Source organism: Microbacterium lacticum (genome assembly GCF_006716815.1).
GTDB lineage: Bacteria > Actinomycetota > Actinomycetes > Actinomycetales > Microbacteriaceae > Microbacterium > Microbacterium lacticum.
This window is the reverse complement of record NZ_VFPS01000002.1, coordinates 168654-224790: the sequence shown is the minus strand read 5'-3', so window position 1 is coordinate 224790 and position 56137 is coordinate 168654. Positions and strand designations below refer to the sequence as shown.

Genomic DNA, 56137 nt, shown 5'->3' with positions numbered 1-56137 from the left:
CAGCCAGTTCCGCATCACATCGATGACGAGGCGCTTAGTCTCTTGGTTCGAGTGATCGAGCTCCACCAAGGCGCCGTGACCCTCAAAGGAAACAAGCCCGCCGTCATCGCCGCGCTTGAGGGCTGCCGAGCCGGCAGAAACAAGCGGATGCTCCCGCCCCAGGTGATTGAAGACACCGTCCAACTGCACGCGTAGACCACGCGCTTGCGCTTCAGCGATGAGTGTGTCGAAGTCCGTGTCGTCTCCCAGCCGCGGGTCGATGCGGAAGTGATCCACGGTGTCGTAGCCGTGACTGGATGACGCGAAGATCGGGCCGAGAGCGATTCCGGATGCCCCGAGCTCGATGACGCGGTCCAGCCAGGGGATAAGTCGCAAGAGTCGGTGCTGGTCGGGGCTCGCGCTGCCGTCGGTGCTCTCAGGAAACGCGCCGACGAATCCCAACGGGTACGCACGCCACCAGATCGCATGAGCGACCCAATCCGGCTCACGGCCCAGGGCGCTGTCAGCGATAGTCATTCTTCGACGGTACTCGCGAACCCTGAGCCGCTGCCTCGGCAACTTGATAGCCGCGAAAGCCCGTCAACCTAAGATTTGCGTCCGCCGAAAACGATCGTTTACGGCAGGGCGGCTACCGACGACGAGTAGGTGAGTGGCACACAGACATACGAGCTTCCGAAACCCCCTGCCGATACCCCGACGCGCCGAAACGTCGGCGGGACCTTTTCGGCACGACGGTGAGACCGAGCAGGCGGGAGTCGTCGGGAGTCTCGATTGGATCATTCACGCGTACTAACGAAGCCCCGCGAGAGGTGTCCGCAAGGGGATCCGCGAGCGTTCGGCGACGCGCTAGCGTCGCAGCCAGACTGTCTGACATGGCGTTATCTCCGTCGCCTCTGGGCGCCGAGCTTGGACCGTGTGTCACGCTTGGCCACATGACTTCAGTCCACTATTCGCCCACGCACCTTCGTGAGGTGGCCGCGTCAGTTAAAGAGTTCGAAGCGGCCTTTCGGGACTTCATGGCGATGCACGAGGAGAACACTTTTGCGCGTGGGATCCTGCCAGCTGTCTTCCGCCGCGACGGCGTTGATGATGAGAAGCATCTCGCCGCTCAGCGCCGCGTGGAATTGGCCTCCGGCAGGGCCGCGACCTCGACCGCGATAACCGCCGTCCGCTACGCCGTGCAAGGAGCGGGAGTTGTAGATCCCATCGCCGCCTGGGCGACTGTTACCCAACCCAAGCCCGTGCTAGATGTACTGACCCAGATCGTTGTTGACGTAGGAGAGACCTCCGGGGTCGAGTTGGAGCTGTCTAAGTTCTTCAGCTCAAACGCACGGAGGTCTCTCTTGTCTCACGCTAATGCCCGGCTGACTCCGGCCGGCCGGTTGATCATGGTTCAGCGCATCCAGTCGGGGCGTGCGGTCGCGCATGTTGCCGCGGAAATGGGGATCTCCCGCACGACCGCGTGGCGGTGGTGGCGCAGGTTCCGGGAGTGCGGCCCGGCGGGCCTGATCGATCGTTCCAGCGTCGCCCGCTCCCACCCTCGCCAGACCAAAGCGTGCGTGGAGGCGAGGGTGCGGATCATGCGGCACCTCACTCGGCGTGGGCCGGTGTTCATCGCTGACAAGCTCGGCTTGCAGGCCTCAACGGTCGGTAGGGTGTTGCGCCGCCACCACGTGCCGTTGCTGCGGGAGCTGGACCCGGTCACGGGGTCCGTGATCCGCGCGACCCGCCGATCCGCGCAGCGTTACGAGCATGATCATCCCGGGTCCCTGATCCACGTTGATGTGAAGAAACTCGGCCGTATCCCCGACGGCGGCGGATGGCGTCTGCATGGCCGCGGGCAACGTCCTGCGCGCAAGCGGGGCCTGGGTTACGACTACGTGCACACCGTCATCGACGACCATTCCCGAGTTGCTTACGCGGAGATCCACGACGACGAGAAAGGCACCACCGCGGCGGGCGTCCTCGACCGCGCGATCGCGTTCTACGCGCGCCTCGGCGTCACAGTCGAACGCGTCATCAGCGACAACGCGTTCGCTTACCGCCACTCGGCCGCGTTCAAGGCAGTGGTCGACGCGCACGGCATCCGACAGCGGTTCATCAAACCGCACTGCCCCTGGACCAACGGGAAAGTCGAACGCCTCAACCGCACCCTCGCCACCGAGTGGGCCTACGCCCGCCCCTGGAGCTCGAACGACGACCGAAAAGCAGGGTTGACGACCTGGCTCGACTACTACAACCTAGACAGGCACCACCTCGGCATCGGAGGCAAAACCCCCATCGACCGAATCAACAACGGTCGAGGTCAGTACAGCTAGAACCTGCGAACATCCTCTCAGCATGCGGGCAAGCGCTAGGTGTACTTCCTCGGGAGGTTGTGAACGGGTGAGGTAGGCGAAGACCTCCGGGCAGGATGTGGGTTACCACACTCGCATCCTGACCACGGAGGTCATCGTGTCTCACGCTAACGCGCCTTTGACGCCGGAAGGGCGTCGTCGTCTTGCTGTCCTCGTCGTGGATCGGGGCTGGTCGTTGCGGCGGGCAGCGGAACGGTTCCAGTGCTCGCCCGCGACGGCGAAACGGTGGGTCGACCGGTATCGGGCCGGGCTGCCGTTGACGGACCGCAGCTCGAGGCCGCAGACCTCGCCGAACCGGCTCCCGCGGAAGACGGAGCGGAGGATCGTGTCGTTGCGGTTCACCCGCCGGTGGGGTCCGCACCGGATCGCGTATCACCTGGGCCTTGCCCGCTCGACGGTCGGCCGGGTGCTGGCCAGGTATGGGATGCCGAAGCTCGTGAACATCGATCAGGCCACCGGGCTGCCAGTCCGAAAGCCGACGCCGAAGCGGTACGAGGTCGCAAGACCGGGCCAGCTGATCCACGTCGACATCAAGAAGCAGGGCCGGATCCCTGATGGCGGCGGCTGGCGCGCCTTCGGCCGCGGATCGGCGCAGGACCGTGCCGCGGCATCCGTCCGTGACAAGGCCGCACGGGCAGGAGCGGCCGGCTCCCGCGGCTACCGGTATCTGCACCACGCCGTCGACGACAACTCGAGAGTCGCGTACTCGGAGATCCTCGACGACGAACGCAAGGAGACCGCGGCAGGGTTCTGGACCCGCGCGAACGCGTTCTTCGCGAGCCTCGGAGTCACGGTCACCGCCGTGATGACAGACAACGGCGCGTGCTACCGGTCACACGCGTTCGCGGACGCGCTCGGCGACGGCGTGAAGCACAAGTGGACAAAGCCGTATCGGCCACAGACCAACGGAAAGGTCGAACGCTTCAACCGCACCCTCGCCGCCGAATGGGCCTACGCCAAGCCCTACGCCAGCGAAGCAGAGCGAGCCGCGGCCTACGAGACCTGGCTGCATCACTACAATCACCACAGACCCCACACCGGGATCGGCGGCCAGACCCCCTCAGCCCGCGTTCACAACCTCACGGGGAAGTACAGCTAGGGAGATTGGAGTCCAAGATCGCCGAGGCGGAAGCGGCTGCCGTCCCTGCCATCGACGCCGAGCAGATGCATCCACTTGTTTGGGGAGCCGCCCGCGCAATGTGGAGGGATGGTCACTATCGGCAAGCTGTTGTCGGAGCGGCCGAGGCGCTCGTCTCCCAGCTCAAGGCCCGCACCGGACGAAACAACGTTGCCGAGACGAGCCTGTGGCAACAAACATTCTCGGCCCAGCCTCCAACCGCTGAGCAGCCCCGTCTACGGTGGCCAGGTCCGTCTGATGATCGGACAACTAAGTCGATGAATGAAGGGCTCCGCCTCCTCACCTCGGCGGTCCAGCTGACGATTCGGAATCCAGCCACGCACAGCTCAGACCAGCTCACTCTGATAGAAGCCTCAGAGCGATTGGCCGTCCTAAGTCTCATGGCGCGGTGGGTTGAGAACTGCGAGCTCGAGCAAGCCGACGAGGATGGCGGCGGGTCGGATTAGTCGTCACGCTGCTCGCCTGCGCAGAAAGCGGGAGCTCGCCTCACGACCTGCCGGCTGGAGGGGCTGCCCCAGGTGGTTGTCCGTAAGCCGGTCCACTACCGTGCGCCGCTGCGGCGCTGGCCGATGCCGTATCCGGCCACCAAGCTGAGACCCACGATGCCGACAATGCTGATGGCGGCTGCCGTCGCCATCAGCGGCGTGAGCACGACGAGCGCGCCCGGGAAATATGTTTCGGCGGCGAGTGGTTGGTATGCGAACCAGCCGAAGGAAGCCGTCGCCGTCGGGGCCGTGGCGATGAACATGATTACGCCCCCGAGCGTAAGTACGCCAAAGCTGATCGCTGCGATGGCTGCTCTGGATGACAGTCGGTGCATGACCGAACGATACCGTTCGCTCAACGGTCGGCTTGCGGACGGTTATGCCCTGGTGCCGGTCGGCGCGGGCTGAAGGCTCTCGCGCTGTGCGGATAGGGCAGTCAGTGGCCAGGCGATGAGTGCGGCGAGGATGCCCGCGGCCGCACCGATTCCGCCCCACACCGGGACTCCGGGCCAGTTGCTGAGTGTGAAGCCGAAGATAAGCCAGAACCCTAAGGCGCCGAGAGCCGCACAGGCCGCACCGAGCCACGCGCGACTGTTGACAGACCGGTGAGGTCTGCGCGTCCACAGAAACAGCCCCAGGTAGTACACCGCACTCGAAACGAGCGCGGTGATCAGTCCGAAGAAGCCGCCGACGAAGGGCATGAGCACGATTGCCGACTCTTCACCTCGGTCGGGGGGAATGAGGAGTCCGAATACGACTAGTAGGAACACTGCTCCCGCGATGGCGCCGATCGCCAGCATCCATCCGATGACGCGACCGTACGTTCGCCACAGCATGCTGTCACGCTAGCGCAGCGGCACGCGCAAGCGTCGCCCGGCGCCCGCGGGCGGGTCCCTCAGCGGGCGGCATGTCAGTAGCGGTGATGGCCGAAGCGCTGGTCAGGGCGCGGAGCTGGTGCGTCGCTGGACGATAGCGAAAGCGACGACAAGTGAGACCAGCGTAAAGCCAATGGCCCATGCGAGCGCTGGTATCTCTGTGCCCAAAGATGGGACTGTCCAGTTCTCGAGTTCGGGTCGCAACGAGAACTGCCACGCGTTCCATGTGGTGAATGTCCAGCGCAACGCCACGAACAACAAGGCGCCGATCGGGATCGACGCACATGCCACCAGCATCATCGCGGTGGCCCTGCGCCTGCGCTCCATGCCGTCAGCTTAACCCTCGTGGTCCAGCCCCCGTCCACGGGCTTCGGCTGCCCGTCCGCGGGTCCACTACCGTGCGCCGCTGCGGCGCTGGCCGATGCCGTATCCGGCCACCAAGCTGAGACCCACGATGCCGACAATGCTGATGGCGGCTGCCGTCGCCATCAGCGGCGTGAGCACGACGAGCGCGCCCGGGAAATATGTTTCGGCGGCGAGTGGTTGGTATGCGAACCAGCCGAAGGAAGCCGTCGCCGTCGGGGCCGTGGCGATGAACATGATTACGCCCCCGAGCGTAAGTACGCCAAAGCTGATCGCTGCGATGGCTGCTCTGGATGACAGTCGGTGCATGACCGAACGATACCGTTCGCTCAACGGTCGTCTTGCGGGCGTTGAAGGGTCAGGCGCTCAGCGGCTGGATTGCGCTGGTCGGCGTTTCGGTGCGGGCGAGCGCAAGGTCGTAGCCTTCCTGCAGCCGGAGCCAGAACTGCGGTGTGGTGCCGAAGAACGCGCCGAGGCGCAACGCGGTGTCCGCGGTAATCGCCTGCTTGCCGCGGACGATCCGCGAGACGCGTGCCTGATCGACGCCGATGCGCTTGGCGAGCTCATACTGGCTCAGCCCGAACGGTTCGAGAAACTCCTCGAGCAGGATTTCACCCGGCGTCGAGAGCTCGTCAGTGATAGTCGATGAATGCGACATTGTTCGCTTCCCCTCCGTCCCAGTCGAAGACCAGTCTCCATTGGTCGTTGACCCGGATGCTGTACTTGCCCGCCCGGTCACCCTGCAGCTTCTCGAGGTGGTTTGAGGGCGGGATCCTCAGATCCTGCAGCTCCGCCGCCGCCTCGAGCATTTGGAGCTTGCGCGCCAGACGCTTCCGGACGTCTGGTGGCACGCGTCGCGGTGCCGGACCACCGAGCCAGTACTCCTCGATGTCCCGATCCGTGAACTTCACACCACAATACTAGCGTGACGCGCAAGTAAGAGGAAGGGTGTGACGGGACGGTCCCTCTGCGTGCATCTCGGCCTAGAGCAGGTCGCCCATCGGTCAGGTAGGGCGGTAGACGTCTACGCCTTCGCTGCGGACCCGCGCTGAGAGGACGAGGGCGACGATCCCGAGACCGAGTGTTCGTGCGAGGAATCCAAGCACGGCGATCAGGACTGCAACCTCGGCGTAGCCCTGCGTGCCGCCCGGGCTAGCTGTGATGTCCAGGCAGGTTGTTGAGTCTGCTGATGGGTGCGGCTCCGACTGCGGAGTGGTGCCTGTGATGATTGTAGGTGTGTAGCCAGGCGGGTAGCGCGGCTCGGCGTTCGGATTCTGATCCGTAGAAGCGTGCGTAGGCCCAGCCGTCGGCGAGGGTGCGGTGGAACCGCTCGATCTTGCCATTGGTCTGTGGACGATAGGGGCGGGTGCGCTTGTGTCGGACGCCGAGCAGGGTGCAGGCATCTCGCCATGCGTAGGAGCGATAGGCCGACCCGTTGTCGGATAAGACGCGCTCGACTGTGACGCCGCGATCTGCGAACCAGGCGACAGCGCGTTCAAGGACACCGATCGCCGTGACGGCTTTCTCGTCGGCGCAGATCTCGGCGTAGGCAACGCGGGAGTAGTCATCGATAACGGTATGGACGAATGCGGTGCCGATGTTCGGGTGACCTTTGCTGGTTCTTCCCGTGCGGAGAGCCGTCGTCGCCTTGTGTTTGTCTCCTTGCTGCTTGCCGACGAACCGCCAGCCACCACCATCGGGGATGCTGCCGAATTTGGTCACGTCGACGTGAATCATCGATCCGGGATGGGGATGCTCGTATCGGCGGATGGGTTCGCCGGTAACCCGATCGATATGACTGAGTCTGTTGATCCGCGCGCGCACCAGTACCGCATGAACAGTCGAGGTCGGGAGGCCGAGCTCCGCGGCGATCTGCGCCGGGCCGAGCCGGCGTCGCCACCGTGCCTTCACGATCCGTTTGACCAGCTCGGGAGGGGTCTTGGTCGGCATCGATCGCGGCCGGCTGGATCTGTCGAGCATCCCTGCTGCCCCCTCGACGCGGAACCTGGCGGCCCACTTCCGCGCCGTAGGCGGCGAGGTCATGAACATCTTCGCCGCGACAGTGGCGGACCAATGCTCTTCGACAATGAGCTTGGCCAGCCGCAAACGAGCGCGCGGGGTCAGAGCAGCGTTAGCGTGGGACATGAAGGCCTCCTGTGTTGCGTGAGCGGTTTCTAAACAGCTCCACTCTCGCAACCGGAGGCCTTCACCCCTCAGAAATCACGAGCGATACACGCAACAACGTCCCTGGACATCACAGCTAAACGAGCGACCTCAACGAACTGCCGACCAGACAACGATCGACGGATCACGGAAGCCGAGAGAAGGGAGCAATGCACGCAGGCACCACTGGGTGGTCCCGCGTGTAGAGCGTCAACCTGCTGCATCCCGCTACACATGTCCGCATGGCGCAAAAAATGCTGGCCAAGGTGCAAATACGCTCCTAACCTAGCGCCATGCGCGGAGGTCTCCAACGTTGGAAGAGGGGCGCCGGCTCCGGAGGAGTCGGGCGAGCGATCGACTACGCAGTGAAGGGTACCTGCGACGCTCATCTCCACCCCTCGACCGGATCTGACGCGCTCGAGCGTTACAGCAGCGCCACCGATGCGAGCGTCACGAGATTCGTTGTGACGGATGGCGCAATCGCAGCCGACGAGCTATCGGCAGGAGCGCTCCGGGTGTGGCTCACGGGTCATGACCCGGTGACGGGGGAGAAGCGTGGAAGCCAGCGGCTCAGCGCGGACGCCGATCTCTTGCTCGACGCGACGCTGAACCACCCGAAGTCGTACAGCATCGCGGCGTTGCTGCATCCGGAGCTCGCGTCCGAATTCGAGTCGCTGCAGAATCGCCTGCGTGACCAGATCCTCACTACCTGGCTGAACGAGCTGAACGCACGTCGCGGTCATGGCGGACTCATTCGGGAAGACATCACCCGCATCGAGGTGGTCGAGCTCGACCATCGGCGCTCGCGCGCGCTCGACCCGCACGCCCACCGCCACCTCTGGTTGAACGTGAAGGTGCTCGGCGCTGACGGCAAGTGGTCCAACGTCGACTCGCGGGTCGCCATGAAGCTCCACACCGTGATCAACGCCGAGGGCGATCTCGCCGCGCGCACCGATCCGCAATGGCTCGCCGCACTTGCCCGTCACGGATTCATGCTCGACGGTGACGGCGAGGTTGCCGAACTTGCCCGCGTGGTACGGCCTCTCTCGCGGCGGTCGGCGCAGATCGAGGCGAACCGGGCCCAACTCATCGCGGAGTGGAGCGCTGAGCACGACGGGACGAGCCCCAGCAATCGAATTTTGACCCAGATTGACCGTCGCGCGTGGGCGATGTCACGCCCGAACAAGCCCGCTCACCTCGACGAGCTGTCGTGGGAAGCGACTGTGCGTGGCGAGCTCGCGAGTCTCGATGCCCGGCTCGCTGTGGACCGTGCGCCTGTGCCGCTCGTCTCCACCCCACTCCACGCGCTCGACCTGGACCTTCTGGCGCAGGACGCCATGCGCGCTGCGCACGCCGAACTGCGGCGGGCAGCGCGCGAGCGCGACGTCCAGGCGTCCGCGCAGTGGATCACACCCAGCGCATCGCCCTCGCGCGGCGGACCCTCGCTGTGATCACCACTGCCGGGCGTGATCGGTCGACGGTATACTCCGAGTATGACTACGACGATCAAAGTCAGCGACGAGCTCCGCGACCGGCTCAAGGATCAAGCCGCCCGCGACGGGCTCACGCTCGGCGCGCATCTTGCGTACCTCGCCGACGCCGAGGACAGACGGCGGCGTCTGCGGCTGCTGAAGGCCGCAATCGACGCGTCGAGCAGCGCCGATGTGGCGTCGCACGCTGCGGAGACGGGAGACTGGGAGCGCACGGAACTGGCCGACGCCTCGTGACCACACCCGAGCTCGCCCCGGGCGTCGTGGCCTGGGCGACGCTCGAGCCCGTGCGCGGCAGAGAGCAAGGCGGTCGTCGCCCCGTGCTGATCATCGCGTCCGCAGGATATCTGGATGCGGTCACGACCCTCGCTATCGTGCTGCCGATCACGACCACCGATCGAGGATGGCCGAACCACGTTCGCGTCGAGGGGCCGAGCGGGCTGGAACGACCGTCGTGGGTCATGACGGAGCAGCCCCGCACGTTGTCGCGCGATCGGCTCACGGGAGTAGCCGGTGAAGTGTCCCTCGACTGTTTCGCCGCAGTACGCACGTGGTTGGGCGACTTCCTCGATCTCTGACCGGCATGACGACGGGAGAACACTGAGCCATGGGCAGCATCCACTCGTACTCGGTCGCCGCCGGACGGCGGTACCGGATCAGCTACCGCAAGCCAAACGGGCTGCAGGCGACCCTGCGGGGCTTTCGCACGAAGCACGAGGCGGAGATCCGCCTCGCCGAAGTCGAGATCTCGAAGAACCGCGGCGAGTTCGTCGATCCGTCGGACTCGCGGGCCCCGCTCGGATTGCTGGGGGCGGAGTGGCTCGCGTCACGACAGGCGGATCTCAAGCCGTCGACGTTCCGCAGCATCGACTCCGCGTGGCGCATCCACGTGCGACCGAAGTGGGAGCGGCGCGCGGTCGGCAGCATCCGGCATTCGGAGGTCCAGGCGTGGACCTCGGAGCTTGCCAAGACGCACAGCCCGACGACCGTGCGCCGGGCGCACGAAGTACTCGCCGGCATCCTCGATGTCGCCCTGCGCGACCGTCGCATCGCGTCGAACCCGGCACGCGGCGTCAAACTCCCGCGGAAGGTCGCGAAGCCTCGCGCCTACCTCACCCATCAGCAGGTCGCCGATCTTGCGCGCGAGTCGTCTCAGCCTGAATTGGTGGTGTTCCTTGCCTACACGGGCCTCCGTTGGGGCGAGGCGACTGGGTTGCGCGTCAAGCATGTCGACCTTCGTCGGCGGCGGGTGAGCGTCGAGGAGAACGCGGTCGAAGTCGGCAGCGCCATCCACGTCGGCACGCCGAAGACCCACGAGAAGCGCCAGGTGCCCTACCCGCCCTTCCTGGCCGAGACGATGGATCGGCTCGTCATTGGCCGCGGACGCGACGAGCTGGTGTTCGGTGGCGGCACGAGTCACCTGCGGCGCCCGAAGTCCACGAGCGGCTGGTTCAACGGCGCTGTGACGCTAGCGCAAGTCTCTGCCGACCAGGCGATCGCCGACGCGCTGGCGCTCGGCGGGCAGCCCCCGCCATCGTTCCCGCGCGTCACGCCGCATGACCTCCATCACACCGCCGCGTCGCTCGCCATCTCAGCCGGAGCGCACGTCAAAGCAGTGCAAAGGATGCTGGGCCACGCCTCGGCGGTGATGACCCTCGATACCTATGCCGACCTGTTCGACGACGATCTTGACACCGTGTCGGAGGCTCTCGGGATGGCGGCGGCATCGTCCGATGTGATCGCCGTTCTGTCTCGTGACAACAGCGTGTGACAACAGCGTGTGACAACATCCGCGACCCTCCCGCGCCACAAAGCTGCGTTCAGATGTTGTCAAAGTGTTGTCACGGGGCCATTTCGGCAGTTCCGTGAAAGCCGCGATCCCAGTGTTTACAAGGGGTCGGGGCCGTGAAAAAAGAGTGGAGGTAGCGCGACAGTGCTCGAACCTTGCCCCGCCCCTGCAACGGGTCATCGCCACGCACCGGATGATCCGGCGTCGGCCCAGGCCAGCGGCGATTTCGCGGGAGTTCGCGCAGCGTCTGCCGTGCCCGGTGCCGCGTCTCACGGAGGCGATGCTGGACGAGGCAGAGCGCCGTTACAGGTCCGGTGAGATCCTGCGGCTGATCGCGGGCGATCTGGGGGTAAGTCGTCAGCGGCTCGCTGAGCGTCTGCGGGACCGCGGGGTACGACTGCGTGGTGAGCAGCCGTCACCGGAGCAGGTGCTGGAGATGTGCCGCCGGTACGAGCAGGGCGAGTCGCTGGCCCGGGTCGGCGCCAAGGTGGGCTTCAACGCGAGCACAGTTCGCACGAACCTGCTCCGTGCAGGTGTCGCGCTCCGCGATCCTCACGGCCGGGAGCGGTAGAGGCACAACAGAAGAAACCAATCTCGATCCGCAAAAGCAGAAGGAAAGATCGCTCGTTGCTCTCCGAGTCGCCTAACCTCGAATACCGCATGGCACGTTGAGCGCTCTGCTAGCTCCGCACACGCTCTTGGGCTCGTTCGCGCGCCTGCTGGCGGAGTCTGGCCCGAACCTCGTCATGAATGGTAGTCGAGACTTCCTCAGCTGTTTCGATAGAAACGACGAGGGCGTAGCGAACGTTCTTCTTCTTGGGAAGATGCTGGGCATCGTCCATGCACTCGACGTGTATCGGGAACGCGTCGCCGTCCCCGAAGGTCATCGCTCGTGAACCTTGGACGAGTTCGTGTTGGAGGCTTCCACGCCTGACAGTGAAGTGCTCCCCTTCTATCCGATCTCCTGCCGCGAGCTTCGTGTCCGGGGTGTCGAAGTAGACCTTAGCCCCGCGATAACGCGTGAGCTGTCCCACCGTAGGTACCGCGTACGCAAGCGTGATGGTGAAGCGATGCCACGCCGCTCGTGATCGGAGCGATGGCGGGAGAGGGAGCTCGTACGTGTGTCGTTGGTCTCCGCCAATGCGGCCGCCGGCAATAAGCACAGCACGATTGGTGGCGGCTGCTCCGAGGCGGGCGGTATCGAGTCTGCCGTATCCGAGCATCGCTGAGAGCTTACGGCGAGCATCCTGCGCGGGGATACCGAGATCTCGGCGAAATCGAGCTTCCCATTCCCCCCAACTGCTCGCGTGCGTGAGGAGTGCTCGTACCAGAAGTGGGTGATACTCCGGGCCTGGCAGGGGCGAGTCTTCTTTTCCGTCAACGTCAGCTTCAAGGATGTCGAACAGACGGCTCGCTTCACGCGTGACCAGTGCCGTGGCATTGCTAGTGCCAAAGGTGAAAATCGTGCGATTCGTTGCGCCACTCCTTCCAGGTGCCGCAACTTGAAGTCCGGGTCCGGTCAGGGCGGTATGGGCTAGTTCGAGGTCCACCTTGTCCTGGCCAGGCACGATGACGGGTCGGACGTAGAGCGCCCGACCCCCGATGTGGTGAAGGTCAGGTTTGATAGAGCGATCAACGCCAGGCCCCGTTGCCCCGTAGTAGGCCGGCGCTCCTGGATCGGTGATGTCCCATACCGCGTCGGAGGTCTCGGTGTCGCCTAGCCCGTCGTTGTGGGTGGCGCCGATGGTTAGAGCATTGAGTGCATCGCCAGGAGGCAGGATTCCTTTGAGGATGCTCTTCTCGTGGACCGCCCGGGTCGCCGCGTGTCGCGCCGTCTCCACCGTGCTTGCTGAGGTTGCGGGAATCGTGATGGGGGCGGTGTGGTTGCCAGCGCTGACGATGAAGAGAAGGTTGTAGGTGTGCGCCAACCAATCCAGTAGTCGACCGACAGGACTCATCCGGCGAGCAAGAGCCCGTGCCTGAGCTCCGATGGATAGATTGACGATTCGGACGCTGGGAGCAGTGGCGTCCCGGCCGCCTTCACCCTCTTGGATGCGGCGAATCGCGCGGTGTAGCAGGTCGGGGAAGAGTCGCTCCGGATTGACCTGTTCATGGGTCGTGGACAGTTCGTGCGGCCTCATGATTGGTCGCACGTAAAGTGGACGATCTAGCGGCTCAGCAGGCGCCGACAGATCGCCATGGATGATGAGCGATGCCATTGCAGTGCCGTGGTTACGGGCAGCATTTGAGTAGTTGTCGCCGAGGTCCTCTGGGTCATCGATCATGAGTCGGCCAGTCAACGCATCATGGTTCTGGAAGGGCAACCCATCCAAGAGCGCGACCCGCGGCAACCCTTCGACACGCTCGCCTGCGGGCAGCCGCACTTCCGCCACGGGGTCTGTGGCGGCCGGAGCAACAGTCATGGGTGTGAACGGGCTGACGAACATCACATCGTCGGTGGTGAGCAAACGGATTGCAGCGGCCCCATCAGTGAGCACCGTCCGCACCTGCTGGATCGGCAGCTCTGCAAGAAGAGCGTGATAGGTGATGTCGCCGATCTGTGAACGATCCAGGATACGACCACCACTCGCGGCGATAACCTGCTCCACGTGCGACTCGGCCGCAGCTCGTTGCGAGGAGTCCCGCCTATACCAAAGCTCTACCTCGACTCTTACGGTGCTGACCGATTGGCCAATCATGTCGAGGGTTTCTTGCCAACGCTCGCGAAGGCCGGTCTCTCGGATGCGGTCTTCGGGTCCCCATCGTCTGATCGAAGTCAGCTGATGGAACGCATCCTTGAACTTGCCGAGTCCATGCTCGAACTTAGCGGACGGGTCTGCTTGCCACAGCGCGAAGAGTCGCAGGAGTTCATCGATCGCTTTAGCACTCGACATCACCATGTATAGAGAGTGCTGTACGGGCTTGTTTGTGCGACCAGCCTCTCGTTCGGTCATGTGGAAGTCGTCGTCGGGATCGGTGCGATCCCCCAGGAGCTGGGACAAGAACTCGAATCCGTCGATCTTGTCGATTGCGTTCTGGAAGTCCTGTACGGTGCCCGCCAGATCGAACACGACGACCAACGCAGGATCTACTTCGTCCGGGGCGGTTTCGGCGAGGCGTGCTCGCTCGGCATCAAAGGCGGCAGTGAGCTCTCTGAACTGGGGAGAGAGCCGTGCGCTCTGGCGGCCCGTGCCTGGTTTAGAGAGGCGCGGCATGTCGCGCGGACGTTGTGAGGGCCGAGCATCAACGACTGGCGGTGCGAATGCCAGGAGCGGCCTAGGTGTACTGACCTCGACCGTTGTTGATTCGGTCGATGGGGGTTTTGCCTCCGATGCCGAGGTGGTGCCTGTCTAGGTTGTAGTAGTCGAGCCAGGTCGTCAACCCTGCTTTTCGGTCGTCGTTCGAGCTCCAGGGGCGGGCGTAGGCCCACTCGGTGGCGAGGGTGCGGTTGAGGCGTTCGACTTTCCCGTTGGTCCAGGGGCAGTGCGGTTTGATGAACCGCTGTCGGATGCCGTGCGCGTCGACCACGGCCTTGAACGCGGCCGAGTGGCGGTAAGCGAACGCGTTGTCGCTGATGACGCGTTCGACTGTGACGCCGAGGCGCGCGTAGAACGCGATCGCGCGGTCGAGGACGCCCGCCGCGGTGGTGCCTTTCTCGTCGTCGTGGATCTCCGCGTAAGCAACTCGGGAATGGTCGTCGATGACGGTGTGCACGTAGTCGTAACCCAGGCCCCGCTTGCGCGCAGGACGTTGCCCGCGGCCATGCAGACGCCATCCGCCGCCGTCGGGGATACGGCCGAGTTTCTTCACATCAACGTGGATCAGGGACCCGGGATGATCATGCTCGTAACGCTGCGCGGATCGGCGGGTCGCGCGGATCACGGACCCCGTGACCGGGTCCAGCTCCCGCAGCAACGGCACGTGGTGGCGGCGCAACACCCTACCGACCGTTGAGGCCTGCAAGCCGAGCTTGTCAGCGATGAACACCGGCCCACGCCGAGTGAGGTGCCGCATGATCCGCACCCTCGCCTCCACGCACGCTTTGGTCTGGCGAGGGTGGGAGCGGGCGACGCTGGAACGATCGATCAGGCCCGCCGGGCCGCACTCCCGGAACCTGCGCCACCACCGCCACGCGGTCGTGCGGGAGATCCCCATTTCCGCGGCAACATGCGCGACCGCACGCCCCGACTGGATGCGCTGAACCATGATCAACCGGCCGGCCGGAGTCAGCCGGGCATTAGCGTGAGACAAGAGAGACCTCCGTGCGTTTGAGCTGAAGAACTTAGACAGCTCCAACTCGACCCCGGAGGTCTCTCCTACGTCAACAACGATCTGGGTCAGTACACCTAGGCTCCGCGGTCACCCCGTTGCCTGACCGCGCCGATGCTCAAGTCGCTCCTGGACTATCCGACGGAGATTGTTTTCCGGGAGCTCCAGAATTGCGCGGCGACGAACATCGAGGGCGAACTCTTCCAACTCCGCGTAGCTCGCTCCGGCGAGCTTATCTGCCAGCGTGCGGGGGGCGAATCCGAGGTCGCCGCCAAGACGAGCAGCGAGTCGTTCAAGAAACTGCGTTGCTTGGGTGCGGCTAGGCGCGTCGAGTTCAGCACGAATCTGGAATCGACGCCATGCCGCGCGATCAAGCAATTCGCTGTGGTTAGTAGCACCGATGAAGATCACGTGCGCCGGGAGACGGTCGACTTGGAGCAGCAATGTGGAGACAACTCGTTTGATCTCTCCGGTCTCGTGCTCGTCCGACCGCTCCTTGGCGATGGTGTCGAGCTCGTCGAAGAACAGAACGCATCGACGAGTGCGGGCGAACTCGAACGCGTTGTCGAGCCTCGCGGCAGTCTCTCCGAGGAAGCTCGAAACGACGCCTTCGTACCGGACGACGTAGAACGGAAGCATAAGCTCGGCAGCGATGGCCTCAGCGACGCTGGTCTTGCCGTTGCCGGGAGGTCCGGACAGCAGTAGACGGTTACGTGGCTCGATCCCGTAGCTGCGCAGCAGTTCGGCACGCTTCTGTTCCTCAACGAGTTCCGTCAAGACTCGGTGCGGCACCTGCGCCAGCTCGATATCGCTCAGACGACGGCTCGGAACGATCTCCTGTACCAAGTCGCGGATCGCCGCCGAGTGGTCGTCGCGCACGTGGCTCTGGCCGGTCGTCGTGATGAGCTCCGAGAGGCGGTCGGCAACCAAGTGGTGCTGATTGGCACGCTCCTCAGCGATGACCGACTCGACTAGCACCCGGAAGCGGTCTCGATCACCCCGGCGCTCCGCTTCGACAAGGTCTAGGAGTAGGTCTGCTCGCGCCATGTCCTGCCTCCCCAATCTCGTGCCAGCATCCGTGGCTCTCAGTCTATCGTGGACGGCTCTGAGGCTACCGATCCACGCCGACATCAGGACGCGGTGCGGCCTTGCCCACTTCGTCCTGCTTCGAACTGACGACGGGAAGTGCGAACCTCCCACCTCCGAGCACGAACTTGCGTGTACTCAGTCCTCCCGGGATGAGTCGCCGACGAGTCGGGTGTCGGTCTCGACGTAGGCCTGCATGACACCGACCAGAAGTCCGTCGCGCTGGCTCGTCGCGCGCTCCTTTGCGACGTGGATCTCGACTCCGGCGTCGTGGAGTCGCTGCACGGTGGTGAGGTGGTCGGTGGTCCTCGTGCCGAGGCGGGCGAGGTCGTTGACGATCACCGCGTCCACGCTGTCGCTCTGGGTGGCTTCGAGGAGGTCGGCGAGTCCGTCGCCGGTGCGGCCGATGTTCGTGAAGGTGTCCGTGATCGTCAGGCCGTGCTCGCGGGCGTACGTGCGGCACTCGGCTTCCTGGCTCTCCAGCCAGCTCGGGTTCTGGGTTGCGCTTCGGCGATAGGTGACGGCGGTCATGATGCTGCTCCCGCCATCACGGGGACCGGCTCGTTCTCCACCTGTACTGCGCGGGCTGCCTTGCGGTGCTCGGCGTGCTCGTGCAGGCGGGCGCGGGCGAGGTGGATGAGGCTGATGGGTCCGAGCCAGAACATCTTGCAGGTGTTGTACGCGCACAGCAGCACGACCAAGTGGAGCCAGCCCCAGCCGGGGCCGGCCTGCGCGATGAAGTCCGTGAGGATCTTGATGGCCAGGAGGTAGGGGGCGGCGAGCAGCATCGCGGGCACGCCCCATTTGAGGCCGCGGCGGGTCGTCACGGCGTCTCGGATCTGGTTCGTTGGCAGGAACCGGCGTACCGGGGTGAGGGCTTCGGCGGTGCGCTTGCTCCGTCGCCAGTGGCGGCGGACCGGGGCTGAGGTGGGGAACATTGCGGGCCTCCATTCAACACGTCGAACACTGTCGAGAAGCGGCGTGTTGGTGGTGGCCCCAGGAAGGGGCGGCCCCGAAGAGCCCTACAGATGGGAAGCTCCGCTTCACCTTCCACGATACGCCGGACCTCCGACGAACGGAACCCTGCATTGTCGTGCTGCGGTGCACCTGATTGGTAGTGCCCGCAAGAAGTGGAAGGACACCCGATCATGGCTTCACTGGCCGATTACGCCCCCGATGACCGCACCGCCCGCGTCATGCTGTCGATCGTCGCCGAACCAGGCGACGCGAGAGTGGGGCGGCTGCTGAACCGAGTCGGTGGCGTCGAAACGATCCGGCTGCTCGACACCGACACGGCGATGCCCGAGCTGCGGCGCGAGGATGCCGAGGTGCTCCGGCACCGGGTACGGCTGGCATCCGACGGTGCGGACTTCGATGAGCTGATGCCGCGCCTGCTCGATGGCAGGTACACGCCCTTGATCCCCGGCGACCTGGATTGGCCGGCCGGCCTGGTCGATCTGGGTGAGCGCGCCCCTTACGTGCTGTGGGCCGAGGGCGCGACCTCGTTGCTGTCGCGGCCGGTCTCTGATCTGGTCACGATCACCGGCTCCCGCGCCTCGACCTCCTATGGCGACCTCGTGGCCGGGGAGATCGCGGCAGGTCTCGCCGAGGAGGACAAGGTGATCGTCGCCGGTGGTGCGTATGGGATTGAGGCGGCGGCGCATCGCGCCGCTCTGAGCACGGGTGGGAGCACGATCGCGGTGCTGGCGGGAGGGATCGACCGGAACTATCCGCGCGGCAACACTGAGCTGCTGGACACGATCCGCGCTGTCGGGGCGGTGGTCTCGGAGCAGCCGCCCGGTGCCGCACCGACGCGCTCCCGTTTCCTGGCCCGTTCCCGGGTGCTCGCGGCGTTGTCTGCGGCGACGATCGTGCCCGAGGCTGGGGCGCGCTCGGGTGCGCTCGTCACGACCGAGCACGCGCTCCGCCTGGGCCGCGGCGTGGGTGCGGTGCCCGGACCGGTTACGAGCGCTGCGAGCACGGGACCGCACATGCTGATCCAAGACCGCCACGCCACGCTCGTCACCAGTGCACTGGATGCGCAGGCCTTGATGGACCGCCCCGGCTCGCCGCAGAGCCGACCGGCGGGCCGGACGGCCACGGGATCGAGCTTGGACCTCGAACAGGCGCGGGCCGAGCGCGACGAACCGGGCCGCCGTCTGTAGCTCCGCCTGCACTTTCAGAGGGTGCGGCCCTGCCGGGTCTCGATGGTGAGGTCCGGCTGCTCGGTGTCCGGGGTCTGCTGGCTGAGCTGCTTCGCCCGCTTCAGGGCGGTCTCGGCGCGGGCGGCGTCGATCTTCTGCGCATCCGATCCCGCGATCGTTCCGAGCGGGGTGTCGTCGGTGATCTGGTAGCGGTCCCGGTACGCCGCGACCACCTGCCCGAACCGCCGCCACGCCCCCGCCGTCTTCACATCCGCAGGTGTCCTCCCGAGCGCGCTCGTCCACGGCGCTCCCTCGTCCAAGTCCTGGGTGAGGACGGCGCTGGCGCGTTGCTCGATGAACTGCTGTCGCTCGGTGAGGGCCTGGTGCATCTCCGGGTCGGTGACCCCGGCGGCGTACGGGATGAGGCCTGCGATGAGCCGTGGCGCCTGCCGGGTGCGGCCGGAACCGGCGGGGCGGGCAGTGGCCCGGGCAAGGCGATGGTGGAGGACGGAGGCGATGTCGTCGGCATCCTCGAAGCCCCGTGCTCGCACCAGGCGCGGGAGGAGGTCGTCGAGGTCGTGGTGATTCGCCTCCGCCCGCCGGAACTCCGCCGACAACGCACGATAAGCATCAGAGCCGAGCACCACATCGACCTGCCCCTCAGTGAGGCCCGAGGTTTCCAGGAGAGCCGCCCAGCGGTCGTGCTGGCCGGCCTGGGCGATGGTCTCGTACTCCGCGGCGAGCTGACCGATCGACCCCCACCGGTCCTGCTCGACCGTGATCGTCTCGTGCGCCGACAGCTCAGCCCCGACGTGTTGGAGGACCCCGTAGAGCACGCTCCGCGCTGTGGCGTCGGGGTTGTCGGACGGGTGCGGGGCGACATGGGCATCGTCGGCGGTGTCGGTGGCGACGTAGGCGTGGTTCCCGTGCCGGCCCCGGGTCATCGCGACGTAGAAGTTCTCCCGCGTCGTCGTCGCCGTCACCACCGCGTGCGCGGTATCGACCGTGATCCCTTGGGCGCGATGACCGGTGATCGCGTACCCGAGCTCGACCTGCTCCGCCACATACGCGGCGGGCAGCACCATCGCGCCGCCGAAGCGACGCCCCTCAGGGCGGACGGTGATCGACCCGTCCTCGCTGACGGCGGTGACCGTCCACCGGTCGCCGTTGCGCACCCACGATCTCCCGTTCTTCGACCGCAGCCGCCGGTCGTTCTCACGGGTGATGACCCGATCACCCTTTGACGCGCTCAGCCCGTCATGAAGGGTGACTTCGCGGCCGGGGGTGATGGCGCCATCGAGGATGAGATCGGCGCGGGCACGCTCGTTGAGCTGGGTCACCGTCTCCCACGCCTCCGCGACCAGGATCGACGCCCGCCCAGCCTGCACATCTGCCCGCCACGCGGCGTAGGCGGCGTCAACCATCGCATCCTGCTCACCGCCCCGCACTCGTTCGTGTTCGATGAGGGTGTCGATCGCGGTGGTGCGGCCGTGGCGCAGATTCAAGGAGTTGGCCTTCTCCCACCGGGCGGAGAACCGGTGCACGTCGGTCAGTTCGGGGGCGTCGTCGCGGTCGTGCACGAGCATCCCGAACGCCCCGCCCGCATCTACCGCCTGCAACTGCGACCAGTCGCCCACCAGCAGCACTTTCGCGCCGGCGTGTTCGGCGAGGCCGGTGATGCGGTCGAGGGAGCCGGTGCCGGCGAGGGAGGCTTCATCGACGATGACCAGCTGATCCTTCGCGAAGGTGTCACCGTGGACGAGGTGCATCTGCCACCAACGGGCCGTGTTCTCAGCCTCGACCCCCAACTCCTCGCCAAGCACCTGCGCCGCGGCCGCTGACGGGGCGAGCCCAACCACAGAGCCCTGGCCGTGCTGCTGCTCCCAGGCCCGTTTCAGGGCGTTCATTGCCGTCGTCTTGCCCGCACCGGCCGGGCCGACCAGCACGTCTACAACGCGGCCGGAGACGGCGATTCGCTGGAGCGCTTCGGACTGATCCTGCCCGAGGCGGCGCCCTTCCAGATCCGGCTTGCTGGTGATCTTCTCGACGTTCGCGAACTCGACGGTCGGGCCGATGGTGGCGTGGGAGCGGTCGAGGAGACGGTCTTCGGCGGCCAGCAACTCCTCCGTCGAGAACAAGACGGCGGCCGGATGGCGGAACCGGCTCGACCCGTCCGCGCGGCGGAACAGCAACGGGCTCGACGCCAGCTCCGGAGGCGTGAGCCGGAGCGATGCCTGTTCAGCGGCATCGGTCACCATCCCCGCGATCGCCTCCCGATCCTCCGCCGTCGCGAACCGGACACCCATGAGCTGCCGGGAGGCCTCGGCGTGGAGGTTCCAGCGCCGCCACGTCGACCGCTTCTCACCCACCACCTCGACCACCGAGCGGCCGAGATCGGCGATCGTGTCCAGCGGCACGTCATCGGCCCGCAGCAGGACAGTCTTCTCCGCGGTCGTGGTGACGGTGCGGGCCCACCCGGTCGCGTCCTCACCCAGCAGGGTGCTGGCGCGGTGCCGCCAGTCAGTGGTGAGATCGGCGAGCGAATGCACCTGCTTCGCCGGCCGCGTCGCAAGCGTCGCCTGCGCCCGCAACTTCAACACCGTCCTCGCCGAGGGCTCGCGGCCATGCCTGGCCTTGTAGGCGTCGATCAGGCGGGTCTTCTCCTGTTCGATCTGCCGGGTACGCGAGGAGAACTCCGCCACCAGCTCTTCCGGCACCGGCGCGAGCTCCCACGCCGGGTTCCGATCCCGGCCCCGCTCCCTGGCCTCCCACTCGATGCCGAACGTCCCGGTGATCCGGTCCGCCAACGTCGCGTTGTACAGCTCGGACAAAGCGACGACCGAGGCATGGACCGGCCGACCGGCCAGCGTCCGCCACTTCTGGTCCTGCACCGTCAGCACCTTGTTGCTCACGACGACGTGCGTGTGCAACTGGGGATCGCCGCTGCGTGAGTCGTAGTGGTCGAATGCCGTTGCGAGGACCCCGGCGACATCGGCGAAGGCGACCGCACCCTCCGGGCCGGCGGCGCCGACGCGGGTGGTCGCAACCTCTCGTTCGAGGAATGCAACCACCTCTGCAACTGCCTGGTGATGCGCGTCCGCGATCAACGATTGCGTGCCCGCATCCGTAACACCCCACAACGCCGACAGCGACTTCGGCACCGAGAAGGTCAGGTCGTAGCCGGCGACCGCACGTCGGGTGCCGCGCTCGGCCTCCTCCGCCTCGATGGCAGCGACCTGCTCGGCGCGGGTCACGGGTCCGAGTTCTGGGTCGAGGTCGGTGACGCGTTTGTCGACGCGTTCCTGGACGCTCGTGTACTGCCGGTACGCCTCACCCAACGCCTCACCGGTGATCGGGTCGCGGCCCATCCCGACCAAGAGCTGGAGCTGCGCTTCCGAGACCCGCCCACCTTCGGTGAGCTCCCCGGCGCCGAGGTACGGCAGACCCGACCCCATCCAGAACCCGGGAGGAGTTCCCTCTTCCGTGTAATACCTGGTGAGCGGGGTCGAGAGATCCCTGTCGCCATCACCGGCAGCGACTGTGCGCAGCAGGTACTCATAGCCGTCGCCCGCGCTCATCACCCGCATCGAAACCGTCATACCGACGAGGTGAACGACACAGCCACGGATCGCGACGCTACCTACATCCGCATCGGGTGCTCGGCTCCGGGTAGCAGCAAGGTGACCGGGCGTTTTGGGCGGCGTGGCGCGGGAGCTCTCCGACTCGTTGCCGAGCAGGTCAGCAGCATCCCAACAGGAGGTCTATCGACATATAGTGGATTGTAGATTTGTGAGGAGGTCACACACTGTGGTCAACGACGCGGAGCTGTCAGCCGATCGGCTGCTTGACGCACTCAAGGCTCTGGCGAACCCGGTGCGGCTGCAGATCATGGAGTGGCTGCGCGACCCGGATGGGGAGTTCTCCGACTACGAGCCCATCGCCGACCGTGACAAGGTCGGCGCCTGCGTCAGTCATATTCACGCGAAGAGCGGCCTGGCGCAGTCGACGGTCTCCTCCTACATGGCAACCCTGGAGCGTGCGGGTCTGGTCCGCTCCACGCGAGTGGGCAAGTGGACCCACTACCAGCGCAACGAAGCACTGATGCGTCAGATCGGCGAGGCTCTCGCGGGAGATCACTAGCTCAGATCGACATATCGCAATTATTCGATACGATGGGTGCATGAGCACTCACCTCGACCGCCGTCCGACGGCCCTCATCGTCCATGCCCACCCCGAGCCCACCTCCTTCAACACTGCGCAGTCACAGATTGCCCGGGAGGCTCTGGAAGCCCAGGGTTACTCCGTGGAGTTCATCGACCTCTACGCAGCCCAGTGGAACCCTGTGCTGGATCGCGGCGAGTTCGCCCCGTTCGAGGGCGCCTTCAAGCCGCAGCGCGAACAGCGCCACGCCGTCGATACCGGCACCCTTGCCCCGGACGTTCGCGCTGACCTCGATGCGCTGCTGCGGGCAGACCTGCTGGTGCTGTCCTTCCCGCTGTGGTGGTTCTCCGTACCTGCGATCTTGAAGGGCTGGCTCGATCGGGTCTTCGTCATGGGGGCCGTCTTCGGTGGAGAGTTCGGACTCTACGAACAGGCCGCGATGACAGGCCGACGCGCCGTGATCCTTGCAACGACAGGCGGTTCACCAGGCTCATTCGAGCCCGAGGGCACCTTCGGCGACATCGACGGATTCCTCTTCCACATCAATCGCGGCATGCTGGAGTTCGTTGGCTACGACGCCCTCCAACCGATCATCACCTACGGTCCCGCCCATCTCGACGCAGCCGCCCGCACTGCCGCACTGGAGGCGGTGCGTGATGCCTTCATCGACATCGACACACGTGCTCTCGCGACCTCCGCACGATCCCTCGCCACCGCCAATTCGCGCTGACGGCCGCAGCTGGCCCGCAGCTGGCCCGCAGTGCGTCGGGATCACACCCAGCAGGTACCGAAAGCCTGCGCTAGACACCAGGCGGCGTTCCGGTTTCGGCGTGGACGCATGTAGTCGCCGCGACGAGTGGGCCTGACTCGGAACTCCTACAAGAGCTTTATGGCGTCGCGGGAGGGGTCGTTGCAGGGCGTGTAGATCTCGAGCCGGTGGTCGGGGCTGTCGGGTTGAAGCCAGACCTGATAGTCGACCTCGATGCCGCCGATCGTGGGGTGCTGCAGGTGCATCGGCCCGCTGGTGCAGTCGGCGACCTCGCCGGCGGCCCAGAGCTTCGCGAACTCGGCACTGTGCATCGTGAGCTCGCCGATGAGTTCGGCGAGTTTCGCGTCGTCTGGGTAGCGGCCCGAGGTCAGCCGCAGGTAGCCGATGTGGATGCGCGCGAGTTCGTCCCAGTTGCGGTAGAGGTCGCGGTGCAGGGGGTCGAGGAAGAACATCCGCGGGATCGAGGGCCGAGACTCCGCGCTACTGGGGGCGTCGTGGTCGAGGTGTTCGGCGATCAGGGCGTGACCGGTGCGGTTCCACGCGAGCACGTCGCCGCGTCTGCCGAGCACGATCGCGGGCACGCTCTCACCGAGCGAGTCCAGCAGTGCCGACACCCTGGGGGCGAGGACTTCGGGTTCTGGCTGGGTAAGTCGGGAGAGCCCAGAACGATGAGCGAGGTTGTGCAGGTGCGCGGTCTCGGCGGTGTCGAGGCGCAGTACGCGGGCCAGCGCGTCGAGTACCTGCGGTGAGGCGGTGCCGGACTGGTCCTGTTCCAGCCTCGTGTAGTAGCCGACGCTGACGCCAGCAAGCTGGGCCAACTCTTCGCGGCGCAGGCCCGGCACCCGCCGCACCGTGCCGTAGGAGTGCAGGCCGGCGTCGTCGGGAGTGACGCGGTCGCGGCGCGTTTTCAGGAACACGCCCAGGGTCTCGGTCTGCATGCGACCCATCGTAGTTCTGCCGACTCTTCGCGTGCCTGCACCTGTCAGGGGTACCCACGACACAGGGATGGCTGTGCTGGATGAGTGCGGCTGAGGATCGGAGGCGTGAACGAACAGACTCATAGCTCAACCCCGAACGCCTCCCTCTCGTCGCCACCGGATCAGGTGCGGGCTGGCCGTCGCGCATGGCTGGGCCTGCTGGTCGTGCTCGGTCCGGTGCTGTTGGTGTCGATGGACGGATCGATCCTGTTCCTGACGATGCCGACCATCACCCACGCGCTGGCACCGACCGCGGATCAGGCGCTGTGGATTCTCGACATCTACGGCTTCGCGGTCGGGTCGCTACTGATCGCGTTCGGGAACCTGGGCGACCGGTTCGGCAGGCTCAAACTCCTCATGATCGGGGCCACTGTCTTCGGCCTTGGATCGGCTGGGGCCGCGTTCTCGACCTCACCGGAATGGCTTATCGGATTCCGCGCGCTCATGGGCCTCGGCGGTGCGACGCTCCTCCCGTCCGGGCTCGCGGTGCTCAGCGAGCTGTTCGAGAACCCCCGCCAGCAGTCGCAGGCCATCGGCATCTTTGCGGCGACCTTCGCCACCGGCTTCGCGATCGGCCCGGTCATCGGCGGGCTACTGCTGTCCCGCTTCGACTGGGGGTCGGTGTTCCTCATCAACCTGCCCGTCGTCGTCATCTTCCTCGCCGCAGCGCCGTTCGTGCTCCGCGAAGTGCGAGCCACCCGCCCCGGCCGGGTCGACCTGCTCAGCATCGTGCTCTCCGCAGCGGGACTGCTGGCTGCCGTGTACGCGATCAAAGAGCTCGCCGCCTACGGCCCGTCTTGGCCTGTACTCGGCTTCGGAGTCGCTGGAGTGCTGCTGACGACCTGGTTCATCCTCAGACAGCGGAAACTCGAATACCCGCTCGTGGACGTCACCCTTTTCCGGGAGAAGGTCTTCACTGTCGCGATCATCACCGGTGTGCTCTCGCTGTTCGCGTGGTCGGCAGCCGCGTATCTCACCGGCATCTACCTCCAATCGGTGCTCGGCCTGCCCGTGCTGACCGCGGCGCTGCTCGCCCTGCCCGGTGCGATCGTCCTCACGACGGTCTGCATCCTCACGCCACGAATCGTCGAGCAGATTGGGCAGCGCGCCGCACTCGTGCTCTGCCACTTCTCGATGGCCGCAGGACTCGCCCTGCTCCTCCTCACCACCATCACCGGCGGGATCGGCTGGTTCATTGCCTCCACGGCCGTCGCGGGCGTCGGCTACGGCATCTCCTTCGCCCTCGTCGCCGACACCGCCGTCGCCGCCGTGCCAGCGAACCGGGCAGGATCGGCCGGCGCGATCGCGGAAACCTCCAACGAGATCGGCAACGCCCTCGGCATCGCCCTGCTCGGCTCCACCGCAGCACTCCTGTTCCGGCTCCTCGGCCCCGACCTCGCCCCGACACTGGACGAAACCCTCGACCTCGACCTGACCGCGGGCCTGGTCTCAGAAGCCAAGACCGCGTTCCTGACCGGCCTGCACATCGCGATGGGCATCGCGGCTGTGCTCTGCGCAGCCCTCGGCATCCTCGCCCTGCGATGGATACCCAAGACCGACGAGCGACATGAAGCAGGCGATGCTCGGTAGGTTCAGACGGGCTGTGTCAAGCTGCGTGGAGTCGCTCGGGCTCGGCTTTGGCATCGTCGGTCGGCTTGGGGAGGTTGATGCCGACGATGTCGGCGGGTGCGGGCGTGTGGGGCGGTCGACGGAATCGCTCGGGATGCTTGTCGTAGTACGCCTGCTGGGTCGCGTCGCGTCGGTTCCAGGCGTGGTGCCAGGTGCCGTCGTGGACCTCGTTCGGGCTGAACAGGGCGATGCCGGAGTGCTTGTGGTTCTGGTTGTACCAGGGGACGTACCACTCGACGTAGGCGCGCGCCTGTTCGATGGTCGCGAAGGTGCCGGGGTAGTTCGGCCGGTACTTCATTGTCCGGAACTCCGATTCGGAGAACGGGTTGTCGTTGCTCACCCGGGGCCGGTTGTGTGTCTGCGTGACGCCGAGCTCACTGAGGAAGTCCTTGAGCGCTCCGGAGCGCATCGCAGGGCCGGAGTCAGCGTGGACGGCGTCGGGTATCCCATGCCGACCGAACGCGTCCTCGAACATCTCGACGGCGAGGTCGTCGACTTCGCGTTCCTCGACGCGGCAGCCGACGAGCTTGCGGGAGAAGATATCGATGATCGAGTACGCCTTGAACGCGACGCCGCGCCACGGGGTGCGCAGGTCGGTGATGTCCCAGCTCCAGACCTGTCCCGGACCGGTCGCTTCCAGCACAGGCGCTTCTCGTGGTGGCCGGTCGCTGTTGCTGCGCCGGGTTGGGGCGACGGGGCGGGCGGACTGATCCTCGATCTCGGCCGCGATGCGCCACCACGAGCGGCGTGAGGCGAGCATCACCCCGTCATCCCACGCGGACGCGAACGAGTGATCGACCGCGTGCCCTTCGGCCCAGCCCGCCGTGATCCTGCCGGCGATGACGGCGCGGTCGGTCTCGCTGATGCGTGACGGGTATGCCCGCTCCTTCTGCGGGACGGGATCCGCGACGCGCTCCCGAGGACGCGTCCGGTAGTGCCATGTCGACCTCGCGACGCCGGCGATCTCGAGTGCGCGACGCTGCGACCCAACGGCCGCTGTCAACTGTCCGACGAGGTCGTTCTCGGCGTCGAGGAATCGGATGGATCGTTCGTCGGCTGGTTCACGGCGGGCTCTTGCTCGCTCATCTGATGCAAGAGCCCGATAGCTTTTCCCAGGGTCTCGATAGTCTGCTCGAGTTCACGCACGCGGGCTGTCAGCCGGGCGACCTCCGCCTCCTGCGCGGCGCGTTCACGGGCGCGTTGCCGCTCGATGCCGGTGCGCTTCTCTGGTGGGGTCACCACTCCACCTTCTCGCGGGATCAGTCCACGGTCGAGATCACCGTCGAACACCGCCGACCGCCACCGCCGGAGCCGGTCATACGAGACTCCCTGCTCCTCAAGCCAGAACGCCTTTTGTCCATACGGCTGGATCTCGTACCGATGCACGAACTCACGGATCTGCTCCGTCGAGAACCCCGGACTGATCGACATACCCGCCAACTCCCTCACTGATCATGAATGACTCACGACCAGCTTGGCGAAGAGGGAGAGCAGCAGAATCAGGCTCAGGTCGCCGCTACTTTTGCGACCGCACGGGGTTCCATTTTCGACGTACTGAGGTAGTGAATGCGGGTCTTGGTGCGCCCCGTCAGGGTTGCACCAAGACCCGCGTCGATGTTCAGTGGCTCGGAGGCTATGCCGGCACCGCGCTTGCCTTCTCGCGTGAACGACTCTGAGTCGCGAGCACGATTGCGGCGAGGATCGCCAGGACTGCCCCCGTCCACATTGCAACTCCAGGGTCGTCGTGGCCGAATGTACCCATCGTGGCGCTGCTGACGGCGGAGCCGAGGGCCACACCCGCGGAGATCACTGCTGTGTGGATCGTGCTCACCATCGTGCCAGCACCGCCGACTTCGGCCACGCGGGTCACGAGGGCGGGATTCATGGTGATGCCGACGAAGCCGACGATGATGACCATGACGAGCGTGAGCGGCTGAATGTAGTTGAACGCCGCCAACAGCACGAGGGCCACGAGCAGCAGGCCGTGACCGGTGCGCAGTACCGCGATCGCGTGCCGGTCGGCGAACTTCCCGACGATCATGTTGCCGATGTAGGCGCACACGCCGTAGACGAGCAGGATGATCGTCGTCGTGTTTGTGCTGAAGCCCGCGTTCTCCTCCAGCAACGGAGTGAAGAATGAGAACGAGGCGTAGGCGGCACCGATGGTGAGCAGGCTCACCAGGTAACGCGCCCAGAGTCTTGGCATGCGCAGGTTCCGCACATCCTGCGCTGCGGCGTCCTGAGTCGCGGCGCCGCGCTTGGGCAGGATCGCAAGACTTGCGAGGAACAGCACGAACGTGATGACGCCGAGGACGTAGAAGCTCGCCTGCCAATTCCAGAAGTTGGAGATGAAGTTCGACAAGGGCAGGCCCAGCACGGTGCCGACCATGATGCCGCCCAGCACGATCGAAACGGCCTCGCCGATCTTCTGCGGGCTCTCGGCTAGAGCCGCCCCGTAGGTGACCGAAAGCCCGAACGAGGCGCCGGCCAAGGCGCCGGTGATGACCCGGACGATCGCGACCCACCAAAACGCGTCGACCACAGGCACGAGCACCTGGGCGACGGCGTAGAGGGCGACGATCGTCAGCAGAGCTCCCTTGGGTGGGCTGTGTCGGAGGAACCAGGCGAACAGCGGGCCGCCGATCATCATGCCGGCGGCGTAGACCGAGACCAGCAGGCCGATCTGTCCAGTCGTCACGCCGAGGTCGGCGGACATGGCGGGCATCATGCCGGCCACTTGGAGCTCGCTCATGACCGTCACCATGATGGTGACCATGAGCAGGTAGAGGTACTTCTTCACAACGAACCTTTCTGGATTACTGAGTACAGAATGAAGGCATACGGGTGGCCCGCAGTCGCGACCTGCGGGCGGGGGTGGTTAGGGGCGGAGTCCGTCGAGGGTGGCCATGGCGACGCGCCTCAGTTCATCCGCCCGGATTCCGGCCTGGGCGAGCACGCGAACACCCGAGATTGCCGACACGACGAGCAACGCGGCCTCGCGAGGGGAGATGTCGTTGCGCACGGTACCGTCGCGCTGGCCAACGCCGACGGCGTGGGCAAGCAGAGAGAGCTGGCGGTCGAGACTCTTGTCAAGGAGCCGCCCTACGCGCTCATCTCGACCCTGGACGTCGGGGGTCATCCGCGAGCCGACGACCATACATCCAGCGGCATGACCATCGGCGGCCGCCTCATCTTCCTCGGCGAGGATGAGGTCGAGCACGCCACGCAGTCGAGACATCCCGTCAAGCTCCGCATCTTCGAGCACCAAGGCTTGTGCCGCACCGGTGGTCTCGACGTAGCGCTCCAGAGCGCGCACGAAAAGCTCGTCCTTGGACTGGAACGCATTGTAGAGACTGCTGCGCCGCACACCTGCCGCCTCGCAGAGCTGTTCGGTGGAGGTGTCGGCGTAGCCGTACACACGAAACTGTGCGGCGGCAGCATCGAGGGCAGCAGTCTCGTCGAAGGAGCGGGTCCGGGCCATGAGGACCACCCTACCAGATTCTGTACTTAAGAATCCAGAACCCTGTCCGTCACTCTTCCCGTGACCCGCGCCACATGCCCCCATGGCAGGTCGTGTCGATAGGCAGCGACCCCCGATTCGGGATCGGTTCGCGGGGGTACTCATCGTCGCGACGCTAGGCTGGCGTTGTTGGATCACGCAGAGCAGGAGACGCCACTACCTTTGCGATCCGACAGGGTGCTGACTTCGGTGTACTGCTGGCTCCAATAGCGGCAGGCGTCAATGACCCGCCCTGCGTTCAGCGCCAACTACTGGGGCGGCGAGCACCTCCAGGTCCACGGACGGGCGGATCGCCGCGCTCACGACGATCAAGGACGCGCTCCAGAGGCTCACCGCGCCTCGATCGAGCGGGTGAGTATCGCTCGATCCGTCGAGCCGAGCTGATCACGGAAGTGCTGTGGCCGAGATGCTGGCGATGTTCTCCAGCTCGCGCCGGGGCGCGCCGTCGCGCGCTCGTTGCACTAGTCCGCTTAGGACAGTCATGACGTAGCCGGCCAGCCCGGGTGCGTCCGTGCTCTGGGGCAGCAGGCTGGCAGCGATGTCCGTCTCGACCCTGTGTCGGAGTTCGTGGGTTTTCTGCTCACGCAGCCGGGACAGCGTGGTGCGGATGTGGTCGTCGTCGGTTCCCTGATCGCCGGCGGCCATGAGGCAGCCGCGCGGCAGTCCGCGCCGCGTGTACCGCCGCGGGGCCTCGGCGAGGATGCGTCGCATCGCCTGCGCCGCCGTGGGCTCCTCGTCCAGCGCAGCATCGATGAAGCCCCCGTACTCCTGGTCGTACACGCCCACGGCCTCCTCGAAGAGCGCGCGTTTGCCGCCGAACGCGTTGTAGAGGCTGGGCTGCCCGATGCCGAGCGCTTCGCTCAGGTCGCGCACCGATGTCGCCTCGTACCCCTTGCGCCAGAACAGTCGGATCGCCTGGTCCAGCGCCGCGTCGCGGTCGAAGCCTCGCGGACGCCCTCGCGTCGGTGTCGTGGTGGCAGCCATGGCACTCATTTTATACCGAACGCTACACATCTGCTAGGCTCCCAGTATTTACTAGCGCCCGCTACAAAAAGGAGTGAGGTATGACAGCAAGACGGGACGGGCTGCCGCTGGCAGTCTGGGGCATCGGCTTCGGGATCTTCGCGCAAGGCACCAGCGAGCTCATGCTGGCCGGGATGCTCCCGGAGATGGCCGCGGACCTGGAGGTGACGATCCCGCAGGCCGGCTGGCTCATCAGCGCGTTCGCGCTAGGTGTTCTTCCCACGGTGGTTGTGAGCAGCGTGGCGTGACGGGATGAGGTGAGGACCTCCGGTATCGATGTGGGTTACCACACTCACTCGATCCACGGAGGTCCTCGTGTCATACGTTACCCACGCTCGCGCCGCGCTCACCGTCGATGGGCGGATCAAGATCGCTCGGCTGGTGATCGAGGACGGCTGGACGCAGGCTCGTGTCGCGGAGCGGTTCCAGGTCGCCCGTGGCACGGTCTCCAAGTGGGTCGCCCGGTATCGTGCCGGCGGACGCGCGGCGATGCAGGATCGCTCCTCACGGCCGGCGAGCTCGCCATCGCGGACGCCGCAGCGTATGGAGCGGCGGATCATCGGGTTGCGGGTGACCCGACGTTGGGGCCCGCATCGGATCGCGTACCACCTGCTGCTGCCGCAATCCACGGTCTCGAAGGTGCTGAAGCGGTACCGGGTGCCGCTGCTGGGGCAGGTCGACAAGAACACCGGTGTTCGGGTGCGCAAGCCGAAGCCGGTCCGGTACGAGCGACAGGCGCCGGGCGAGCTGGTGCACGTGGACGTGAAGAAGCTCGGCCGGATCCCTGACGGTGGCGGCTGGCGCACGCTGGGACGTGCCACGGGCCGCAAACGCCGCTCCGGGGTCGGCTACTCGTATCTGCATTCCGCGATCGACGACCACGCCCGACTGGTCTACTCCGAGATCCTCCCCGACGAACGCAAGGACACCGCCGGCGGGTTCTGGCAGCGCGCCAGCGCGTTCTTCGCCGGGCACGGCATCACCGTGCAGCGGGTGATGACCGATAACGGCTCCTGCTACCGGTCCAAGGTGTTCAACGAGGCGCTCGGCGAGAACGTGAAGCACAAATACACGCGGCCCTATCGGCCGCAGACCAACGGGAAGATCGAGCGATTCCACCGCACCCTCGCCGACGAATGGGCCTACGCCCGCCACTACGACTCAGACCAGCAGCGAGCCGCCAGCTACGACGCCTGGCTGCACCACTACAATCACCATCGACCCCACACCGGCATCGGAGGCCGAGCACCCATCGACCGCGTCCACAACGTCAGTGGGAAGAACAGCTAGGCATGCTCGTCGGCGCGCCGATCCTGGCGGTGCTGACCCTGCGCTGGCCGCGCCGCCTCGCGCTGCTGGTGTTCATGGCGATTTTCGTCCTCAGCCATGTCGTCAGCGCCCTGACCGACAGCTACGGGCTGCTGTTCGCGATGCGCTTCGTCGGTGCGTTCGCCTACGCCGGATTCTGGGCGGTCGGCGGCAGCGCGGCGATGGCGCTGGTCGGGCCCGAACGCCGAGGTCGGGCGATGAGCGTCGTGGCAGGAGGGCTCACGGTGGCGACCGTGATCGGTCTGCCGGCCGGCACCTGGATCGGGCAGCACATGGGCTGGCGCGGGGCGTTCTGGACGGTCGCGGTCCTCTCGACCATCGCCGCCGTCGCCCTCGTCGCCTCCGTGCCCGCCCTGCGACCGGAGAACCCGGCGAGCTGGCGCGAGGAGCTGCGCGGGCTCAGGCCGCCCAGGCTGTGGCTGTCCTACGCGATGACCGCGGTAGCGACCACCGCGCTGCTGGGCACCTTCTCCTACCTCGCAGCCATGCTGATCGAGACCACCGGCCTCGACTCCGCCTGGGTGCCGGCGGTGCTCTTCGGCTACGGGCTCGGTGCCCTCATCGGCATCGCGGTGGGTGGGAAGGCGGCCGACCGCTTCCCCCGGGGAGTTCTGGGCGTCGGCTTCACGGGGCTCCTGGTCTCATCGCTGCTGCTCGCTCTCACCGCGCACCACGCGGGCGCGACCGTCGTGCTCGTCGTCGCGCTCGGCCTGCTCGGGTTCAGCACCAACCCGGCGCTGAACTCCCGTTTCATGGCCATCGCCCCCGGCGCTCCCACGCTCGCGGTGTCGGGGAACATCTCGGCGTTCAACGTCGGGATCACCCTCGGCCCCTGGATCGGAGGCCTCCTTCTCACCGGCGGCCACGGCTATCCGGCCATCCCTGCCGTCGGTGCCGTCATCGCCACCCTTGCCCTGCTGCTCTGGGGATGGGACCTCGCTCTCCAGGCACGCCAGTCCCAGCACGAGACGCGAGAAGTTGTTGCGACCCGGGGCTAGGTGTACTGACCTCGACCGTTGTTGATTCGGTCGATGGGGGTTTTGCCTCCGATGCCGAGGTGGTGCCTGTCTAGGTTGTAGTAGTCGAGCCAGGTCGTCAACCCTGCTTTTCGGTCGTCGTTCGAGCTCCAGGGGCGGGCGTAGGCCCACTCGGTGGCGAGGGTGCGGTTGAGGCGTTCGACTTTCCCGTTGGTCCAGGGGCAGTGCGGTTTGATGAACCGCTGTCGGATGCCGTGCGCGTCGACCACGGCCTTGAACGCGGCCGAGTGGCGGTAAGCGAACGCGTTGTCGCTGATGACGCGTTCGACTGTGACGCCGAGGCGCGCGTAGAACGCGATCGCGCGGTCGAGGACGCCCGCCGCGGTGGTGCCTTTCTCGTCGTCGTGGATCTCCGCGTAAGCAACTCGGGAATGGTCGTCGATGACGGTGTGCACGTAGTCGTAACCCAGGCCCCGCTTGCGCGCAGGACGTTGCCCGCGGCCATGCAGACGCCATCCGCCGCCGTCGGGGATACGGCCGAGTTTCTTCACATCAACGTGGATCAGGGACCCGGGATGATCATGCTCGTAACGCTGCGCGGATCGGCGGGTCGCGCGGATCACGGACCCCGTGACCGGGTCCAGCTCCCGCAGCAACGGCACGTGGTGGCGGCGCAACACCCTACCGACCGTTGAGGCCTGCAAGCCGAGCTTGTCAGCGATGAACACCGGCCCACGCCGAGTGAGGTGCCGCATGATCCGCACCCTCGCCTCCACGCACGCTTTGGTCTGGCGAGGGTGGGAGCGGGCGACGCTGGAACGATCGATCAGGCCCGCCGGGCCGCACTCCCGGAACCTGCGCCACCACCGCCACGCGGTCGTGCGGGAGATCCCCATTTCCGCGGCAACATGCGCGACCGCACGCCCCGACTGGATGCGCTGAACCATGATCAACCGGCCGGCCGGAGTCAGCCGGGCATTAGCGTGAGACAAGAGAGACCTCCGTGCGTTTGAGCTGAAGAACTTAGACAGCTCCAACTCGACCCCGGAGGTCTCTCCTACGTCAACAACGATCTGGGTCAGTACAGCTAGGTGTACTTCCTCGGGAGGTTGTGAACGGGTGAGGTAGGCGAAGACCTCCGGGCAGGATGTGGGTTACCACACTCGCATCCTGACCACGGAGGTCATCGTGTCTCACGCTAACGCGCCTTTGACGCCGGAAGGGCGTCGTCGTCTTGCTGTCCTCGTCGTGGATCGGGGCTGGTCGTTGCGGCGGGCAGCGGAACGGTTCCAGTGCTCGCCCGCGACGGCGAAACGGTGGGTCGACCGGTATCGGGCCGGGCTGCCGTTGACGGACCGCAGCTCGAGGCCGCAGACCTCGCCGAACCGGCTCCCGCGGAAGACGGAGCGGAGGATCGTGTCGTTGCGGTTCACCCGCCGGTGGGGTCCGCACCGGATCGCGTATCACCTGGGCCTTGCCCGCTCGACGGTCGGCCGGGTGCTGGCCAGGTATGGGATGCCGAAGCTCGTGAACATCGATCAGGCCACCGGGCTGCCAGTCCGAAAGCCGACGCCGAAGCGGTACGAGGTCGCAAGACCGGGCCAGCTGATCCACGTCGACATCAAGAAGCAGGGCCGGATCCCTGATGGCGGCGGCTGGCGCGCCTTCGGCCGCGGATCGGCGCAGGACCGTGCCGCGGCATCCGTCCGTGACAAGGCCGCACGGGCAGGAGCGGCCGGCTCCCGCGGCTACCGGTATCTGCACCACGCCGTCGACGACAACTCGAGAGTCGCGTACTCGGAGATCCTCGACGACGAACGCAAGGAGACCGCGGCAGGGTTCTGGACCCGCGCGAACGCGTTCTTCGCGAGCCTCGGAGTCACGGTCACCGCCGTGATGACAGACAACGGCGCGTGCTACCGGTCACACGCGTTCGCGGACGCGCTCGGCGACGGCGTGAAGCACAAGTGGACAAAGCCGTATCGGCCACAGACCAACGGAAAGGTCGAACGCTTCAACCGCACCCTCGCCGCCGAATGGGCCTACGCCAAGCCCTACGCCAGCGAAGCAGAGCGAGCCGCGGCCTACGAGACCTGGCTGCATCACTACAATCACCACAGACCCCACACCGGGATCGGCGGCCAGACCCCCTCAGCCCGCGTTCACAACCTCACGGGGAAGTACAGCTAGGCGGCAGGATCGCCGAGCGCGGACTCACACGAGCGGTCACCGTCACACTCACGGGAACAGAGTTTGCGCTCCTCATCTGTGGCAGCACCGGCGGGGCAGTCGCTGGGTTCGCACTGGTCGAAATCACCTACTTCTCCGCGTTCCCGCCGTTGGACACACGGATCATGGGATGAGTCCGTCATCCACCCGCACCGGGTATCGCCGAGTCCGGTAGTGAGTGGCCATGGCGCGGCGGGCATTGCAGGACTATCAAGTCCTGCTGGCGCGGACACAGACAGTGCACCGGCCCGTCGGGCCGCTCGCATACGACTGTGTGAAGGTCATCGTCGTCCGTGATGGGTCGGCGATCCTGTTCAGCGAGTTCGGACAGAAGCCCGTCCGGCCGGGGGATGTGATCTTGCTCGGCCCGAACGTATTGTGCGGTTCCGAGCCCGAGGGGCACATCACGGTCACGACGATCTATGCCGATACCGACTACGTGATCGACCAGGCCTTTTGGCAGTACGCCGGCATCCTGCATGACCGGCTTGATGCGCCGGTGTTCGTCAAGGAGACCTTCACCGAGCCCGCCCAGATCATCCGCCTCGGCGAGCATCAAGCCGGGCTGCTCATGCCATGGCTCGATGAGCTGGTCGCACTCAGCCTCCACGATGAGGAGGCACGGTTCCATCGGATGCAAGCCCTCTGGTTCGCGGTCATGGACCAAATCGCTCCGCACATCCGAGTCACCGATCGTCGCATCTCATCCTCGCAGCGGGCGAAGAGCGTTCCGGTGCATCCGCGGGTTCGGCGGTTCGCCCCGACACGGGCGGAAGCGGCCGAGGTGCGTGAAGCGCTCAGCGCTGCGATCGCCGAGCCGTGGACGCTGGACGAGCTGGCGGGGATGGTGCATCTGTCCTCGAAACAGCTCGGCCGGGTGTTCACAGACGCCTACGGCAAGACCCCATTGGCGTACTTGACGATGCTGCGGGTCGAGGAGATGGCGCGTCTGCTCCGGGAGACTGACCTCACGATCGAGCAGGTCGGCCGCCGGGTCGGCTGGCACTCGCGCAACCGTGCCACCTCAGCATTCCAACAGGCGACCGGGCTGACTCCGAGCCGTTACCGAGCCATGCGGGTGACCGAGAACCAGCATCCTGTCTGAGAGTGTTTCACCGCCCTCGCGGCGGACTGCCGGGCTCCCGTAGTGCACCCGGTTGGTGACGCTGCGGTTCAGAAGATGTCTGCCTCAGCAGGAACAGGAGGAGAAGGATGGACTTTAAGAAGGCCGCTGAGATCGTCACGGTGGACCAGAACGAGAACGGCTGGGGCGACGAAGGCCCCATGAGTCAGACCGAGGCGGTCCGGCATGTGCGCAGCACCATGTCGTTCGAGGATGTGATCGACTACGGCGACGAGAACACCGAAGCGTACCGCCAGATCCTCTCCAGTCGAGAACTGCCATGATGCGGCGCTGACGCCACCCAATCAGAAGGCACCAGGATCATACGATCGTGGTGCCTTCCCGCGTCCGACCGGCCTCGTCTACAGGCCGCGCCCGCGATCAAGAAGTGCGGGCGGCTGGTCGGTGGCGTCTGCGGATGCAGCGAACAGATTCGGAAGCAACCGCCGCCGCACACCCTGCCCCGGCGAGGCGCCGACCTGATCGCGCTGCGCCTCGACCTGGGCGGTGAGGTCGTCAACTCGTTCGCTCAGTTGCACGACCTGTGCCCGGAGTTGCGCGTGCTCGCTGAGGAGACGTTGCAGACCGCTCGCGCTCACGACCTGCGCAATCTCGGGGGTTGCGGCGGATTGCGTCTCGGCATGGACGACGAGGAAGTCGCCGGCCTCGTCCGGGTCCAGGACGCCGAACCCGGACAGTCGGCGTTGCGCGATCCGGGCGAACATCGCGGTGCGGGCGACCTCGGGTGGGAACTCGTCCGCGAAGGCGTTGTCCATCGCCTCGCCGAGGAGATCGATCGCTTCTGATGACAGCGTGATCGGCTCGTCTCCCTCGAAGGCGGCGGCCAGATCTTCACACTCGTTCATCACCTCGTAGTGCGCGCCGGCCATTCTCTCGATCTCCGGCGTCAAACCCGAATGGATCGGCTCGCCCGGCTCTCCGTACACGTGGGCGTCCAGCAGCTCGGTGCCTTCATGTTCCCGGTACTCGCCGTAGCGACGCAGCTCGTGAGCAACGGCCACCCGCTCCGTCCCGGTCAGGGTCAACAACGTCTCCTCGGGCACGTCAAGCTCCCTTCTGCTCGCGCACTCCAGGTCGCGAGCTACCGGTCAGGTGATCCGGCGAACGCTCAGCAGATCCCGCCGAGCGCGCGTGAAGGCGCGATCGAGATTCCGCGTCTGATGCGATTCGTCATCGTCGCACCTCGCTTGAAAGACGTGTGGCAGCTCATGAGGCGCTCCGGGCTGGGGTTGACTCAGGCGGGTCTGCTCGCGGAACAGACGTCTGGCCGACGACGATCAGGCGATGGGCCGCGCCGGCTGGGCGCTGTGAATGACGGTCGTCGTACACCGGGCAGGTGATCTTCCCGGCGAGGGACGTCACGAGGGGTGCGCTCACCGGACTGGGAGGCTCAGTCGCGGCTAGCTTGAAGTCGGGGTGCTTTCCTCCACGAGTTAATACGTCAATATGAACGACCTATTTGTGGCGAGTTCGCGATGACGCGTGAGTACAGCGGGAGAGTCTGAGCGAGCCGTGAGGGCTACGCGCAACGCCTCGTCGGGCCGTCCAGCGTCTCGAAGCGCGAGCGCGAGAAACGTCTGCGCGGCATCGCCCGTGGTCTCGTAGCCCGGCTGATTCCTCAGGAGATCAACTACGGCCTTCGGCGTTCCGCAGTGAGTTGGCGAGCTGCATCATTCCTTGCGCCCGTCTGGGCTCGGAGAGTCCGCGGTCGAGGGCGGCCCGGTAGAGAGAAACAGCTTCGTGTTCCTTGCCGAGGTAGTCGTGGACGGACGCCCACTCGTACAGGGCGCCTGGATCGTCGTCGGCGCGCTCTGCGACCAGGGCTTGCATGTGGTCGAGCATCGTGTCGGGTGCGGTGTCGTCTACCAATTCCCAGAACGACGCGATCCGGCTTACCAGTCGGCATCCATCCCGTCAGGATCTCGCGCAGTCGATGCTCGCGCGGCGGTCAGCCTGCCCCTGTCAGTGCTAGGCAACTCGGGGTTCTGGCTACCCCGCTGTAGCCCGAGCAGGGTGGATGCATGACCGGTTCGCAAGCTCTGCTGCTGGTTGGTACCGCCAGATGTTTCGAGAAGGGAAGCGCCGTATGACGACCACTGTCCGTCCCGCACCTGATGCTGAGGTCGGCCAACCATCGGCTGCCTTGACGCGACGGAAGGCGGCACTCGCGCTGTTCGCGCTGAGTGTCGGCGGGTTCGGGATTGGGCTGACCGAGTTTGTCATCGCCGGACTCCTCACCGAGGTCGCCACGGATCTGGGTGTCACGATCAGCCAGGCCGGGCATCTGGTCGGCGTCTATGCGCTCGCGGTCGTGCCCGGCGCTTTGCTCATCACCCCTTTTCTCATGCGGCGACCCCCGAAGTACGCGCTCGCGGTGCTGCTCGCGTTCTTCGTCGTGGGGAATCTGCTCTCGGCGTGGGCGCCGACGTATGAGGTGATGCTCGCGGGAAGGATCGTGGCCGCGCTCGCGCACGGCGGCTACTTCGGCATCGGCGCCGTGCTAGCCGCCTCCCTCGTGCCCCCCTCGAAGCGGGCATCGGCCGTGGCGGCTCTGTTCGCCGGCCTCACGATCGCGAACGTCCTCGGCGTGCCCGCCGGAGCGCTCGTAGGCCAGCAGTACGGATGGCGGATGGTGTTCTGGATCATCAGCGCGCTCGGCCTGATCGCGCTGGCCGGGTTGATCGCTCTCGTACCGAAGACGGAGCCGGAGCGGGATCAGCTGCCCGTCGCCCAGCAGTTCAAGGCCCTGGCCCGCCCACAGGTGCTCGCCTCGCTGCTGACCACCGCGCTGGTGTTCGGCGGCATGTTCGGCGTGTTCACCTACATCGAGCCGCTGCTGCGCGAAGTCACCGGATACTCGGCCACAGCGATCCCGTGGCTGCTCGTGATCTTCGGGGCCGGCCTGTTCGCGGGCAACATCCTCGGCGGCAAGGCCGCCGACAGGAACGCGGACAACGCCGTGCTGATCCTGTCGATCCTGCTGCCGATCGTGATCCTGACACTGGGTGCGGTCGCAAGTATGCCGGTGCCGGTCGCGATCGGGCTGTTCCTGCTCGGCCTGGTCGGCTTTGCGACCGTGCCCGGTCTGCAGGCGCGGGTGATGCGGCACGCGCACGGTGCTGCGACGCTCGCGTCGGCGACGAACATCGCCGCGTTCAATCTCGGCAACACCATCGGTGTCAGCCTCGCCGGGGCCGCGATCGCCGCCGGGTACGGCCTCGTCAGCCCCACGGTCGTGGGCGCGGGTCTCACGGTCATCGGCCTGGCGGTGATCGTCGTCGCCCGCATCGCCGCACGGCGCCAGGCCTCTTCATCCGCTCGCCACATCAACTCGGCAATCTAGGAAGGCTTCACCATGCATCTCGATCTCGAAAGCCGCGTCATCATCGTCACCGGTGGCACCAGCGGCATCGGCCTCGCCACCGCGCACGAACTCGCAAGCGAAGGGACGAGCGTAGTGGCGGTCGCCCGCCGCGGTCCCGGCGACGGCGTGCTGCCCGCATCGGCGCACTTCGTCGCCGCCGACCTGAAAGCATCCGACGCCGCGGCCCGGGTCGTGGCGAAAACCGTCGAGCGGCACGGCCGTATCGATGGGCTGGTGAACAACGCCGCACTGTTCGATACCCGCGATTCGTTCGAGGCGATCGATGACGAGCTGTGGGAGGCGACGTTCGAGGTGAATCTGTTCGCGCTCGCCCGTCTCACTCGCGCCGTGATCCCGGCCATGCGGGACGCGGGCGGCGGAAGCATCGTGCATCTGGGCAGCGAAGCTGCCAGGATGCCCGATCCGACGATGGCCGCCTACGCCGCGTCGAAAGCAGCGGTGCTGTCGCTGTCGAAATCGCTGGCGATCGAGTACGGGCCGGCGGGGATCCGCTCGAACGTCGTCTCACCCGGCCCGACCCGCACCGCCCTCTTCGACGCCCCGGGCGGGTTCGCCGAGCAGCTCGCCGCGCGCTTCGGCACCGACCCCGACACGGCCGTTGATCGGTTCATCAGTGAGGAGCGCCGCCTGCCCACCGGCCGAATCGGCAACCCGGAGGATGTCGCCGGGGTGATCGCCTACCTGCTCTCGCCGAGAGCGGGGCAGGTGACGGGTGCGGAGTGGTCGGTCGACGGCGGCGCCCTGCGCCAGATCTGACCGGACCCATCATGACCACGATCACTGCCCCTGAGACGACGCTCTCCAGTGCTGTCGCCTCCGATGGCGCACCGGTGCCGCTCCTCGTGCACAGACCGGCGAACCCGCGCGGCTGGATCGTCTGGGCGCACGGCGGCTCCTGGCAGCACGGCTCCGCTGCCGCCTGGGCGCCGGTCACCGCCGCCCTCGCCGCTTCATCGGGATGGGTAGTCGTCTCGGTCGAATACCGGCTCGCCCCGGCTCACCGGTTCCCGGCGGCGGTGCTCGACGTGCTTGCAGCACTCGACTGGGCCGAAACCCACTCGGGGGACCTCCCGGTAGTCGTCGGGGGCGACAGCGCCGGCGGCACAATTGCCGCCTCCGCTGCGCTCGCCCGGCGCGATACCGGCGATCGGGTGCCGGCCCAGGTGTTGGCGTATCCACCGCTCGATCCCCGTTGCGCCAGCCCTTCCTATCGCGCCAGGTCTGGCGCGTTTCCGAACCGGGCCGACCTGCGTGCGGCGTGGCGACTCTGGATGGACAGCACTCCCGAGCCGACGATCCTGCCCACCCCGCTGGAGGCTCCGAGTCTTGCCGGGCTGGCGCCGGTGTCCCTGGTCGTCGGCAGCGACGATCCGGTTCGCGACGACGTGATCGCCTACGCCGACCGCCTCCGCGCCGACTGCATCCCCACGACCTTGGAGGTGCTGCCCGGCGTCGGGCACGCCGACGTGCTCAGCCCTCGTAGCCGCGTGCTGTCGGCGGTACCCGCAGCCCTGTCCGAATCATCCCTGTCCGAACTATCCACTCCGACACCTCAACCGACACACCTGGAAGGAACCCCATCATGACCACCACCACTCCCGCACCGCTGGAGGCGTTGACCCGTCACTTCATCGACCTGCGCGACGGCAACCACTTCGGCCACGTCACCCGCTCCGGTAAGGAGACCGCCTTCGGGGAGGCCGTCCAGCTCCTCGACAACCCGGCCCGACAGGTACTGATGGAGTTCAACGAGCACCTGCTCGCCGGTACCGGAAGGATCGACGCCACCGGTCTGCACCGCGACCAGCGTGGCGGGCTCATCGCGTCCTGGCTACTGACCTGGCCCGAGCAGCGCGCCGCGAACCTCTCTCCCATCAGCCTAATCGCGACCTACGGGGCCGGGTTCCACCACCCGCACCTGCGCGGCGCGACCATCGGCGAGTGGCCGCTGAACGTCGCCGAGCCGGAGCACGCCGAAGAGCTGGTGCCGGTGCTGCGCACGATTGCCGGCGCCGACATCCACAACCTCGTGTTCCAGGTCGGCGGCGACTGGCGCATCATCCCCGCACTCCACCCCGCAATCACCGAGAAGAAGTCAGCATGAGGATGTCGATCCTCGACCAGGTGCCGATCACCGAACACACCGCGACCAGAGCGGAGGCCGTGCAGAGCGGTCTCCGCCTGGCACAGGAGGCCGAAGAGCTCGGATTTCACCGCATCTGGTTCGCCGAGCACCACCGCTCAGCCGCCTTCGCCAGCACCGCACCGGAGATGATGACCGCGCTCGCCCTGGAACGCACCGAGCGCATCCGGGTCGGCACCGGCGGCATCCTCCTGCCGCTGTATCCGGTGCAGAAGGTCATCGAGGTGATGGCCCTGCTCGGTCAGGTGAATGGCGACCGCGTCGATGCCGGCGTGGGACGGGCGGCGCTGGATGACGCGGACTACGGGGAGAAGATCGCCGCACTCGTCCACGCCCTCGGTACCCAGCATCCGTCGGGGGCGGGTGAGCCTGATGGCCGGGTCTGGGTGCTCGGAGCGGGAGGCTCCGCCGCACCCCTCGCCGGCCTCGTCGGTGCCGGGTATGCGCACGGGCATTTCTTCGTGCCCCGCGGCGGCGAAGCTGCGACCGCCGCCTACCGTGCAACGGCCACCGAGCATGGTCATGGCGCCCATACCGTGTTGGCTGTGCGCGTGATCACCGCCGAGACGCACGAACGCGCCCAGCAGCTCGCGGAGGCGATGCTGCTGTGGCGGGCACGCAAAGACCTCGGCTTCGACGGGCCGATCCCGTCGGCCGAGACCACGGCACGGCACGAGTGGACCGATGCCGAGCGCACCCGCGCGAAAGCCCGATCCCAAGCGATCATCACGGGCACGCCCGACGAGGTGCACACAGAGCTGACGGCTCTCGCCGAGGCGCACAGCGCGGACGAGGTCATGATCAACACCCTCACCAGCGACCCCGCCGACCGACTGACCTCGTACCGGCTGCTGGCCGAACGCCTCATGGAGTAGTCGTCGCGGTCACCGCACGAAGAAGCGCTCCCAGGATCATCTCTGGGAGCGCTTCTTCAGCGCGTCGGGGCGACCGGTTACGACGCCGAGGTCATTAGCCGCAGCGCGGCGAAAGATGGGCTGCCGGGCTCGGCGGTGTGGGTGAGGATCCGCTGCCCGTTGCCCTCGGGCAGATGCAGCACCTCGTACCCGAGTTCGAGTTCCCCGACCTCGGGATGACGGAAGCGCTTCGCTCCGCTCGTGCACAGCCGAACGTCGTGGCCGGCCCAGAGGCGGGCGAACTCGGGGCTGTTCATGCTCAGCTCCCCGACCAATTCTGCCAGGCGCCGGTCGTCGGCGAACTGCGCCGCAACGTAGCGCAAAGAGGCGACGGCGAGGGCAGCCTCGTCGGTCCAGTCGACGTAAAGGTCGCGGGTGTGCTCGTCCAGGAACAGCAGCTTCAACTGGTTCGGACGATCCTCCACCCATGAGGGCGCATCGCAGTCGAGGTGCCCGGCGAGTAGGCGGTGGCCGGCCCGGTTCCAGGCGAGGATGTCGTTGAACCGGCCCAGCAGCACCGCGGGCACATCACCCATCGAGTGCAACAGTTGCTCCGCGCCGGGCTTGGCGATCTCCGGTTTCGACGCCTGAGGTCGCTTCACCGGGGCGGGGTGCGCCAGCGCATACAGATGCGCCCGTTCGTCGTCATCGAGCTGCAGGGCACGCGCGAGCGCATCGATGATCGCATCCGAGGCGTTCTGCGACTGCCCCTGCTCCAGCCGCGTCAGATACGTCACCGAGACTCCGGCCAGCTGCGCGAGCTCCTCCCGGCGCAGGCCCGGCACACGGCGGCGACCGTAACTGTTCACGCCGGCATCATCCGGAGTGATGCGGTCCCGGCGCGAGCGGAGGAACTCGCCCAGCTCGGTGACCGGGCCATCGGTATCAGTGGACTGCGATAGTGCCATGCCATCTATTGTCCCGCACGCGTACCGACGGAGCCTGACCCTGCCAGTGCTAGGTGTACTGACCCAGATCGTTGTTGACGTAGGAGAGACCTCCGGGGTCGAGTTGGAGCTGTCTAAGTTCTTCAGCTCAAACGCACGGAGGTCTCTCTTGTCTCACGCTAATGCCCGGCTGACTCCGGCCGGCCGGTTGATCATGGTTCAGCGCATCCAGTCGGGGCGTGCGGTCGCGCATGTCGCCGCGGAAATGGGGATCTCCCGCACGACCGCGTGGCGGTGGTGGCGCAGGTTCCGGGAGTGCGGCCCGGCGGGCCTGATCGATCGTTCCAGCGTCGCCCGCTCCCACCCTCGCCAGACCAAAGCGTGCGTGGAGGCGAGGGTGCGGATCATGCGGCACCTCACTCGGCGTGGGCCGGTGTTCATCGCTGACAAGCTCGGCTTGCAGGCCTCAACGGTCGGTAGGGTGTTGCGCCGCCACCACGTGCCGTTGCTGCGGGAGCTGGACCCGGTCACGGGGTCCGTGATCCGCGCGACCCGCCGATCCGCGCAGCGTTACGAGCATGATCATCCCGGGTCCCTGATCCACGTTGATGTGAAGAAACTCGGCCGTATCCCCGACGGCGGCGGATGGCGTCTGCATGGCCGCGGGCAACGTCCTGCGCGCAAGCGGGGCCTGGGTTACGACTACGTGCACACCGTCATCGACGACCATTCCCGAGTTGCTTACGCGGAGATCCACGACGACGAGAAAGGCACCACCGCCGCGGGTGTGCTCGAGCGGGCGATCGCGTTCTACGCGCGCCTCGGCGTCACAGTCGAACGCGTCATCAGCGACAACGCGTTCGCTTACCGCCACTCGGCCGCGTTCAAGGCCGTGGTCGACGCGCACGGCATCCGACAGCGGTTCATCAAACCGCACTGCCCCTGGACCAACGGGAAAGTCGAACGCCTCAACCGCACCCTCGCCACCGAGTGGGCCTACGCCCGCCCCTGGAGCTCGAACGACGACCGAAAAGCAGGGTTGACGACCTGGCTCGACCACTACAACCTAGACAGGCACCACCTCGGCATCGGAGGCAAAACCCCCATCGACCGAATCAACAACGGTCGAGGTCAGTACAGCTAGGCAACCGCAGGCCACGCAAACCGGGGATCTGGCTACCTCTTCCGCATCGTCCGAGTCTGGATGTCATGAGCCAAACAGACACCTCACCACCACCCAGTACCGCATCGACACCTGTTCCGGCGGAGCGGTTCACCGCGGCACAGAAGATCGCGATGGCGGTCCTGCTGACCGCGAACTTCACCCTCGCAGTCGACTTCTCGATCCTCAACGTCGCCCTGCCGCACATCGGCACCGAGCTCGGTTTCGCGACCTCCGCGCTGCAGTGGATCGTCACCTCCTTCGCGCTCTGCGCCGCAGGGTTCACCCTCTTTTTCGGCCGCGTGGCCGACCTGTTCGGCCGCAAGCGCCTGTTCATGATCGGGATCGTGCTGCTCGGCGTCTCCTCCCTCGCAGGCGGGCTCGCCACCGAACCCGTGCTGCTCCTCGCCGCCCGCGTCGGGCAGGGCATCGCGACCGCGATGGTCACCCCGGCCGCGCTGTCGCTCATGACCACGATGTTCCCCGAAGGCCCGGCCCGATCCCGCGCGCTCGGCCTCAACGGCGCGCTCATGGCCGCCGGCTTCACCGCCGGAGCCGTGCTCGGCGGACTCCTCACCGGGGCCGTGTCGTGGCGGTGGGCGTTCTTCATCAACGTCGTCGTCGCCGTCGCGGTGATCGCCATCGCCCCGTTCGTGCTGCGCGAGCCCGCCCGCGGGGCGCGCCCGAAGCTCGACGTACCCGGAGCCGTCACCATCACGCTCGCGCTGGTGGCGCTCGTGTTCGGGATCGACACCGCCGGCCACAACGGCTGGACGCATCCCGGCACCTGGGGACCGATCCTGGGCGCTCTGATCCTGTTCGCCGTGTTCCTGAAGATCGAGGCCCGCGTCACCGAGCCCCTCGTCGCACCGGGCCTGCTGAAGCGCTCGAATATCGGCTGGGGCAACACCGCCGGGCTCCTCGCCTTCGGCACCTTCACCTCGCTCGTCTTCCTGCTGACGCTCTACCTCCAGCAGATCCTCGGCTACTCCGCTATCACCGCGGGCCTCATTCTCGGAGTGCTCGGCATCGGCACCGTGATCGGCGGCCTCGTCGCCCCGAAGATCATCGGCAAGACGAGCGCGAAGACCGCCATCGTCGCAGGCCTCGTCGTGCAGGCCGCCGCCACGGCGCCGCTCGCATTCGCGGGCGACACCCGCGCGTGGCTGGTACCGGTGCTGATCCTCACCTTCGTCGGCGGAATCGCGAACCTCGTCGCAATCGTCGGCTACGTCGTCGCCTCCACCTCCGGCGTCCCTGCAAACCAGCAAGGACTCGCGACCGGCCTCGTGACGATGAGCCAGCAGGTCGGCATCGCCCTCGGCACCCCCGTCATGTCGGCGATCGCGACCGGCATGGTCGCCGCGACTCTCCTGCCTGGGCTGCAACTCGCGATCGGTGTCAACGCCGTGATCGCGATCGGTGCGGCGATCCTCATCGTGGCGTTCCTGCGTCTACCCAAGGCAGTCGCACCGGTCGCAACACCCGAACCGGCCGACATGACCGTCTAACACACGGCCCTCATCATGAACGCCCCGCGAGTTCCTACCCTCACTGGAAGCTCGCGGGGCGTCCACTTGTTGCCGGACTGATCGCGGTGTTCGAGTCCGTTCTTGCGCGAACCAGCACGATCCATCGCCCTGTTGGTCCGGTCGCCTACGACTGCGTGAAGCTCATCGTCGTGCGCGATGGGTCCGCGATCCTGTTCAGCGAGTTCGGTGAACAACCAGTCAAGCCCGGTGACGTGGTGCTGCTCGGCGCGAACGTGCTGTGCGCGTCGGAACCGGAGGGGCATGTCACAGTCACTACGATCTACGCCGACACCGACTTCCTGCTCGATCAGTTGTTCTGGCAGTACGCCGACGTCCTCCGCGACCGCCTTGACGCGCAGGGGTTCGCCGACACGATCTACACCGAACCCGCCCAAGTGCTCCGGCTCGGGGAAGACCGCTCTGGAATGTTGATGCCCTGGTTGGACGAGCTCGTCGCACTCAGCGTCGACGGGCATTACAGGGAGCGGTTTCATCGGATGCAGGCGTTGTGGCACGCGATCATCGACCAGATCGCGCCGTACATCCGCATCACTCCGTATCGAACTTCACCGCACCAGCGGGCACGGCTCCGCCCGACGTTACCGAGGGGTCGCCGGTTCGCGCCGTTGCGGGCGGAGGCACGCCAGGTGCGCGATGTTCTGCGCAGTGACATCGCTCGGAGCTGGGGACTGGCAGAGCTGGCGGGCATGGTGCATCTGTCCACGAAGCAACTCAGTCGCGTGTTCGTGGACGCCTACGGAAAGACGCCGTTGACGTATCTGACGATGCTGCGGGTCGAGGAGATGGCTCGACTGCTGCGGGAGACCGACCTGTCGATCGAGCAGGCGGGTCGACGAGTCGGGTGGCGTTCTCGCAACCGCGCGTCGGCGGTGTTTCGCGAGTGCGTCGGGATCACGCCGAGCCGGTACCGAGCGATGCGCTCCGCGGGCAGCAGCATGCACACGAATGAGACATCGGTGCCCACCTAAACGACCCCATCCCGGGCCGCCGCGCCCACAGTCGCGGTTTCGTTGATATCCCGTTGTTCTACGTCAGGTGCCTCCGAGTTCCTGCCGGCCAACCTACCGCTCCATTCGTTCGCTGACCGTCTCGACACTCTCCGGATACACCTGGCTCACCTCGCAGGTGCAAGACCAGCCACCCACACCCCGGGTGGCTGGTCTACCGAGAGGAGGCCGAACGATGGCGACGAGGGAAGAGACCCGCCAGAAGCGGGAAGAGAAGCTCGACGAGCTCCACGAAAAGCTCACCGGTGCGGTCGAGCAACTCGTCACGGGCGAGGACTGGGCCGACGCGCTCCGATTCGCCGCCCGCTTCCGGTCCCGCTCGTTCAACAACGTCCTACTGATCTGGGAACAGCATCAAGCGGCGTTCGAGCAGGGACGGGTGCCCGAGCCGTTCCCCACCTATGTCGCCGGGTACAAGCAGTGGCAGCAGCTCGGCCGGCAGGTCGAGAAAGGCCAGCCGGGGTACCAGATCCTCGCCCCGGTCATGGGCCGGTTCGCGTCCGCGAACCCCTCGGACCCTACCTCCTGGTACCGCCTGAATCGCGGTGAGAAGCCGAAGCCGGGCGAGGTGGTGCGCTCACAGATGGTCGGCGTGCGACCCGCCTACGTCTGGGACGTCTCCCAGACCGCCGGTGATCCGATCCCCGACGCGCCGTCGCCGGTGCTGTTGGCGGGCGAAGCCCCCGATGGGCTGTGGGACGGGCTCGCGCAGCAGGTACGGGCTGCCGGGTTCGAGCTGATGCGGGTGCCGCACGAGGGGATGATCCGCGGCGCGAACGGTCTGACCGATCTCGAGGCGAAAACGGTCGCGGTGAGGGAGAACATGGACCCCGCCGCCCAAGTCAAAACCCTGGCGCACGAGCTCGCGCATGTCCTGATGCACGACCCCGACCGGGAGGACGCCCGCCAGCATCGCGGGATCGGCGAGGTCGAAGCCGAGTCCGTCGCGCTGATGATCGGCGCCGCCCACGGAATGGACACCACCGGTTACACGATCCCGTACGTGGCCGGATGGGCCGCGAATGTGGACGGCAAGGAACCCGTCGAGGTCGTCAAAGCGACCGGTGAGCGGGTGCGGAAGACCGCAGCGGGGATTCTCGACCTGCTCGACACCGTGCAGGTGCCCGACGGCGCCCCACCGGGCCTGGACCGTGATGCGCCGCGGCCTGCGCGTTCAAAGGAGCACAGCGCTGCGACGGTTTCGGAGCCAGAGCACAGCCGAGCCCCGGAGCCGGCGACTGCACGGGGGTTGTGATGGCTGCCCGGACCGCCTTCACGACCGCTCTCGCCGGGCTCGCCCCGGATGCGCCGTTGCCGATTGCGGCGCGATTGTTCGCGCAGGCGGGGGTGCCGGTGTTCCCGTGCGCGCCGGGCGGGAAGAACCCGCTCACCGAGCATGGCTTCCACGACGCGACCACGAGCCTCGCCCAGGTGGAGTCGTGGTGGCAACGGTTCCCGGCGGCGAACATCGGGATGCCCACCGGCGCCGCCTCCGGCGTGGTGGTCGTGGACGTCGATGTGCACGGCGTCAACGGCTATGACGCCTTCCGCCGAGTACGTCGGGCGGGGCTGGTGAATGGGTGGGAGGCGCTGGTGCGCTCACCGACTGGGGGCCTGCACGTCTACTACCCGGCCGGGAACGGTGAGCAGCCGTCGTGGCAGGCCGGGCGTGCGGGGATCGACTTCCGTGGGGACCGCGGGTACATCATCGTGCCACCGTCTCACCGCATCATCGGCGGCGAGACGAGCCTGTATCGCCTGGCGTCGCTGAGTCCGACGCCGGGCCGGGCATTGGATGCGTCAGCGCTGCGGACGTTCCTGGACCCGCCGCGTCCGCCACGCCGGCTTCCCGAGCGGGGCCACTCGACGGGGCGGACTGATCCGTTGAAGCTCGCGAAGTGGTTGGGCGGTGAGCGCACGGATCGCAATCACAAGTTGTTCTGGGCGTCCTGCGTGCTCGCCGAGGAGGGCGTGCCTTATCGGGATGCGCTGGCTGCGATGCTCACCGTCTCCCAGCCTGACTTCGGGCAGCGCGAGATCGCCCGCACCGTCGCCAGCGGCTACAAGCGCATCCACCGCGACGCGCCCCGCCCCAGAGACGCCGACATGGCTCGGCCCGGCCCTGTACACGATCTCGATGCGGTCCCTGAGGGTCGTGTCTCGTCGAGGGGGCTGCGATGAACCTTCCGGAGCGTCGTGGGTGGGCGGTGGTGACGGCCGCGTCGGGCACCGTGCTCATCGGGGCGGGGGCGTTCTGGTTGAGCTTCACCGCGCTTGCCGATCTCGCCATGCGGTCGGGCATCGCGGCTGGGCAGGCGCGGATCTGGCCGCTGCTGGTGGACGGGCTGATCGTGGTCGCGACGGTCGCCGTCGTCGCGCTCGACGGACACCGGACGGCCTGGTATCCCTGGGCGCTGCTGATCGCCGGTGCGTTGGTGTCGGTGACCGCGAACGCGGCCCACGCCCTCGTCACCGCCGAGGCGACCGTGCCCGGGGTTCTGGCCGCGACGGTCGCCGCCGTCCCGCCCCTGGTGCTCCTGGCGTCCACTCATTTAACGGTCGTCCTCATCCGCTCCACCCGTATGGCCGAGACATCGACCGCCGAACAGTCGGCACCGGTCCTGCTCCCGGCGACCAGTTCCGAGGACGAGGCTCCCCACCTGTCGACTCCGGAAGCGCTGGCGCTGGTGGAGCCACCGGAGACGGAGGAGCTTGCCGCCTCTGCCGCACCTGAGTCTGTTCCGTCTGAGCCGGTCGCGCCCGAGCTATCCGAGGCCGATACGCCGCCGGTGGTGGAGGCCAGCACGGGGCGGCGTGAGCGTGCCGCCTGGTTGCGGGGTGAGGGGTGGTCGAACAAGCAGATCGCCCGCGCTATGGGCGTGCATCCCTCGACCGTGGGCCGGTGGCTGCCGCGCCCACCTGACCCCGAACTCGATCCCGACTCGCAGGGGTCGTCTGCGCCGTCCGGCCCGACAGGGGTCGGCATCCCATCCGATCACTCTGAGGAGGAATCATCATGAACGCCGAACAGCATCCGCACGACCCGCAGCGGCCGCCCGATCCGTCCCCGATGCCGGAGCGGCCTGAGACGTCGGCGGGGATGGTGCCGGAGGCGATCCAGGCCGCCGACGTCGACCGCGACCAGCAAGCCGAACTGGATACGGAGAAGCCGGCCCGTGGGGTCCACTGGGTGCGCCCCTCGGATCTGATGTCGCGAGCCGGCGGCGCCGTGTCGCGGCGCGGGATCGATCTCCAAGCGGACCTATCCCACCGAGCCCGGGCCAGTCTCGCGACCGGTGCGAAGCACCTGGTCGCCTCCGCGAAGCGGTTGCCGCCACTGTCCGCGTTCGGCCGGGAAGGGAATGCTGAAGCTTTGGTTGACTCTGGGACTGCTTTGATTTGAAGGATCGGGGCGGGAAGGATGAAGTCATGCCGGTGAAGTTTTCGGAGGAGTTCAAGCGCGACGCGGTCGCTCTGGTGCTCACGCAGGGAATGTCGCAGAAGCAGGTCTGCGCGGATATGGGGATCTCGAAGTCGGCGTTGCAGGCGTGGGTGCGTAACGTCGAGCTGGCCGGCCGCGGGATCGCGCCGGCGGCGTCGAGCGATCGGGACGGGCAGCGTGAGCAGGCGAAGATGCTCAAGCGGATCCGCGAGTTGGAGATGGAGAACGAGATCCTCCGGAAGGCCGCGGCGTATCTTTCGCAAGCGAACCTTCGGATCGGTGCTGCGTCCCCAAAATAGTGTTCCCGCTCGTCCGTGAACTGGCTGCGGCCGGCGCCCCCGTGAGGGTGTCGGTCGCGGTGGCGTGCAGGGTCCTCGGCTTCTCCAAGCAGGCGTACTACCAGTGGCTGGCCAATCCGGTCAGCGATCGCGACTGGGACGAGGCGCATCTGATCAACGCTGCCCGGGACGTGTGGGATGAGGACCGTTGTCAGGGGTACCGGCTCATCTCCGACGAACTCGTCGACGACGGCTGGCAGGTGTCTGAGCGTCGCGTGTGGCGGGTGTGCTCGCAGGAGGGCATGTTCTCGGCCGCGCACCGCCGCAAGGGCTCTCGGAAGCATCGCCGGCCGGGTCCTGCCGTGCACGACGACCATGTCAGACGTGACTTCACCGCCGACCGGCCCAACGAGTTGTGGCTCACCGACATCACCGAACACCGAACCGGTGAGGGCAAGGTGTACTTGTGCGCGGTCAAGGACGTGTTCAGCAACCGGATCGTGGGCTACTCGATCAGCGACCGGATGAAGGCCCGACTGGCCGTTGACGCGCTCACCGACGCATTCCACCGGCGCGGTAAGCCAGCCGGGGTGACGGTGCATTCCGATAGAGGCAGTCAATTTCGAAGCCGTAGATTCCGGCGTGCCCTTCGACACTTCGGGCTGCGCGGATCGATGGGCAGAGTCGGCGCGTGCGCGGACAACGCGGCCATGGAGAACTGGTTCAGTCTGCTGCAGAAGAACGTCCTCAACCAGCAGCAGTGGACCACCCGTGACGAGCTTCGCCTCGCGATCGTGTACTGGATCGAGGCACGCTACCACCGATGCCGCCGTCAACGAAGACTCGGGAAGTTGACGCCCATCGAGTTCGAGACCATCATGAAACACCCCGCCTGCCTGGCGGGATAAGGAAACGAGTCAACCAAAGGCTCAGCATTCCCGAAGAACCCGCGGTCGAGGCGCGAAGCCTGGGCCGGGAATGAGACGGGGTGATCGGTCATGCACACGATCCGAGGTGCTTTCCCTGACCGTCTGCCCTGTCGTGGGAGGCGCGGTGCATCTGTCTGTCAGGAGGTGCCGTGATGATTCTGCACACGATGACCGCCGATCCTGGCGGCGAGGACTACACGACCGGTGAAGGGCTCCGCGCTCTGCTGGGCCGGCTGCACGAGGACGGGCCAGGAGCATGGCGCACCGACCCCACCGCTGCACGGCTCATGACCTACGCGGCCGACAAGTACGCGGCCCTGGCGCGCAAGCATGGGCTTGATCCGTGGGAGGCCGCGTCTGCGGCGTTCGATGTGATGCGCACCCGCTCAGCGCGGGAGGCGGAGGACCCGTGGGCGGTAGTCACGCACGCGGTGCGGATCACCTGCATCGCCGAAGAACGCGGCCAAGGCCTGCTCTGTTCGACGCATCAGGCCCGCCGCCCGCACTACTCCGTCTTCCACGACGCCGAACGCCTCTCCGACCGCGAGAACCCCCTCGATGACTACCACCCCGCGTTCCACGTCACCGACCCCGACCCCGACGAGGACACCGATCCCGGCGAGACCAATCCTGATGAGGGGCGGCGGTCGGCGGAGCCGGCCGGGGTGGTGACGTCGGCGTCGGGTGCGGTGGAGGATGCGATCGCGTTCGTCACCGTGCTGGGGTGGCCGCCGCAGACCGCCCGCGCCGCGGTCGAGCACGTCTGCCAGGCGCTCGCTCGGGCGGGGTCCAGGCAATCAGCGTTCGAGGTGCTGCGCCGCGACCAGCACTCCCGCGCCCTGCTCGACCTCCCCGGCCCCTCGTGGACCGCGCTGCTGCGGGTCCTGCTCGGAAACCCCGCCCCGGGCCTGTGCGCGACGAGCGCGGGTCGGGGCATCCTGCTGCGCCTGCTGATCGGTGAGACGTTGCCGGTGCTGCTGCACGACGACGACCTCGTGCTCACTGTCTCACTGGCCGCTCCGAAACATGGTGGTGGGCGATGAGCGGCGGGCATATCGAGCTGGAGCGGGCGGTGTCCTCGATCATCATCGGCACCCGGCACCGCACCGACCTGGGCGACATCGACGCCCTGGCGGCGTCCATCGACCGCGACGGGCTGCTCCAGCCCCCGACGATCACCCCGGAAGGCGTGCTCGTCTGCGGCAGGCGCAGGCTCGCCGCGATCCAGAAGCTGAACTGGCGGGTCGTGAACGTCTGGGTGCGGCAAGGGATCTCGAACCGGCTCGGGCATCTGCTCGCGGAGCAGGACGACAACCTGCTGCACAAAGACCTCACCCCGCTGGAAGCCGCCGGCCTCTACCGCGAACTCAAAGCCCTCCTCGCCGAGGACGCGGCACGCCGCCAGGCCGAGTCGCGGTTCACCAGCGACCGCCAACCCGAGAACGAGGGCGAGAGCGAGAGCGACGGTGGCGGAAATTTTCCGGCACCGTCCCCGTCGCCTGCGGGTGAGGCGCGGCAGCAGGCGGCGGCGATGATCCCCGGCGCCGCGTCGTACCGGACGTTGGACAAGATCGAGTACGTCCAGCAGGCCGCCGCCCGCGATGATCTCCCCGACGACACCCGCACGAAGGTCGCGGACGGGCTCGCACGGATCGAGGCGGGCGCACCGGTGCATCCGATCTTCGAAGAGGTCCGGAGCCTGGTCGGTGATCCGGGGGTGTCGCGGGATGCGCAGTTGGACGAGCTGGCGAAAGCGGCGATCGCCCGCGCCAAGGCCAAGCCGCAGCGCCGCAAGGCCGGACCGGCTCCGGTGGCGGGGCCGGTGGTGTGGACCACCCGGTCGTTCCTGGTGATCTGGGGCGAACTCACCGATTGGTGGACGCACTACGACCCCGCCCAGCTCGCACGGGATCTCACCGATGAGCAGATCGAGATGTTCCTGACGATCGCCGCCGGCACGACCGCGTTCGCTGCCGCTCTCTCCACGGTGCGGAGCACCGAGCCCAGCGATGCTGCTGATCCCGCCGAAGATGCGGATGGGGAAGGTGAGGTGCGGCACCTGCGCGCCCTCTGACCTCTCTGGTTGTTCGCCGCCCCGGACCCTTCATGGGTGTCGGGGCGGATGTGTGTCTGGTGCACCTGGTGGCATGAACCCGACAGATGCTTCTCGTTCCCGTCGCCGCCTGGTCGGGATCGTCACGGCCGCCGCCCTCGTGCTGGTCCTCGTCGGCGTCGGCGTCTATGGCCTGGTCACCGGCCCTCGCACTCCCGACCCGCCGCCCGCAACCCCGTCGGCTTCCGCTCCGGTCACTCCCGGCGGCGACCCGCGCGAGCTGGCCCCGATTCCGGAGACGGATGATCCGGAGGAGTTCGCCCGCTCCGTCGCCGAAGCCCTGTTCGCGTGGGATACCGCGTCCGGCCTGATGCCGTTGGACTACACGAGCGTGCTGCTGGAGGTCGCGGACCCGACCGGGATCGAGCAGGCCGGCCTCGCCTCCGATATCGCCGGATACGTCCCGACGCGCGACTCCTGGACCGAACTCCGCAAATACGGCACGACCCAGCGCCTGGAGATCACGAACGTGTTCGTGCCGGAGGCGTGGGCGGACGCCGTGGAGCAGGCGCAGCCGGGGCAACTGCAGCCGGGCACGACCGCGTACACGATCGAGGGCATCCGCCACCGCGCCGGGATCTGGAACGACGAACCCACGACGAGCGCGCATCAGGTGGCGTTCACGATCTTCCTGACCTGCCCGCCCGACGGCGACCCCTGCCACCTGCTGCGGCTGTCGATCCTCGACCAGCCCCTCCGCTAACGGGAGGCCATGATGCGGAAGGTCATCGCGGCACTCGCCGCCCTCGTCCTGCTGGCCCCGCTCGTCGGGCTGGTGTCGGTCGGGTTGCTCATGAACCCGGCCACCGTCTCCTGTGCCGCCCCCGCCGGCGGATTCCAGGTCGGCGAGGTTCCGGAGGAGTTGACGGCGACGACGCGGAACGGGGAGACGATCACGCTCGGCCGTGCCGAGCTCACCCATGCGGCGACGATCATCGAGACCGGATCGGGCATCGAGGGGGTGGGGCGCGACGGCATCCTGATCGCGCTGATGGCCGCGCTGACCGAGTCGCGGATGCGGATGCTCGCCAACACGAGCGCCTACCCGGAGAGTGGCGACTATCCCAACGAAGGCAACGGGTCGGACAACGACAGCCTGGGCCTGTTCCAGATGCGCCCGCAGGCGGGGTGGGGCACGGTCGCCGAGCTCATGGACCCCGACTACCAAGCCGCCGCGTTCTACGGCGGTCCCGGTGGGCCGAACGAGGGCTCGCCGCGGGGGCTGCTGGATATTCCGGGGTGGGAGCAGATGGGCAAGGGCGAAGCCGCCCAGGCCGTGGAAGTGAGCGCGTATCCGGAGCGGTACGACAACTACGAACCCGTCGCCGAACAGATCCTCACCACCCTCACCAGCACCGGCGCGGGCGGCCCGGTGACTGCCGACCCGGTACCGGTGCTCGCCGCGGGGCCGGTGGTCGAGTCGTCGCGGGTGGTGTTCCCGCTGCCCGAGGGCACCTGGGTGGCCACCAGCCCGTTCGGACCGCGCACGCACCCGATCACCGGCGAGGAAGAGTCCTTCCACACGGGCGCGGATTTCTCTGCCCCGGACGGGACGCCGATCCTGGCCGCCGCCGACGGCACGGTGACGGTGTCGGAGTTCTCCGGCGGGTACGGCGGCCTCGTCGTCATCGAACACCAGATCGACGGAGGCAAGGTTGCGACCGCGTATGCGCACTCGTGGGAGGACGGCATCCACGTCCAGGCCGGCGACCAGGTGCGGGCCGGGCAGCACATCGCCGATGTCGGCTCCAGCGGGATGTCGACGGGGCCGCATCTGCATTTCGAGGTCCGTCAGGGCGGCACCGACGGCGAGTACATCGACCCCGCGAAGTGGCTCAACGACCATGACGCCGCCGACCTCCCCGAGGCCGACGTGCCGCCGGCCGGGTCCGAAGACTGTGACACCGGAGCTGGGGCGTCGGGTGATCCGGTGCCGGTGGAGGGCGACCCGGATGAGCTGGTGGATGACCCGACTAGCTGTACTGACCCAGATCGTTGTTGACGTAGGAGAGACCTCCGGGGTCGAGTTGGAGCTGTCTAAGTTCTTCAGCTCAAACGCACGGAGGTCTCTCTTGTCTCACGCTAATGCCCGGCTGACTCCGGCCGGCCGGTTGATCATGGTTCAGCGCATCCAGTCGGGGCGTGCGGTCGCGCATGTTGCCGCGGAAATGGGGATCTCCCGCACGACCGCGTGGCGGTGGTGGCGCAGGTTCCGGGAGTGCGGCCCGGCGGGCCTGATCGATCGTTCCAGCGTCGCCCGCTCCCACCCTCGCCAGACCAAAGCGTGCGTGGAGGCGAGGGTGCGGATCATGCGGCACCTCACTCGGCGTGGGCCGGTGTTCATCGCTGACAAGCTCGGCTTGCAGGCCTCAACGGTCGGTAGGGTGTTGCGCCGCCACCACGTGCC

At 66.8% G+C, this 56137-nt stretch carries 60 protein-coding genes and 1 pseudogene (2 of these 61 only partly in view); 36 read left to right on the top strand and 25 right to left on the bottom strand.

The features are described 5' to 3' along the window. Positions 1-516: the start of an alpha-amylase family glycosyl hydrolase gene (locus FHX68_RS06805; protein ID WP_141381502.1), read on the bottom strand. Its footprint begins 777 nt before the window's first position; only the first 516 of its 1293 coding nucleotides appear in the window; the start codon lies at positions 514-516; its stop codon lies beyond the left edge, outside the window. 827 nt (positions 517-1343) lie between these two features. Here FHX68_RS06805 and FHX68_RS06800 point away from each other — a divergent pair. The 3 genes from FHX68_RS06800 to FHX68_RS16330 all read left to right on the top strand — a co-directional run bounded on the left by FHX68_RS06800 (position 1344) and on the right by FHX68_RS16330 (position 3941). Further along, positions 1344-2318: an IS481 family transposase gene (locus FHX68_RS06800; RefSeq protein ID WP_141920133.1), complete on the top strand. Its 975-nt coding sequence runs from the start codon at positions 1344-1346 to the stop codon at positions 2316-2318. Positions 2319-2454: 136 nt separating this feature from the next. Further along, positions 2455-3456, top strand: a complete 1002-nt coding sequence (locus FHX68_RS06795) for an IS481 family transposase (RefSeq protein WP_141919996.1) — start codon at positions 2455-2457, stop codon at positions 3454-3456. A 65-nt stretch (positions 3457-3521) separates the two neighbouring features. Next, the gene (locus FHX68_RS16330) at positions 3522-3941 is read left to right on the top strand and encodes a TIGR02391 family protein (RefSeq protein WP_373288726.1); all 420 of its coding nucleotides are present in this window, start codon (positions 3522-3524) and stop codon (positions 3939-3941) included. Positions 3942-4036: 95 nt separating this feature from the next. On the opposite strand, the gene FHX68_RS06785 is transcribed toward FHX68_RS16330, so the two are convergent. The 7 genes from FHX68_RS06785 to FHX68_RS06755 all read right to left on the bottom strand — a co-directional run bounded on the left by FHX68_RS06785 (position 4037) and on the right by FHX68_RS06755 (position 7363). Continuing rightward, positions 4037-4243, bottom strand: coding sequence for a hypothetical protein (locus tag FHX68_RS06785; RefSeq protein ID WP_141381608.1), 207 nt, complete (start codon positions 4241-4243; stop codon positions 4037-4039). Positions 4244-4357: 114 nt separating this feature from the next. Beyond that, complete coding sequence (locus FHX68_RS06780) at positions 4358-4816, bottom strand: hypothetical protein (protein ID WP_141381607.1); 459 nt, start codon at positions 4814-4816, stop codon at positions 4358-4360. A gap of 102 nt (positions 4817-4918) precedes the next feature. Beyond that, on the bottom strand, positions 4919-5182 hold the full coding sequence (locus FHX68_RS06775) for a hypothetical protein (RefSeq protein ID WP_141920131.1): 264 nt from the start codon (positions 5180-5182) through the stop codon (positions 4919-4921). Positions 5183-5248: 66 nt separating this feature from the next. Then, positions 5249-5455: a hypothetical protein gene (locus FHX68_RS06770; protein ID WP_141381608.1), complete on the bottom strand. Its 207-nt coding sequence runs from the start codon at positions 5453-5455 to the stop codon at positions 5249-5251. A gap of 121 nt (positions 5456-5576) precedes the next feature. Then, positions 5577-5876 (bottom strand): HigA family addiction module antitoxin, encoded by a 300-nt coding sequence (locus FHX68_RS06765; protein WP_141381605.1) that lies wholly within the window; start codon positions 5874-5876, stop codon positions 5577-5579. Next, positions 5851-6129, bottom strand: a complete 279-nt coding sequence (locus FHX68_RS06760; RefSeq protein WP_141381604.1) for a type II toxin-antitoxin system RelE/ParE family toxin — start codon at positions 6127-6129, stop codon at positions 5851-5853. Before FHX68_RS06760 ends, FHX68_RS06765 begins: the two co-directional genes overlap by 26 nt. A 241-nt stretch (positions 6130-6370) precedes the next feature. After that, positions 6371-7363, bottom strand: coding sequence for an IS481 family transposase (locus FHX68_RS06755; RefSeq protein ID WP_141920129.1), 993 nt, complete (start codon positions 7361-7363; stop codon positions 6371-6373). 557 nt (positions 7364-7920) lie between these two features. Here FHX68_RS06755 and FHX68_RS06750 point away from each other — a divergent pair. From FHX68_RS06750 to FHX68_RS06730, 5 genes are all read left to right on the top strand, one after another. Then, positions 7921-8832 carry a relaxase domain-containing protein gene (locus FHX68_RS06750; protein ID WP_342353561.1) on the top strand — a complete coding sequence of 304 codons (912 nt, stop codon included), beginning with the start codon at positions 7921-7923 and terminating at the stop codon, positions 8830-8832. A 42-nt stretch (positions 8833-8874) separates the two neighbouring features. Beyond that, a complete protein-coding gene (locus FHX68_RS06745; protein ID WP_141381543.1) occupies positions 8875-9108 on the top strand; it encodes a toxin-antitoxin system protein in 234 nt (77 codons plus the stop codon). Beyond that, positions 9105-9449, top strand: coding sequence for a type II toxin-antitoxin system PemK/MazF family toxin (locus tag FHX68_RS06740; protein WP_141381544.1), 345 nt, complete (start codon positions 9105-9107; stop codon positions 9447-9449). Before FHX68_RS06745 ends, FHX68_RS06740 begins: the two co-directional genes overlap by 4 nt. Positions 9450-9478: 29 nt before the next feature. Continuing rightward, positions 9479-10642: a tyrosine-type recombinase/integrase gene (locus FHX68_RS06735; protein WP_141381545.1), complete on the top strand. Its 1164-nt coding sequence runs from the start codon at positions 9479-9481 to the stop codon at positions 10640-10642. Positions 10643-10940: 298 nt separating this feature from the next. Further along, positions 10941-11231: a hypothetical protein gene (locus tag FHX68_RS06730; protein ID WP_141268464.1), complete on the top strand. Its 291-nt coding sequence runs from the start codon at positions 10941-10943 to the stop codon at positions 11229-11231. 109 nt (positions 11232-11340) lie between these two features. Here FHX68_RS06730 and FHX68_RS06725 read toward each other — a convergent pair whose 3' ends face one another. From FHX68_RS06725 to FHX68_RS06705, 5 genes are all read right to left on the bottom strand, one after another. Then, positions 11341-13875 (bottom strand): S8 family peptidase, encoded by a 2535-nt coding sequence (locus FHX68_RS06725; RefSeq protein ID WP_141381546.1) that lies wholly within the window; start codon positions 13873-13875, stop codon positions 11341-11343. Between the two features lie 61 nt (positions 13876-13936). After that, positions 13937-14911: an IS481 family transposase gene (locus FHX68_RS06720; protein ID WP_141920038.1), complete on the bottom strand. Its 975-nt coding sequence runs from the start codon at positions 14909-14911 to the stop codon at positions 13937-13939. A 108-nt stretch (positions 14912-15019) separates the two neighbouring features. Beyond that, positions 15020-15976: an AAA family ATPase gene (locus FHX68_RS06715; protein WP_031273379.1), complete on the bottom strand. Its 957-nt coding sequence runs from the start codon at positions 15974-15976 to the stop codon at positions 15020-15022. Positions 15977-16153: 177 nt separating this feature from the next. Continuing rightward, the gene (locus FHX68_RS06710) at positions 16154-16546 is read right to left on the bottom strand and encodes a recombinase family protein (protein ID WP_141381423.1); all 393 of its coding nucleotides are present in this window, start codon (positions 16544-16546) and stop codon (positions 16154-16156) included. Further along, positions 16543-16953 carry a hypothetical protein gene (locus FHX68_RS06705; protein WP_141381424.1) on the bottom strand — a complete coding sequence of 137 codons (411 nt, stop codon included), beginning with the start codon at positions 16951-16953 and terminating at the stop codon, positions 16543-16545. The genes FHX68_RS06710 and FHX68_RS06705 overlap by 4 nt, the downstream gene beginning before the upstream one ends. Positions 16954-17211: 258 nt before the next feature. On the opposite strand from FHX68_RS06705, the gene FHX68_RS06700 reads away from it, so the two are divergent. Further along, on the top strand, positions 17212-18180 hold the full coding sequence (locus FHX68_RS06700) for a DNA-processing protein DprA (protein WP_229661646.1): 969 nt from the start codon (positions 17212-17214) through the stop codon (positions 18178-18180). A gap of 14 nt (positions 18181-18194) precedes the next feature. Here the strand turns inward: FHX68_RS06700 and mobF are convergent, their stop codons facing one another. Beyond that, positions 18195-21758, bottom strand: coding sequence for a MobF family relaxase (mobF, locus tag FHX68_RS06695; protein ID WP_141381425.1), 3564 nt, complete (start codon positions 21756-21758; stop codon positions 18195-18197). A 208-nt stretch (positions 21759-21966) separates the two neighbouring features. Here mobF and FHX68_RS06690 point away from each other — a divergent pair, with 208 nt between their 5' ends. Together FHX68_RS06690 and FHX68_RS06685 are read left to right on the top strand one after the other, a co-directional pair. Beyond that, positions 21967-22299: an ArsR/SmtB family transcription factor gene (locus FHX68_RS06690; RefSeq protein ID WP_141268452.1), complete on the top strand. Its 333-nt coding sequence runs from the start codon at positions 21967-21969 to the stop codon at positions 22297-22299. 40 nt (positions 22300-22339) lie between these two features. Beyond that, positions 22340-23050, top strand: a complete 711-nt coding sequence (locus tag FHX68_RS06685) for an NAD(P)H-dependent oxidoreductase (protein WP_141268450.1) — start codon at positions 22340-22342, stop codon at positions 23048-23050. 146 nt (positions 23051-23196) lie between these two features. Here the strand turns inward: FHX68_RS06685 and FHX68_RS06680 are convergent, their stop codons facing one another. Next, entirely contained in the window at positions 23197-24027 is an 831-nt protein-coding gene (locus FHX68_RS06680) for a helix-turn-helix transcriptional regulator (protein WP_141268448.1), read from the bottom strand. A gap of 105 nt (positions 24028-24132) precedes the next feature. Here FHX68_RS06680 and FHX68_RS06675 point away from each other — a divergent pair, with 105 nt between their 5' ends. Further along, positions 24133-25656, top strand: coding sequence for an MFS transporter (locus FHX68_RS06675; protein WP_211345067.1), 1524 nt, complete (start codon positions 24133-24135; stop codon positions 25654-25656). 16 nt (positions 25657-25672) lie between these two features. On the opposite strand, the gene FHX68_RS06670 is transcribed toward FHX68_RS06675, so the two are convergent. The 5 genes from FHX68_RS06670 to FHX68_RS06650 form a co-directional block, all read right to left on the bottom strand. Further along, positions 25673-26698: a DDE-type integrase/transposase/recombinase gene (locus FHX68_RS06670; RefSeq protein ID WP_141920125.1), complete on the bottom strand. Its 1026-nt coding sequence runs from the start codon at positions 26696-26698 to the stop codon at positions 25673-25675. After that, positions 26695-27126, bottom strand: coding sequence for a hypothetical protein (locus FHX68_RS06665; RefSeq protein ID WP_141381664.1), 432 nt, complete (start codon positions 27124-27126; stop codon positions 26695-26697). The genes FHX68_RS06670 and FHX68_RS06665 overlap by 4 nt, the downstream gene beginning before the upstream one ends. Positions 27127-27328: 202 nt before the next feature. Next, the gene (locus FHX68_RS06660; RefSeq protein WP_141381595.1) at positions 27329-28495 is read right to left on the bottom strand and encodes an MFS transporter; all 1167 of its coding nucleotides are present in this window, start codon (positions 28493-28495) and stop codon (positions 27329-27331) included. Between the two features lie 78 nt (positions 28496-28573). After that, on the bottom strand, positions 28574-29176 hold the full coding sequence (locus FHX68_RS06655) for a TetR/AcrR family transcriptional regulator (RefSeq protein ID WP_141268444.1): 603 nt from the start codon (positions 29174-29176) through the stop codon (positions 28574-28576). Between the two features lie 423 nt (positions 29177-29599). Beyond that, on the bottom strand, positions 29600-30199 hold the full coding sequence (locus FHX68_RS06650; protein ID WP_141268442.1) for a TetR/AcrR family transcriptional regulator: 600 nt from the start codon (positions 30197-30199) through the stop codon (positions 29600-29602). 80 nt (positions 30200-30279) lie between these two features. Here FHX68_RS06650 and FHX68_RS06645 point away from each other — a divergent pair, with 80 nt between their 5' ends. The 3 genes from FHX68_RS06645 to FHX68_RS06635 all read left to right on the top strand — a co-directional run bounded on the left by FHX68_RS06645 (position 30280) and on the right by FHX68_RS06635 (position 32565). Continuing rightward, complete coding sequence (locus FHX68_RS06645) at positions 30280-30486, top strand: MFS transporter (RefSeq protein WP_211345066.1); 207 nt, start codon at positions 30280-30282, stop codon at positions 30484-30486. A gap of 67 nt (positions 30487-30553) precedes the next feature. Further along, positions 30554-31528 (top strand): IS481 family transposase, encoded by a 975-nt coding sequence (locus tag FHX68_RS06640; protein ID WP_244926834.1) that lies wholly within the window; start codon positions 30554-30556, stop codon positions 31526-31528. A gap of 2 nt (positions 31529-31530) precedes the next feature. Continuing rightward, the gene (locus FHX68_RS06635; RefSeq protein ID WP_141381653.1) at positions 31531-32565 is read left to right on the top strand and encodes an MFS transporter; all 1035 of its coding nucleotides are present in this window, start codon (positions 31531-31533) and stop codon (positions 32563-32565) included. Here the strand turns inward: FHX68_RS06635 and FHX68_RS06630 are convergent. Next, positions 32562-33536: an IS481 family transposase gene (locus FHX68_RS06630; RefSeq protein WP_141920038.1), complete on the bottom strand. Its 975-nt coding sequence runs from the start codon at positions 33534-33536 to the stop codon at positions 32562-32564. The two genes, FHX68_RS06635 and FHX68_RS06630, sit on opposite strands and share 4 nt — an antisense overlap. Positions 33537-33732: 196 nt before the next feature. Here FHX68_RS06630 and FHX68_RS06625 point away from each other — a divergent pair, with 196 nt between their 5' ends. The 3 genes from FHX68_RS06625 to FHX68_RS06615 all read left to right on the top strand — a co-directional run bounded on the left by FHX68_RS06625 (position 33733) and on the right by FHX68_RS06615 (position 36180). Continuing rightward, on the top strand, positions 33733-34734 hold the full coding sequence (locus FHX68_RS06625) for an IS481 family transposase (RefSeq protein WP_141919996.1): 1002 nt from the start codon (positions 33733-33735) through the stop codon (positions 34732-34734). A gap of 223 nt (positions 34735-34957) precedes the next feature. Then, a complete protein-coding gene (locus tag FHX68_RS06620) occupies positions 34958-35878 on the top strand; it encodes a helix-turn-helix domain-containing protein (RefSeq protein ID WP_141268440.1) in 921 nt (306 codons plus the stop codon). A 107-nt stretch (positions 35879-35985) separates the two neighbouring features. Further along, on the top strand, positions 35986-36180 hold the full coding sequence (locus FHX68_RS06615) for a hypothetical protein (protein ID WP_141268438.1): 195 nt from the start codon (positions 35986-35988) through the stop codon (positions 36178-36180). A 78-nt stretch (positions 36181-36258) separates the two neighbouring features. Here FHX68_RS06615 and FHX68_RS06610 read toward each other — a convergent pair whose 3' ends face one another. From FHX68_RS06610 to FHX68_RS16130, 3 genes are all read right to left on the bottom strand, one after another. Then, a complete protein-coding gene (locus FHX68_RS06610; protein WP_141268436.1) occupies positions 36259-36960 on the bottom strand; it encodes a hypothetical protein in 702 nt (233 codons plus the stop codon). A 390-nt stretch (positions 36961-37350) separates the two neighbouring features. Next, the gene (locus FHX68_RS16135) at positions 37351-37539 is read right to left on the bottom strand and encodes a tetratricopeptide repeat protein (protein ID WP_255314043.1); all 189 of its coding nucleotides are present in this window, start codon (positions 37537-37539) and stop codon (positions 37351-37353) included. Positions 37540-37543: 4 nt separating this feature from the next. Continuing rightward, complete coding sequence (locus FHX68_RS16130) at positions 37544-37747, bottom strand: tetratricopeptide repeat protein (RefSeq protein ID WP_255314042.1); 204 nt, start codon at positions 37745-37747, stop codon at positions 37544-37546. Between the two features lie 313 nt (positions 37748-38060). Here FHX68_RS16130 and FHX68_RS06600 point away from each other — a divergent pair, with 313 nt between their 5' ends. From FHX68_RS06600 to FHX68_RS06580, 5 genes are read left to right on the top strand one after another with little or no spacing between them, the layout of a single operon-like run. Further along, the gene (locus tag FHX68_RS06600) at positions 38061-39260 is read left to right on the top strand and encodes an MFS transporter (protein ID WP_229661641.1); all 1200 of its coding nucleotides are present in this window, start codon (positions 38061-38063) and stop codon (positions 39258-39260) included. A 12-nt stretch (positions 39261-39272) separates the two neighbouring features. Further along, positions 39273-40058 (top strand): SDR family NAD(P)-dependent oxidoreductase, encoded by a 786-nt coding sequence (locus FHX68_RS06595; protein ID WP_141381470.1) that lies wholly within the window; start codon positions 39273-39275, stop codon positions 40056-40058. Positions 40059-40069: 11 nt separating this feature from the next. Beyond that, positions 40070-40888, top strand: coding sequence for an alpha/beta hydrolase (locus tag FHX68_RS06590; RefSeq protein ID WP_141381469.1), 819 nt, complete (start codon positions 40070-40072; stop codon positions 40886-40888). Continuing rightward, on the top strand, positions 40885-41406 hold the full coding sequence (locus FHX68_RS06585; protein WP_141381468.1) for a hypothetical protein: 522 nt from the start codon (positions 40885-40887) through the stop codon (positions 41404-41406). Before FHX68_RS06590 ends, FHX68_RS06585 begins: the two co-directional genes overlap by 4 nt. A gap of 2 nt (positions 41407-41408) precedes the next feature. Further along, positions 41409-42320 (top strand): MsnO8 family LLM class oxidoreductase, encoded by a 912-nt coding sequence (locus tag FHX68_RS06580; RefSeq protein WP_244926833.1) that lies wholly within the window; start codon positions 41409-41411, stop codon positions 42318-42320. Between the two features lie 77 nt (positions 42321-42397). Here FHX68_RS06580 and FHX68_RS06575 read toward each other — a convergent pair whose 3' ends face one another. Next, the gene (locus FHX68_RS06575) at positions 42398-43267 is read right to left on the bottom strand and encodes a helix-turn-helix transcriptional regulator (RefSeq protein ID WP_141381466.1); all 870 of its coding nucleotides are present in this window, start codon (positions 43265-43267) and stop codon (positions 42398-42400) included. Positions 43268-43415: 148 nt separating this feature from the next. Between FHX68_RS06575 and FHX68_RS06570 the strand changes: the two genes are divergently transcribed. From FHX68_RS06570 to FHX68_RS06510, 13 genes and pseudogenes are all read left to right on the top strand, one after another. After that, complete coding sequence (locus FHX68_RS06570; RefSeq protein ID WP_141920121.1) at positions 43416-44390, top strand: IS481 family transposase; 975 nt, start codon at positions 43416-43418, stop codon at positions 44388-44390. Positions 44391-44542: 152 nt separating this feature from the next. Then, positions 44543-45919, top strand: a complete 1377-nt coding sequence (locus FHX68_RS06565) for an MFS transporter (RefSeq protein ID WP_229661654.1) — start codon at positions 44543-44545, stop codon at positions 45917-45919. An 86-nt stretch (positions 45920-46005) separates the two neighbouring features. Continuing rightward, positions 46006-46929, top strand: a complete 924-nt coding sequence (locus tag FHX68_RS06560; RefSeq protein ID WP_342353560.1) for a helix-turn-helix domain-containing protein — start codon at positions 46006-46008, stop codon at positions 46927-46929. A gap of 214 nt (positions 46930-47143) precedes the next feature. Next, positions 47144-48223: an ArdC-like ssDNA-binding domain-containing protein gene (locus FHX68_RS06555; RefSeq protein ID WP_141381548.1), complete on the top strand. Its 1080-nt coding sequence runs from the start codon at positions 47144-47146 to the stop codon at positions 48221-48223. Continuing rightward, the gene (locus FHX68_RS06550; RefSeq protein WP_141381549.1) at positions 48223-49149 is read left to right on the top strand and encodes a bifunctional DNA primase/polymerase; all 927 of its coding nucleotides are present in this window, start codon (positions 48223-48225) and stop codon (positions 49147-49149) included. The genes FHX68_RS06555 and FHX68_RS06550 overlap by 1 nt, the downstream gene beginning before the upstream one ends. Then, positions 49146-49988, top strand: a complete 843-nt coding sequence (locus tag FHX68_RS06545; protein ID WP_174799194.1) for a DUF2637 domain-containing protein — start codon at positions 49146-49148, stop codon at positions 49986-49988. Before FHX68_RS06550 ends, FHX68_RS06545 begins: the two co-directional genes overlap by 4 nt. Next, the gene (locus FHX68_RS06540; RefSeq protein WP_141920119.1) at positions 49985-50371 is read left to right on the top strand and encodes a hypothetical protein; all 387 of its coding nucleotides are present in this window, start codon (positions 49985-49987) and stop codon (positions 50369-50371) included. Before FHX68_RS06545 ends, FHX68_RS06540 begins: the two co-directional genes overlap by 4 nt. Before the next feature lie 26 nt (positions 50372-50397). Next, positions 50398-51596 (top strand): IS3 family transposase gene (locus FHX68_RS06535; RefSeq protein WP_425325853.1). Its coding sequence is split into 2 segments (ribosomal slippage): positions 50398-50667 and positions 50670-51596, totalling 1197 coding nucleotides; the frame shifts between segments, so codons are not numbered across the junction. Between the two features lie 188 nt (positions 51597-51784). Continuing rightward, the gene (locus tag FHX68_RS06530; RefSeq protein ID WP_229661659.1) at positions 51785-52660 is read left to right on the top strand and encodes a hypothetical protein; all 876 of its coding nucleotides are present in this window, start codon (positions 51785-51787) and stop codon (positions 52658-52660) included. After that, positions 52657-53691 (top strand): ParB N-terminal domain-containing protein, encoded by a 1035-nt coding sequence (locus FHX68_RS06525; protein WP_141381580.1) that lies wholly within the window; start codon positions 52657-52659, stop codon positions 53689-53691. The genes FHX68_RS06530 and FHX68_RS06525 overlap by 4 nt, the downstream gene beginning before the upstream one ends. 73 nt (positions 53692-53764) lie before the next feature. Next, positions 53765-54433, top strand: a complete 669-nt coding sequence (locus FHX68_RS06520) for a hypothetical protein (protein ID WP_141381581.1) — start codon at positions 53765-53767, stop codon at positions 54431-54433. Between the two features lie 9 nt (positions 54434-54442). Then, positions 54443-55708, top strand: a pseudogene (locus FHX68_RS06515) (M23 family metallopeptidase); the annotation flags it as partial. Between the two features lie 94 nt (positions 55709-55802). Further along, a protein-coding gene (locus FHX68_RS06510) for an IS481 family transposase (protein WP_141920117.1) crosses the window boundary here: on the top strand, positions 55803-56137 show its 5' end (the start). It continues 640 nt past the right edge of the window; only the first 335 of its 975 coding nucleotides appear in the window; the start codon lies at positions 55803-55805; its stop codon lies off the right edge, out of view.

Coding starts and splice junctions, on each gene's coding strand:
- FHX68_RS06555 (WP_141381548.1), top strand. CDS start 47,144: ATGGCGACGAGGGAAGAGACCCGCCAGAAGCGGGAAGAGAAGCTCGAC.
- FHX68_RS06545 (WP_174799194.1), top strand. CDS start 49,146: ATGAACCTTCCGGAGCGTCGTGGGTGGGCGGTGGTGACGGCCGCGTCG.
- FHX68_RS06530 (WP_229661659.1), top strand. CDS start 51,785: ATGACCGCCGATCCTGGCGGCGAGGACTACACGACCGGTGAAGGGCTC.
- FHX68_RS06755 (WP_141920129.1), bottom strand. CDS start 7,363: ATGTCCCACGCTAACGCTGCTCTGACCCCGCGCGCTCGTTTGCGGCTG.
- FHX68_RS06705 (WP_141381424.1), bottom strand. CDS start 16,953: ATGTTCCCCACCTCAGCCCCGGTCCGCCGCCACTGGCGACGGAGCAAG.
- FHX68_RS06735 (WP_141381545.1), top strand. CDS start 9,479: ATGGGCAGCATCCACTCGTACTCGGTCGCCGCCGGACGGCGGTACCGG.
- FHX68_RS06620 (WP_141268440.1), top strand. CDS start 34,958: ATGGCGCGGCGGGCATTGCAGGACTATCAAGTCCTGCTGGCGCGGACA.
- FHX68_RS06665 (WP_141381664.1), bottom strand. CDS start 27,126: ATGTCGATCAGTCCGGGGTTCTCGACGGAGCAGATCCGTGAGTTCGTG.
- FHX68_RS06770 (WP_141381608.1), bottom strand. CDS start 5,455: ATGTTCATCGCCACGGCCCCGACGGCGACGGCTTCCTTCGGCTGGTTC.
- FHX68_RS06540 (WP_141920119.1), top strand. CDS start 49,985: ATGAACGCCGAACAGCATCCGCACGACCCGCAGCGGCCGCCCGATCCG.
- FHX68_RS06590 (WP_141381469.1), top strand. CDS start 40,070: ATGACCACGATCACTGCCCCTGAGACGACGCTCTCCAGTGCTGTCGCC.
- FHX68_RS16130 (WP_255314042.1), bottom strand. CDS start 37,747: ATGCAAGCCCTGGTCGCAGAGCGCGCCGACGACGATCCAGGCGCCCTG.
- FHX68_RS06765 (WP_141381605.1), bottom strand. CDS start 5,876: ATGTCGCATTCATCGACTATCACTGACGAGCTCTCGACGCCGGGTGAA.
- FHX68_RS06525 (WP_141381580.1), top strand. CDS start 52,657: ATGAGCGGCGGGCATATCGAGCTGGAGCGGGCGGTGTCCTCGATCATC.
- FHX68_RS06565 (WP_229661654.1), top strand. CDS start 44,543: ATGGCGGTCCTGCTGACCGCGAACTTCACCCTCGCAGTCGACTTCTCG.
- FHX68_RS16330 (WP_373288726.1), top strand. CDS start 3,522: ATGCATCCACTTGTTTGGGGAGCCGCCCGCGCAATGTGGAGGGATGGT.
- FHX68_RS06745 (WP_141381543.1), top strand. CDS start 8,875: ATGACTACGACGATCAAAGTCAGCGACGAGCTCCGCGACCGGCTCAAG.
- FHX68_RS06680 (WP_141268448.1), bottom strand. CDS start 24,027: ATGCAGACCGAGACCCTGGGCGTGTTCCTGAAAACGCGCCGCGACCGC.
- FHX68_RS06655 (WP_141268444.1), bottom strand. CDS start 29,176: ATGGCCCGGACCCGCTCCTTCGACGAGACTGCTGCCCTCGATGCTGCC.
- FHX68_RS06615 (WP_141268438.1), top strand. CDS start 35,986: ATGGACTTTAAGAAGGCCGCTGAGATCGTCACGGTGGACCAGAACGAG.
- FHX68_RS06595 (WP_141381470.1), top strand. CDS start 39,273: ATGCATCTCGATCTCGAAAGCCGCGTCATCATCGTCACCGGTGGCACC.
- FHX68_RS06520 (WP_141381581.1), top strand. CDS start 53,765: ATGAACCCGACAGATGCTTCTCGTTCCCGTCGCCGCCTGGTCGGGATC.
- FHX68_RS06585 (WP_141381468.1), top strand. CDS start 40,885: ATGACCACCACCACTCCCGCACCGCTGGAGGCGTTGACCCGTCACTTC.
- FHX68_RS06780 (WP_141381607.1), bottom strand. CDS start 4,816: ATGCTGTGGCGAACGTACGGTCGCGTCATCGGATGGATGCTGGCGATC.
- FHX68_RS06550 (WP_141381549.1), top strand. CDS start 48,223: ATGGCTGCCCGGACCGCCTTCACGACCGCTCTCGCCGGGCTCGCCCCG.
- FHX68_RS06645 (WP_211345066.1), top strand. CDS start 30,280: ATGACAGCAAGACGGGACGGGCTGCCGCTGGCAGTCTGGGGCATCGGC.
- mobF (WP_141381425.1), bottom strand. CDS start 21,758: ATGACGGTTTCGATGCGGGTGATGAGCGCGGGCGACGGCTATGAGTAC.
- FHX68_RS06700 (WP_229661646.1), top strand. CDS start 17,212: ATGCTGTCGATCGTCGCCGAACCAGGCGACGCGAGAGTGGGGCGGCTG.
- FHX68_RS06580 (WP_244926833.1), top strand. CDS start 41,409: ATGTCGATCCTCGACCAGGTGCCGATCACCGAACACACCGCGACCAGA.
- FHX68_RS06730 (WP_141268464.1), top strand. CDS start 10,941: ATGCTGGACGAGGCAGAGCGCCGTTACAGGTCCGGTGAGATCCTGCGG.
- FHX68_RS06575 (WP_141381466.1), bottom strand. CDS start 43,267: ATGGCACTATCGCAGTCCACTGATACCGATGGCCCGGTCACCGAGCTG.
- FHX68_RS06775 (WP_141920131.1), bottom strand. CDS start 5,182: ATGGAGCGCAGGCGCAGGGCCACCGCGATGATGCTGGTGGCATGTGCG.
- FHX68_RS06685 (WP_141268450.1), top strand. CDS start 22,340: ATGAGCACTCACCTCGACCGCCGTCCGACGGCCCTCATCGTCCATGCC.
- FHX68_RS06635 (WP_141381653.1), top strand. CDS start 31,531: ATGCTCGTCGGCGCGCCGATCCTGGCGGTGCTGACCCTGCGCTGGCCG.
- FHX68_RS06725 (WP_141381546.1), bottom strand. CDS start 13,875: ATGCCGCGCCTCTCTAAACCAGGCACGGGCCGCCAGAGCGCACGGCTC.
- FHX68_RS06710 (WP_141381423.1), bottom strand. CDS start 16,546: ATGACCGCCGTCACCTATCGCCGAAGCGCAACCCAGAACCCGAGCTGG.
- FHX68_RS06650 (WP_141268442.1), bottom strand. CDS start 30,199: ATGGCTGCCACCACGACACCGACGCGAGGGCGTCCGCGAGGCTTCGAC.
- FHX68_RS06785 (WP_141381608.1), bottom strand. CDS start 4,243: ATGTTCATCGCCACGGCCCCGACGGCGACGGCTTCCTTCGGCTGGTTC.
- FHX68_RS06715 (WP_031273379.1), bottom strand. CDS start 15,976: ATGGCGCGAGCAGACCTACTCCTAGACCTTGTCGAAGCGGAGCGCCGG.